Annotated in this window: 53 protein-coding genes and 2 pseudogenes (2 of these 55 running past the window's edge); 26 read left to right on the plus strand and 29 right to left on the minus strand. The window is 70.2% G+C overall.

Annotation, left to right across the window (positions count from 1 at the left end):
* On the minus strand, nt 1-531 hold the 5' portion of the coding sequence (locus ACWIGU_RS16390; protein WP_454401387.1) for a hypothetical protein. The gene continues 357 nt to the left of window position 1, outside the view; the window shows 531 of its 888 coding nt (coding positions 1-531); the start codon lies at nt 529-531; its stop codon lies off the left edge, out of view.
* Between the two features lie 176 nt (nt 532-707).
* Between ACWIGU_RS16390 and ACWIGU_RS16395 the strand changes: the two genes are divergently transcribed.
* Nucleotides 708-1,418: an ATP-binding cassette domain-containing protein gene (locus tag ACWIGU_RS16395; protein WP_454401389.1), complete on the plus strand. Its 711-nt coding sequence runs from the start codon at nt 708-710 to the stop codon at nt 1,416-1,418.
* A gap of 44 nt (nt 1,419-1,462) precedes the next feature.
* On the opposite strand, the gene ACWIGU_RS16400 is transcribed toward ACWIGU_RS16395, so the two are convergent.
* A complete protein-coding gene (locus tag ACWIGU_RS16400; RefSeq protein ID WP_454401391.1) occupies nt 1,463-2,389 on the minus strand; it encodes an RNA polymerase sigma-70 factor in 927 nt (308 codons plus the stop codon).
* Nucleotides 2,390-2,587: 198 nt separating this feature from the next.
* Between ACWIGU_RS16400 and ACWIGU_RS16405 the strand changes: the two genes are divergently transcribed.
* Nucleotides 2,588-3,073: a carboxymuconolactone decarboxylase family protein gene (locus ACWIGU_RS16405; RefSeq protein WP_454401393.1), complete on the plus strand. Its 486-nt coding sequence runs from the start codon at nt 2,588-2,590 to the stop codon at nt 3,071-3,073.
* Between the two features lie 98 nt (nt 3,074-3,171).
* Here ACWIGU_RS16405 and ACWIGU_RS16410 read toward each other — a convergent pair whose 3' ends face one another.
* Nucleotides 3,172-3,840 (minus strand): DUF2238 domain-containing protein, encoded by a 669-nt coding sequence (locus ACWIGU_RS16410; RefSeq protein ID WP_454401395.1) that lies wholly within the window; start codon nt 3,838-3,840, stop codon nt 3,172-3,174.
* A 100-nt stretch (nt 3,841-3,940) separates the two neighbouring features.
* Entirely contained in the window at nt 3,941-4,066 is a 126-nt protein-coding gene (locus ACWIGU_RS16415; protein WP_454401397.1) for a hypothetical protein, read from the minus strand.
* A 120-nt stretch (nt 4,067-4,186) separates the two neighbouring features.
* Between ACWIGU_RS16415 and ACWIGU_RS16420 the strand changes: the two genes are divergently transcribed.
* The 7 genes from ACWIGU_RS16420 to ACWIGU_RS16450 all read left to right on the plus strand — a co-directional run bounded on the left by ACWIGU_RS16420 (nt 4,187) and on the right by ACWIGU_RS16450 (nt 11,593).
* On the plus strand, nt 4,187-4,957 hold the full coding sequence (locus ACWIGU_RS16420; RefSeq protein WP_454401399.1) for a GntR family transcriptional regulator: 771 nt from the start codon (nt 4,187-4,189) through the stop codon (nt 4,955-4,957).
* Between the two features lie 41 nt (nt 4,958-4,998).
* Nucleotides 4,999-5,226 (plus strand): 4Fe-4S dicluster domain-containing protein, encoded by a 228-nt coding sequence (locus ACWIGU_RS16425; RefSeq protein WP_326772304.1) that lies wholly within the window; start codon nt 4,999-5,001, stop codon nt 5,224-5,226.
* Between the two features lie 14 nt (nt 5,227-5,240).
* The gene (locus ACWIGU_RS16430) at nt 5,241-6,587 is read left to right on the plus strand and encodes an ABC transporter substrate-binding protein (RefSeq protein WP_454401401.1); all 1,347 of its coding nucleotides are present in this window, start codon (nt 5,241-5,243) and stop codon (nt 6,585-6,587) included.
* Nucleotides 6,584-7,441 carry an ABC transporter permease gene (locus ACWIGU_RS16435; protein WP_454401403.1) on the plus strand — a complete coding sequence of 286 codons (858 nt, stop codon included), beginning with the start codon at nt 6,584-6,586 and terminating at the stop codon, nt 7,439-7,441. The genes ACWIGU_RS16430 and ACWIGU_RS16435 overlap by 4 nt, the downstream gene beginning before the upstream one ends.
* Nucleotides 7,438-8,187, plus strand: coding sequence for an ABC transporter ATP-binding protein (locus ACWIGU_RS16440; RefSeq protein WP_454401405.1), 750 nt, complete (start codon nt 7,438-7,440; stop codon nt 8,185-8,187). Before ACWIGU_RS16435 ends, ACWIGU_RS16440 begins: the two co-directional genes overlap by 4 nt.
* Before the next feature lie 30 nt (nt 8,188-8,217).
* The gene (locus tag ACWIGU_RS16445) at nt 8,218-10,953 is read left to right on the plus strand and encodes a fumarate reductase/succinate dehydrogenase flavoprotein subunit (protein ID WP_454401407.1); all 2,736 of its coding nucleotides are present in this window, start codon (nt 8,218-8,220) and stop codon (nt 10,951-10,953) included.
* An 82-nt stretch (nt 10,954-11,035) separates the two neighbouring features.
* Nucleotides 11,036-11,593, plus strand: a complete 558-nt coding sequence (locus ACWIGU_RS16450) for a pyridoxamine 5'-phosphate oxidase family protein (RefSeq protein WP_454401409.1) — start codon at nt 11,036-11,038, stop codon at nt 11,591-11,593.
* 178 nt (nt 11,594-11,771) lie between these two features.
* Here the strand turns inward: ACWIGU_RS16450 and ACWIGU_RS16455 are convergent, their stop codons facing one another.
* Entirely contained in the window at nt 11,772-12,608 is an 837-nt protein-coding gene (locus ACWIGU_RS16455) for a hypothetical protein (protein WP_454401411.1), read from the minus strand.
* 149 nt (nt 12,609-12,757) lie between these two features.
* Between ACWIGU_RS16455 and ACWIGU_RS16460 the strand changes: the two genes are divergently transcribed.
* Complete coding sequence (locus ACWIGU_RS16460; RefSeq protein ID WP_454401413.1) at nt 12,758-13,186, plus strand: pyridoxamine 5'-phosphate oxidase family protein; 429 nt, start codon at nt 12,758-12,760, stop codon at nt 13,184-13,186.
* Between the two features lie 127 nt (nt 13,187-13,313).
* Here ACWIGU_RS16460 and ACWIGU_RS16465 read toward each other — a convergent pair whose 3' ends face one another.
* From ACWIGU_RS16465 to ACWIGU_RS16495, 7 genes and pseudogenes are all read right to left on the minus strand, one after another.
* A complete protein-coding gene (locus tag ACWIGU_RS16465) occupies nt 13,314-14,744 on the minus strand; it encodes an FGGY-family carbohydrate kinase (protein ID WP_454401415.1) in 1,431 nt (476 codons plus the stop codon).
* Nucleotides 14,745-14,813: 69 nt separating this feature from the next.
* Entirely contained in the window at nt 14,814-16,277 is a 1,464-nt protein-coding gene (locus ACWIGU_RS16470) for an FAD-binding oxidoreductase (RefSeq protein WP_454401417.1), read from the minus strand.
* A 70-nt stretch (nt 16,278-16,347) separates the two neighbouring features.
* Nucleotides 16,348-17,124, minus strand: coding sequence for an SDR family NAD(P)-dependent oxidoreductase (locus ACWIGU_RS16475; RefSeq protein WP_454401419.1), 777 nt, complete (start codon nt 17,122-17,124; stop codon nt 16,348-16,350).
* Nucleotides 17,125-17,231: 107 nt separating this feature from the next.
* The gene (locus tag ACWIGU_RS16480) at nt 17,232-18,533 is read right to left on the minus strand and encodes an MFS transporter (protein WP_454401421.1); all 1,302 of its coding nucleotides are present in this window, start codon (nt 18,531-18,533) and stop codon (nt 17,232-17,234) included.
* Nucleotides 18,534-18,794: 261 nt separating this feature from the next.
* Nucleotides 18,795-19,361, minus strand: coding sequence for a glycerol-3-phosphate responsive antiterminator (locus ACWIGU_RS16485; protein ID WP_454401423.1), 567 nt, complete (start codon nt 19,359-19,361; stop codon nt 18,795-18,797).
* 641 nt (nt 19,362-20,002) lie between these two features.
* On the minus strand, nt 20,003-20,770 hold the full coding sequence (locus tag ACWIGU_RS16490; RefSeq protein WP_454401424.1) for an NPP1 family protein: 768 nt from the start codon (nt 20,768-20,770) through the stop codon (nt 20,003-20,005).
* A 228-nt stretch (nt 20,771-20,998) separates the two neighbouring features.
* Nucleotides 20,999-22,261 (minus strand): annotated as a pseudogene (locus ACWIGU_RS16495) (glycosyl hydrolase family 95 catalytic domain-containing protein); the annotation flags it as partial.
* 274 nt (nt 22,262-22,535) lie between these two features.
* Between ACWIGU_RS16495 and ACWIGU_RS16500 the strand changes: the two are divergent.
* Together ACWIGU_RS16500 and ACWIGU_RS16505 are read left to right on the plus strand one after the other, a co-directional pair.
* Nucleotides 22,536-23,681 carry a S1 family peptidase gene (locus tag ACWIGU_RS16500; protein WP_454401426.1) on the plus strand — a complete coding sequence of 382 codons (1,146 nt, stop codon included), beginning with the start codon at nt 22,536-22,538 and terminating at the stop codon, nt 23,679-23,681.
* 123 nt (nt 23,682-23,804) lie between these two features.
* Entirely contained in the window at nt 23,805-24,590 is a 786-nt protein-coding gene (locus tag ACWIGU_RS16505) for an SAM-dependent methyltransferase (RefSeq protein WP_454401428.1), read from the plus strand.
* Here ACWIGU_RS16505 and ACWIGU_RS16510 read toward each other — a convergent pair.
* Nucleotides 24,587-26,038 (minus strand): FAD-dependent oxidoreductase, encoded by a 1,452-nt coding sequence (locus ACWIGU_RS16510; RefSeq protein ID WP_454401430.1) that lies wholly within the window; start codon nt 26,036-26,038, stop codon nt 24,587-24,589. The two genes, ACWIGU_RS16505 and ACWIGU_RS16510, sit on opposite strands and share 4 nt — an antisense overlap.
* A gap of 39 nt (nt 26,039-26,077) precedes the next feature.
* On the opposite strand from ACWIGU_RS16510, the gene ACWIGU_RS16515 reads away from it, so the two are divergent.
* Nucleotides 26,078-26,728, plus strand: coding sequence for a TetR/AcrR family transcriptional regulator C-terminal domain-containing protein (locus ACWIGU_RS16515; RefSeq protein WP_454401432.1), 651 nt, complete (start codon nt 26,078-26,080; stop codon nt 26,726-26,728).
* A gap of 21 nt (nt 26,729-26,749) precedes the next feature.
* Here ACWIGU_RS16515 and ACWIGU_RS16520 read toward each other — a convergent pair whose 3' ends face one another.
* The 4 genes and pseudogenes from ACWIGU_RS16520 to moaA all read right to left on the minus strand — a co-directional run bounded on the left by ACWIGU_RS16520 (nt 26,750) and on the right by moaA (nt 30,654).
* On the minus strand, nt 26,750-28,486 hold the full coding sequence (locus ACWIGU_RS16520) for a protein kinase domain-containing protein (protein WP_454401434.1): 1,737 nt from the start codon (nt 28,484-28,486) through the stop codon (nt 26,750-26,752).
* Nucleotides 28,487-28,585: 99 nt separating this feature from the next.
* On the minus strand, nt 28,586-29,281 hold the full coding sequence (locus ACWIGU_RS16525; protein ID WP_454401436.1) for a L,D-transpeptidase family protein: 696 nt from the start codon (nt 29,279-29,281) through the stop codon (nt 28,586-28,588).
* A gap of 196 nt (nt 29,282-29,477) precedes the next feature.
* Nucleotides 29,478-29,555: pseudogene (locus ACWIGU_RS16530) on the minus strand (molybdenum cofactor biosynthesis protein MoaE); the annotation flags it as partial.
* Between the two features lie 121 nt (nt 29,556-29,676).
* Nucleotides 29,677-30,654 carry a GTP 3',8-cyclase MoaA gene (gene moaA / locus ACWIGU_RS16535; RefSeq protein ID WP_454401615.1) on the minus strand — a complete coding sequence of 326 codons (978 nt, stop codon included), beginning with the start codon at nt 30,652-30,654 and terminating at the stop codon, nt 29,677-29,679.
* Between the two features lie 516 nt (nt 30,655-31,170).
* On the opposite strand from moaA, the gene ACWIGU_RS16540 reads away from it, so the two are divergent.
* The 4 genes from ACWIGU_RS16540 to ACWIGU_RS16555 all read left to right on the plus strand — a co-directional run bounded on the left by ACWIGU_RS16540 (nt 31,171) and on the right by ACWIGU_RS16555 (nt 35,754).
* Nucleotides 31,171-33,465, plus strand: coding sequence for an FdhF/YdeP family oxidoreductase (locus ACWIGU_RS16540; RefSeq protein ID WP_454401438.1), 2,295 nt, complete (start codon nt 31,171-31,173; stop codon nt 33,463-33,465).
* A 4-nt stretch (nt 33,466-33,469) separates the two neighbouring features.
* Entirely contained in the window at nt 33,470-33,829 is a 360-nt protein-coding gene (locus ACWIGU_RS16545; protein WP_454401440.1) for a hypothetical protein, read from the plus strand.
* A gap of 82 nt (nt 33,830-33,911) precedes the next feature.
* Nucleotides 33,912-34,748 carry a formate dehydrogenase accessory sulfurtransferase FdhD gene (gene fdhD / locus ACWIGU_RS16550; RefSeq protein ID WP_454401442.1) on the plus strand — a complete coding sequence of 279 codons (837 nt, stop codon included), beginning with the start codon at nt 33,912-33,914 and terminating at the stop codon, nt 34,746-34,748.
* A gap of 76 nt (nt 34,749-34,824) precedes the next feature.
* A complete protein-coding gene (locus ACWIGU_RS16555) occupies nt 34,825-35,754 on the plus strand; it encodes a LysR family transcriptional regulator (RefSeq protein WP_454401444.1) in 930 nt (309 codons plus the stop codon).
* Between the two features lie 10 nt (nt 35,755-35,764).
* Here the strand turns inward: ACWIGU_RS16555 and ACWIGU_RS16560 are convergent, their stop codons facing one another.
* Genes ACWIGU_RS16560 through ACWIGU_RS16570 form a run of 3 tightly spaced genes read right to left on the minus strand, consistent with a single transcriptional unit; the run spans nt 35,765 to nt 39,153 of the window.
* Nucleotides 35,765-36,226, minus strand: a complete 462-nt coding sequence (locus ACWIGU_RS16560) for a GreA/GreB family elongation factor (RefSeq protein ID WP_454401446.1) — start codon at nt 36,224-36,226, stop codon at nt 35,765-35,767.
* A gap of 52 nt (nt 36,227-36,278) precedes the next feature.
* Nucleotides 36,279-36,554: a hypothetical protein gene (locus tag ACWIGU_RS16565; protein ID WP_454401448.1), complete on the minus strand. Its 276-nt coding sequence runs from the start codon at nt 36,552-36,554 to the stop codon at nt 36,279-36,281.
* Between the two features lie 43 nt (nt 36,555-36,597).
* A complete protein-coding gene (locus ACWIGU_RS16570) occupies nt 36,598-39,153 on the minus strand; it encodes an ATP-dependent Clp protease ATP-binding subunit (RefSeq protein ID WP_454401450.1) in 2,556 nt (851 codons plus the stop codon).
* A 209-nt stretch (nt 39,154-39,362) separates the two neighbouring features.
* Here ACWIGU_RS16570 and ACWIGU_RS16575 point away from each other — a divergent pair, with 209 nt between their 5' ends.
* Nucleotides 39,363-39,566, plus strand: a complete 204-nt coding sequence (locus tag ACWIGU_RS16575) for an Hsp20/alpha crystallin family protein (protein ID WP_454401452.1) — start codon at nt 39,363-39,365, stop codon at nt 39,564-39,566.
* Nucleotides 39,567-39,670: 104 nt separating this feature from the next.
* On the opposite strand, the gene ACWIGU_RS16580 is transcribed toward ACWIGU_RS16575, so the two are convergent.
* Nucleotides 39,671-40,303, minus strand: coding sequence for a DUF1345 domain-containing protein (locus tag ACWIGU_RS16580; protein ID WP_454401454.1), 633 nt, complete (start codon nt 40,301-40,303; stop codon nt 39,671-39,673).
* 192 nt (nt 40,304-40,495) lie between these two features.
* Between ACWIGU_RS16580 and ACWIGU_RS16585 the strand changes: the two genes are divergently transcribed.
* Both ACWIGU_RS16585 and ACWIGU_RS16590 read left to right on the plus strand, forming a co-directional pair.
* A complete protein-coding gene (locus ACWIGU_RS16585) occupies nt 40,496-42,274 on the plus strand; it encodes an FUSC family protein (protein ID WP_454401456.1) in 1,779 nt (592 codons plus the stop codon).
* A gap of 51 nt (nt 42,275-42,325) precedes the next feature.
* Nucleotides 42,326-42,724, plus strand: a complete 399-nt coding sequence (locus ACWIGU_RS16590; RefSeq protein WP_454401458.1) for a thioesterase family protein — start codon at nt 42,326-42,328, stop codon at nt 42,722-42,724.
* A 67-nt stretch (nt 42,725-42,791) separates the two neighbouring features.
* Here ACWIGU_RS16590 and ACWIGU_RS16595 read toward each other — a convergent pair whose 3' ends face one another.
* Entirely contained in the window at nt 42,792-43,370 is a 579-nt protein-coding gene (locus ACWIGU_RS16595) for a dihydrofolate reductase family protein (protein WP_454401460.1), read from the minus strand.
* A gap of 249 nt (nt 43,371-43,619) precedes the next feature.
* Between ACWIGU_RS16595 and ACWIGU_RS16600 the strand changes: the two genes are divergently transcribed.
* Nucleotides 43,620-44,321: a GntR family transcriptional regulator gene (locus ACWIGU_RS16600; RefSeq protein WP_454401462.1), complete on the plus strand. Its 702-nt coding sequence runs from the start codon at nt 43,620-43,622 to the stop codon at nt 44,319-44,321.
* 230 nt (nt 44,322-44,551) lie between these two features.
* Here the strand turns inward: ACWIGU_RS16600 and ACWIGU_RS16605 are convergent, their stop codons facing one another.
* Nucleotides 44,552-46,117 (minus strand): flavin-containing monooxygenase, encoded by a 1,566-nt coding sequence (locus ACWIGU_RS16605; RefSeq protein ID WP_454401464.1) that lies wholly within the window; start codon nt 46,115-46,117, stop codon nt 44,552-44,554.
* Nucleotides 46,118-46,187: 70 nt separating this feature from the next.
* Here ACWIGU_RS16605 and ACWIGU_RS16610 point away from each other — a divergent pair, with 70 nt between their 5' ends.
* From ACWIGU_RS16610 to ACWIGU_RS16630, 5 genes are all read left to right on the plus strand, one after another.
* Nucleotides 46,188-47,207 carry an AraC family transcriptional regulator gene (locus ACWIGU_RS16610; protein ID WP_454401466.1) on the plus strand — a complete coding sequence of 340 codons (1,020 nt, stop codon included), beginning with the start codon at nt 46,188-46,190 and terminating at the stop codon, nt 47,205-47,207.
* 128 nt (nt 47,208-47,335) lie between these two features.
* Nucleotides 47,336-47,893: a hypothetical protein gene (locus tag ACWIGU_RS16615; protein ID WP_454401468.1), complete on the plus strand. Its 558-nt coding sequence runs from the start codon at nt 47,336-47,338 to the stop codon at nt 47,891-47,893.
* 51 nt (nt 47,894-47,944) lie between these two features.
* On the plus strand, nt 47,945-48,760 hold the full coding sequence (locus ACWIGU_RS16620; RefSeq protein WP_454401470.1) for a dienelactone hydrolase family protein: 816 nt from the start codon (nt 47,945-47,947) through the stop codon (nt 48,758-48,760).
* Nucleotides 48,761-48,842: 82 nt separating this feature from the next.
* On the plus strand, nt 48,843-49,202 hold the full coding sequence (locus ACWIGU_RS16625; RefSeq protein WP_454401472.1) for a DUF779 domain-containing protein: 360 nt from the start codon (nt 48,843-48,845) through the stop codon (nt 49,200-49,202).
* 74 nt (nt 49,203-49,276) lie between these two features.
* A complete protein-coding gene (locus ACWIGU_RS16630; RefSeq protein ID WP_454401474.1) occupies nt 49,277-50,509 on the plus strand; it encodes a phosphodiester glycosidase family protein in 1,233 nt (410 codons plus the stop codon).
* Between the two features lie 76 nt (nt 50,510-50,585).
* On the opposite strand, the gene ACWIGU_RS16635 is transcribed toward ACWIGU_RS16630, so the two are convergent.
* From ACWIGU_RS16635 to ACWIGU_RS16660, 6 genes are all read right to left on the minus strand, one after another.
* The gene (locus tag ACWIGU_RS16635) at nt 50,586-52,157 is read right to left on the minus strand and encodes a hypothetical protein (protein ID WP_454401476.1); all 1,572 of its coding nucleotides are present in this window, start codon (nt 52,155-52,157) and stop codon (nt 50,586-50,588) included.
* A 100-nt stretch (nt 52,158-52,257) separates the two neighbouring features.
* The gene (locus tag ACWIGU_RS16640) at nt 52,258-52,452 is read right to left on the minus strand and encodes a hypothetical protein (protein WP_100593056.1); all 195 of its coding nucleotides are present in this window, start codon (nt 52,450-52,452) and stop codon (nt 52,258-52,260) included.
* Between the two features lie 116 nt (nt 52,453-52,568).
* A complete protein-coding gene (locus ACWIGU_RS16645; protein WP_454401478.1) occupies nt 52,569-53,426 on the minus strand; it encodes a phosphatidylinositol-specific phospholipase C/glycerophosphodiester phosphodiesterase family protein in 858 nt (285 codons plus the stop codon).
* A gap of 165 nt (nt 53,427-53,591) precedes the next feature.
* The gene (locus ACWIGU_RS16650) at nt 53,592-54,257 is read right to left on the minus strand and encodes an ABC transporter ATP-binding protein (protein ID WP_454401480.1); all 666 of its coding nucleotides are present in this window, start codon (nt 54,255-54,257) and stop codon (nt 53,592-53,594) included.
* A complete protein-coding gene (locus tag ACWIGU_RS16655; RefSeq protein ID WP_454401482.1) occupies nt 54,250-55,218 on the minus strand; it encodes an ABC transporter ATP-binding protein in 969 nt (322 codons plus the stop codon). The genes ACWIGU_RS16650 and ACWIGU_RS16655 overlap by 8 nt, the downstream gene beginning before the upstream one ends.
* Nucleotides 55,215-55,912 carry the 3' portion of an ABC transporter permease gene (locus ACWIGU_RS16660; protein WP_454401484.1) on the minus strand. The gene runs 169 nt beyond the window's last position, so 698 of the gene's 867 nt are visible here — the last part of the coding sequence; its start codon lies beyond the right edge, outside the window; its stop codon occupies nt 55,215-55,217. The genes ACWIGU_RS16655 and ACWIGU_RS16660 overlap by 4 nt, the downstream gene beginning before the upstream one ends.

The following is a 55,912-nucleotide window of genomic DNA, read 5'->3' on the forward strand; positions in this document are numbered from 1 at the left end:
GCCAGTGTCGCGGCGATCAACAGCGTGCTGGCGCTGGTCGCCGCGGGCGGTGTGCTGTCCGTGCTCAATCCGGCACTGCTGCCCATGCTGTTCCTGATCGTCGCGCCGCGCGGCTGGGGTGTGATGCGCGTGGCCCAGCAGCGCTACTTCTCGACGATGACCTGGATCGAACACCTGCGGGCCAGCCGGGTGTTGTCCAATCTCCTCACCTCGGTGACCGCGGCCCTTGAGGTGCGCGTGCACCACGTGGGCGCGTTCCTGCTGCGCCACTACCGGATCATGGCGCATACCGCCGAGAGCGAACAGGAGCGACTGGCCAAGGACAAGGCTCGTACCGAACTGGCCGCGTCCGCGCTGTCCGGGCTCGGATACGCGCTCACCTTCACGGTGATGATCGGTCTGTGCCTGACCGGCCGCATGAGCGTCGCCGTCCTCGGCACGGCGATCATGGCCATCAACGCGGGCTCCGCCGGCATCGGTGCGCTCGTGAACACCATGAGCCAGCTGCACGAGCAGTCCCTGTACGTGCATGACCTCACCGACTTCCTGAAGCAGGCCGAGGACCTGGCGATCCCCGAGGGCGGCCTCGCCCTGCCCGCCCGCGGACCATCCGCCTCGACAACGTCTCCTTCCGCTACCCCGGCCGGGACGAACCGGCCGTCGACAACGTCTCCTTCAGCATCGAACTCGGCAGCGTCGTCGCCCTCGTGGGCCCCAACGGCTCCGGCAAGTCGACCCTCGTGCGCCTGCTGTCCGGCCTGCACTTACCCGGAGAAGGCCGCATCCACTGGGACGACGTGGACATCGCCGAAGCTGACCGGCAGCAACTCTTCGGCCACGTCAGCCTGCTCACCCAGACCTTCGAGCGCTGGCCCTTCACCGCCGCGGCCAACATCCGCATCGGCCAGCCGGACCGCGACGTCACCGACGAAGACCTGTGCGCCTCCGCCGCGTACGCCGGAGCGGACCGCGACATCGCCGGGCTCCCCCACGGCATGAACACCCTGCTGGGCAAGAACTTCCGCGGCGCCAGCGACCTGAGCGGCGGACAGTGGCAGAAGATCGGGCTGGCCCGCGCCCACTTCCGCGACGCCTGCATGGTCATCGTCGACGAGCCCACGTCCGCACTGGACCCGGACGCGGAGCAGCGCGCCTTCGACCAGATCCTCGGCCTCGCGGGCCCGGACCGCATCATCGTCCTGGTCACCCACCGCATGGCCGCGGTGCGCCGCGTCGACCGTATCTTCGTGCTGGACGAGGGCCGGCTGATCGAGGAGGGCAGTCACGCCGAGCTGTTCGCCGCCGAACCCGCGAGCCGCTACGCGCAGATGTACCGCCTCCAGGCCGACCAGTACGAACACGCACGCCCCGCCCAGCTGCCCGGTCCCACCCGGCCGCCCGCGTCCGAGCCCGCGTGACCCACGGGCGGCCGGTCCGGCGCGGCCGGAGTCTGCCCGCGGGGTCAGCGGCTCACGGCGGTTTCGCGGTCGACGCGCGACAGCTTCTCGGGGTTGCGCACGGCGTAGAGCCCGGTGATCAGGCCGTTGTCGATGTGCACCGCCATGACGGTGTCGATGTCGCCGCCGCGCCGCAGAACGAGCGCCGGGTATCCGTTGACCTGTGCCGGCCTGAGGGACATCGCGGCGTCGATCCTGCCCAGCACCCGGGCCACCTCGCCGGCGCCCACGACGGGCACCAGCGCGGCCCGCACGACTCCGCCGCCGTCGGTCAGCAGCACGACGTCCGGCGCGATCATGTCGAGCAGGGCCTTGAGGTCGCCCGTCTCGATCGCGTGCTGGAAGGCGGCGAGCGCACCACGCGTCTCGGCCGGGGAGATGACCTCGCGCGGCCGGCGTGCCGCCACGTGGGCCCGTGCCCGGTGCGCGATCTGGCGGACCGCGGCCGGGCTCTTGTCGACGGCTTCAGCGATCTCGTCGTATCCCAGATCGAACACCTCGCGCAGCACGAACACCGCGCGTTCGGTCGGCGCGAGTGTCTCCAGTACCAGCAGCATCGCCATCGAGACGCTGTCGGCCAGCTCGACGTCCTCCGCCACGTCCGGCGCGGTGAGCAGCGGCTCGGGCAGCCAGGGTCCGACGTAGGACTCCTTACGGCGGCGCAGCGTACGCAGTCGGCTCAGCGCCTGGCGGGTGGTGATGCGGACCAGGTAGGCCCGCTGGTCCCGCACCGTGTCGAGGTCGATGTCCGCCCAGCGCAGCCACGTCTCCTGGAGGGCGTCCTCCGCGTCGGCGGCCGATCCGAGCATCTCGTAGGCGACGGTGAACAGCAGATTGCGATGGGCGACGAACGCCTGGGTGGCGGTGTCCGTGCGGCCGTCGCGAGCGTGGTCGTCGGCCGTGTCTCTGCTTCGCTCGGTGGGCTCGCTCATGGCCGGCTCCTGCCTGTTCTCTCGCGACTGTGTCACGCACAAGACGCCGCCCCTCACCGTCTTGTGACACCCGCTTCCGGTGGTCTACGTCACATCGCCGCGCTGTCACAGGATCCGGTCGGGCGGCATCTCGTGTTGGTCAGGCTGCCGCGCCGACGATGCGCACGGCATGCGATGCACGAGGGAAGAGACACCGTCATGGAACTCCGAATGAACCTTTTCGGCAACGAGATCGGTACCAAGATCGGCAAGCGGATCTACGCCGTCAGCCAGGTGATCCAGGAGTCGCCGCTGCCGAAGACCACCCAGGAGCTGGTGCAGCTGCGCGCCAGCCAGATCAACGGCTGCGGTTTCTGCGTCGACATCCACGGCAAGGACGCCGCGGCCGGCGGCGAGACCCCGGCCCGCCTGAACCTGGTCGCGGCCTGGCGCCACTCCACCGTGTTCACCGAGGCCGAGCGGGCCGCGCTGGCGCTCACCGAGGAGGGCACGCGCATCGCCGACAACGGCCGTGGTGTGTCCGACGAGACGTGGGCCCAGGTGCGCAAGCACTATGCCGAGGACCAGGCCATCGCGCTGGTCTCACTGATCGCGATGATCAACGCGACCAACCGGCTCGGCGTGATCCTGAACAACCAGGGCGGCTCCTACGAGCCCGGCAGCCTCGCCACCGTCGCGAACTGATCAACAGGTGCGTCGGGGCCGGGCCCGGATCCTTCGATCCGGGCCCGGCTCAGGTGTATCTCGAGCGCGCTCGACGGCGCTGGAGAGACGCTCCGACGTCAGACGGCGAGGCGGTTCAGCTGGCGGTCGTGCCACTTGCTGAGCAGCAACAGCGAGACCGTCGCACCGATCAGCGCGCAGAACATGTCCCATTGGGTGTCCCACACATCGCCCTGCGTGGCCAGGAAGGCGTCCGCCGCCTGCCCGCCGATGACGGCCGCCGCCCACTCGAACATCTCGAAGACCGCGCTGAACGCCAGGCACGCGCAGACCGTCAGCGGTGCCAGCCATCGGCTGCCACGCAGCGCAGACGTGCGGATGAGCAACTCCCGTACCAGGATGGCGGGTACGAAGCCCTGCATCAGGTGTCCGAACCGGTCGTACGGGTTCCGGGACAGCCCGAGTCCGTCCCGCACCCATTCGCCCAACGGCACCTGGGCGTACGTGTAGTGCCCGCCCAGCGCGAGCACCAGCGCGTGTGCCGCGAGCAGACAGCACAGCAGCCCCGACAGCTGAAAGCGTCGCCAGGTCAGGACGAACAGCGGCAGTCCGATCAGTACCCACACCACTTCCAGCAGCCAGGTCGTCCGGTCGCGCGGTGCCCAGGCGGAGAGGGCGACCCCCGCGACCACGACGGCGACGCAGACACGGGGCAGCACCGGCGACGGGGTCAGGGAGGGGGCCGGAGTGTTCGCCGCCCGGCGACGGGCAGCTGCGATCAGGGACATCGGGGCACTCCTTCTTCTCGGTCGCCTCATCGTGGCGGCCCGGAAGCCGGGTGGCCTGAGTACGGCTACTCAATCAGGAGCGGGCGAGTGGCGGTGGTGATCACGTCGGCGGCGCGGTCTCCGCCAGGTACTCGGACAGGGCCGCCGCCGCGCCGGTGGCGAGCCCGGGCGCCCACTCCATCCATGCCCTGCGCGACGGACCGCTGTCCACGTACTGGGCGGTCAAGTGGCGGATCTTGGTGGTCGGCCGGCGATTCAGCAGGTCAGAGCGGTGCGACGGGAGCCGTCAGGTGGCGCAATACTGCCGCAACACCACCGGAGCCGCGGCGCCGGTACGTTCCCTGCCATGCCAGCCGAACGTATCCCCGCCTCGCTTCCGGTCGCCGCCGCGCGCCGTCGGCGGCTGCGTGCGGACCAGGCCCGGCAGCTCGCGGATCTGCTGCGCCGGCAGATCCTGTCGGGCGGGTTCCCGCGCGGCGTCCTCCCCCTGGAGGACGTCATCGCCGCCGACTACCGGGCCAGCCGCAACACCGTCCGGCAGGCCCTCGACCTGCTGCGCGGCGAGCAGCTCGTGGAGCGCAAGGCCGGCGTCGGCACCGTAGTGGTCTGCGAGAAGTACCCGCACGGCCTCGACCGGCTGCAAGGCCTGGCCGAGACCCTGCACGAGCACGGCCAGGTCACCAACGAGGTTCGTACCGTCGGACCGGTCAGCGCTCCCGGCCCGGTGGCGCGCCGGCTCGGTCTGCCCGACCACACCGACGTGCTCTGTATCGAGCGGCTGCGGCGCCTCAACGGGCTGCCGCTCTCCCTGGACCTGTCGTATCTGCCCATGGATCCGGGCGCCGAGCTGCTCGGCTGCGATCTGGAGAACACCGACGTGTTCCGGCTCCTGGAGACCCTGACCGGCGGCCCGCTGGGGCATGCCGAGATCACTCTCGAAGCCGTGAACGCCGACGCGCACTCCGCCGCGGTCCTCGAGGCCCCGCGCGGGAGTGCCGTTCTGATGCTGGAGCGGCTCACTCATCTGCCCGACGGGCGGCCCGTGGACCTGGAGTTCATCCGCTTCCGCGGCGACCGCATCACCATGGGCGGCGTTCTGCGCCGCCACTCGGCCTGACCCACCCCACCTTCCTGCTACCGCCCTCCCTGGAGACAGTCATGCCTGTTGTCCCGCAGCGCTCCGACGTACCCGTGACCATCGACGAGTCGCGGTGTATCGACGGCTGCACGCTCTGCGTAGACATGTGTCCGCTCGACTCGCTCGCGATCCGCGAGGACAACGGCAAGGCGTACATGCACGTCGACGAGTGCTGGTACTGCGGCCCGTGTGCGGCCCGGTGCCCCACCGGAGCGGTCACCGTCAACATGCCCTACCTGCTCCGGTGAAAGGCCCAACTGCCATGCCACATAGACCCGTTGTCCCACTCGCCCGGCTGCTGCCGCTCGCCCTCCTGCTGCCGCTTGCCACGGCGTGCGGTGGCGCGGCCGGGGCCGAGGACTCCCGCACCGTCACGGTGACCGTCGGATACCAGTCGAAGACCATCAACACCGTCACCGCCGGAACGCTGCTGCGCTCGCTCGGCTACTTCGAGGAGGAACTCGCGGCCCGGGGGAGGAAAGACGGCAAGACCTACAAAGTGAAGTGGCAGGACTACGCGACCGGCGCCCCCATCACCGCCCAGATGACCGCCGGGAAGATCGACATCGGGTCGATGGGCGACTTCCCGCTGCTGATCAACGCGGCCCGGGGCAAGCAGCTGGGGCAGCCGACGCGGCTCGTCTCGGTCACCGGCTACAACCTGCGCGGCGGCCTCAACACCGTGGTCACCGCGCCCGGTTCGCACCTGAGGTCACTGGCCGACCTGCGCGGCAAGAAGGTGTCCACCAGCGTCGGATCGGCCGCCGACGGCACGCTGGTGCGGGCCCTGAAGGAGGCCGGGATCGACCCGGAGAAGGGCATCAGCAAGCTCAACCAGCAGCCCAGCGTGGGCGCTTCCGCCCTCACCGCGGGCAGCGTCGACGCGCTGTCCCAATTCGTCGCGTGGCCCGGCCAGTTGGCGTACGAGGGCAAGGCGCAGGCCCTGTACGACGGGGCCGACCTGAATCTGCCCACGTTCCACGGTGTCACCGTCCGGGCGAAGTTCGCGGACGAGCGCGCCGGGGTCCTCGACGACTTCCTCCAGGCTCAGCGGCGGGCCACCGAGTATCTCCGCAAGCGGCCGGTGGCCGCCGCCGAGTCGGTGGCCGAGGAGACCGGGCTGCCGGCCGAGGCGGTCTATCTCTACAACGGCGCCCACGGCATCGCCACGTTCGACCCGGCGCTGCGGCCGGAGCTGATCGCCGCGCTGAAGAAGGACGTACCGGTCCTGAAGGCGGCGAAGCTGGTGGGCGATGTCGACGTGGACTCCTTCGTCGACCCGGAGCCGCTGAAGCGGGCCGGGCACACACCCTCGTATCCGAAGGCGGACGGCGCCAAGTCCGAGCTGTGGCTGAAGGGACAGGACTCCACGCGCACCTTCGACAGTCCGAAACAGCTCCTGAAGGCCGCGAAGGGCGCCGAGGTGCGGGCCGCCTACGTTCCGGACGCGCTGACCGGCACCCTTTGGTTCGCCGACAGGGCGGTGTGGGTCGCGGACGGCTCCGACCTGCGCGCCTTCGTCACCGCGAGCCACGCGAGGACGTACGTGGAACGGCACAGCGGCGCCCGCGTCGTCAGCTACGCGGACGCCGTGGGGCTCGCGTCATGAGCGCGGGCCGCTGGCTGATCCGGGCCGCGTCGCTCGCCGTGGCCCTCGGGCTGTGGCAGCTGCTCACCTCCCTGGACGTCGAACTGTGGCTGCGGTTCGGCCAGTTCCCCACGGTCGGCGAGGTGGCGTCCGCCTTCGGCGACCGGCTGGGCACCGCCCCGTACTGGCAGGACCTCGGTTACAGCCTGCGCCGCATCGTGATCGGGTTCCTGCTGGCAGCGGTGCTCGGAGTGGCGGCGGGCACGGCGATCGCGCGGTCGCGGTGGGCCGCCGATCTGCTCGGCCCGCTGGTGGAGGTGGCACGGCCGGTCCCGGCGATCGCCCTGGTCCCGGTCGCGATCCTGCTGCTGCCCAGCAACGAGCAGGGCATCGTGTTCATCACCTTCACCGCGGCCTTCTTCCCGGTGCTGGTGTCTACGCGGCACGCGGTGCGCGCGCTGACACCGGTGTGGGAGGAGGCCGTGCTCACCATGGGCGGCGGCCGGCTGCGGGTGCTGTTCTCGGTGGTGCTGCCGGGCGCGCTTCCGGGCATCTTCGGCGGGCTCTCGGTGGGCATCGGCGTCGCGTGGATCTGTGTGATCTCCGCGGAGATGATCTCCGGGGAGTACGGGGTCGGCTACCGCACCTGGCAGGACTACACGGTCGTCGACTACCCCGGCGTCTTCGTCGGCATGGCCACCATCGGCGCCCTCGGCTGGCTCACCTCCACGGCGGTGGAGTTCCTCGGCCGCCGCGCCACCGCCTGGCTGCCGCGGCCGCCGGAGCGGGCACCGTCGCGTGCCGTACGCCGCGCCGCCGCTCCCCCGGCAGTCCAGTCCCCCGCTCCGGCCCTGGAGAAGGAGCCCGTCTCATGAGTCCCGCGAGCACTGCTCCCGTGCGTCAAGGTGCCGAACTCGCCCTGGATGACGTGCGACTCGGCCATCGCGAGGGACGGCCCCTGCCCGGCATCGTGCGCCTGCGGATCGCGCCGGGCGAACTCGTGGCCGTTCTCGGCCCGTCCGGCTGCGGCAAGTCCACGCTCCTTCGCACCCTCGCCGGGCTGCTGCCCCCGCTGGACGGGCAGGTCACCCAGGACGGGGCGCCGATCCGCGGGCCCGAGGCCGACCGGGCGCTGGTCTTCCAGGAGGACGCCCTGCTGCCGTGGCGGAGCGTCCGGGCCAATGTCGAACTTCCCCTGGCAATAAGGGGGTTGGGGCGCGATGAGCGACGACGCGTCGCCGCAGAGTGGCTGGAGCGGGTCGGCCTCGCCGGGCATGCCCGCAAGCTGCCGGGCCGGCTGTCCGGCGGGCAGCGACAGCGTGTCCAGCTCGCCCGCGCCCTGGCCGGGCAGCCCCGCGCGGTCCTCATGGACGAGCCGTTCGGCGCGCTCGACCCGCACACCCGCGCCGGTATGCAGGACCTGCTCGTGGACATCCTGCGCGGCACCGGCGCGACCGTCGTCTTCGTCACCCATGACGTGGACGAGGCCCTTTACCTCGGCGACCGGATCGCCCTGCTCTCCTCCGGCGAGGTCCTGGACGTCCCGCACCCCCGGCAGCGGGACGCACGCCACGCGCCGGCCACCGCCGGCCTGCGCCGGCGCATCCTCACGTCCCTCTGACCACCCGCACCCCCGTGAAAGGCCCCGCCCGTGGACACCCCCCTGGCCATCCCCGCCCTCTGCGACGCGACCGAACTCTCCTGCGACGTCCTCGTCATCGGCGGCGGCACCGCGGGCACCATGGCCGCCCTGACCGCCGCCGAACGCGGCGCGGACGTACTTCTCCTGGAGAAGGCACACGTACGGCACTCCGGCGCGCTCGCCATGGGCATGGACGGCGTCAACAACGCGGTCATCCCGGGCCGGGCCGAACCGGACGACTACGTCGCCGAGATCACCCGCGCCAACGACGGCATCGTCGACCAGTCCACCGTGCGCCAGACGGCGACCCGAGGCTTCGCGATGGTCAAGCGGCTGGAGTCGTACGGCGTGAAGTTCGAGAAGGACGAGCACGGCGAGTACGCGGTCCGCCAGGTGCACCGCTCCGGCTCGTACGTGCTGCCGATGCCGGAGGGCAAAGACGTCAAGAAGGTCCTCTACCGGCAGTTGCGGCGCCGCGAGATGCGCGAACGGATCCGCATCGAGAACCGGGTGATGCCGGTACGGGTGCTCACGCGCCCCGAGGACGGCCGGGCCGTCGGCGCGGCCGGATTCAACACCCGTACAGGCGAGTTCGTCACCGTACGGGCGGGGGCGGTGATCCTGGCCACCGGTGCCTGCGGCCGCCTCGGCCTGCCCGCGTCCGGCTATCTCTACGGGACCTACGAGAACCCGACGAACGCGGGCGACGGCTACGCGATGGCGTACCACGCCGGGGCCGCGCTCACCGGCATCGAGTGCTTCCAGATCAACCCGCTGATCAAGGACTACAACGGCCCGGCGTGCGCGTACGTCGCGAACCCGTTCGGCGGCTATCAGGTGAACCGGCACGGCGAGCGGTTCGTGGAGTCGGACTACTGGTCGGGGCAGATGATGGCCGAGTTCGCGGCCGAACTCGCCTCCGACCGCGCCCCGGTGTACCTCAAGCTCAGCCATCTGCCGGAGGAGACCATCACCGCCGTCGAGTCGATCCTGCACACGACCGAGCGGCCCACGCGAGCCACCTTCCACGAGGGCCGCGGCCACGACTACCGCACGCACGACATCGAGATGCACATCTCGGAGATCGGCCTGTGCGGCGGCCACTCGGCGTCCGGCGTACGCGTCGACGCCCACGCCCGCACCACCGTCCCCCGCCTGTACGCGGCCGGCGACCTGGCCTGCGTACCGCACAACTACATGATCGGCGCGTTCGTCTTCGGGGACCTGGCGGGTGAGGACGCGTCCCGATTCCGCGCCTACGAGGGTGAGCTGCCCGGCGAACAGCTGGCCGCCGCTCACGAACTCGTCTACCGGCCGCTGCGCAATCCCGACGGGCCGCCGCAGCCGCAAGTCGAGTACAAACTGCGGCGGTTCGTGAACGACTACGTGGCGCCGCCGAAGGCCGGGGCGAAGTTGTCCCTGGCCGTGGAGGCGTTCGAGCGGATGAGGGGGGAGATCGCCGGGATGGGGGCGCGGACCGCCCATGAGCTGATGCGGTGCGCGGAAGTGTCGTTCATCCGGGACTGCGCGGAGATGGCGGCACGCGCCTCGCTGGCCAGGACCGAGTCGCGCTGGGGTCTTTACCACGAACGCCTCGACCACCCGGAGCGGGACGACGCGGGATGGCTGCACCATCTCGACGTCTACAAGTCCCGTGCGGGAGCCATGGAGTTCAGGGCCCGGCCGGTCGAGCCGTATGTCGTTCCGGTGCCGGAGTTCGAGCCGGTGGCGGGCGGGGCGGAGCGGGTGCTGGGCGAGGTCGCGCTGGTACCGGTGGCGACGGCGGGGCAGCGGGACGCGGCTCCGGCCGCCCGCCCGGCAACGTCCACCGCGGCGACTCCCCCACCCTCGGCGACCCAGACCCCCTCATCGAGCCCCACCCTCCTCGATCTCCTCTCCCTGGCTGAGCAGTCCCCCGACCTGGACGCGCTCTCCGCCTACCTTGAGGACCCCGACCCCGGGGTGCGGGCGGCCGCCGTCAACGTCCTCGCCGAGACGGTGCCCGCCGGGGCCGGCCCCGCGCTCGCCGCACGGCTGCGGGATGCCGCGCCCCAGGTCCGGGAGGCCGCGGCGGGCGCCCTGCGTGAGCTGGTCGAAGTCCTGCCCGGCGAGCAGGAGCTGGGAACCGGCCTGCGGGCGGCACTCGGCGTGACGGACCCGGCGGTGCGGGGCGCCGCGCTTGACGTCCTACGGGAGCTTCGGCTCGGCGACGCATCGGTGTACGCCGCCGCGCTCTCCGACACCGATATCGACGTCCGTATCCATGCCGTCCGGGCCCTGGTCTCGGTGGACGCGACCGCTCAGCTCTCGGCGGCCACGGCCGACGCCGCCCGCGAGGTCAGGGTCGCGGTGGCCCGCGGGCTCGCGGCGGTGCGCGACCCGGCACCGGCTCCGCTCGACCCGCTCCTCGACGACTCCGACCCACTGGTCAGGGCGGCCGCGCTCACCGCACTGGCCGCGACGGGCTGCCCGTCCCCGTATGCCGGACGGGCGGTTGCCGCGCTGGACGACCCCGCCTGGCAGGTCCGGGCCGGCGCCGCGACCGCGCTCCGAACGTCCCGTCCCGGCACGGCGGTTCCCGCCCTCGCGAAGGCGTCGGCGGACCCGAACGCGGACGTCCGCAAGGCCGCCGTCCTCTCACTCCTCACCCACCGCGCCGACCCCGACGCCCGCGCGGCCCTCGCCACGGCGACCACCGACTCCGACGCGGACATCCGTGCCTACGCATCCCGCGCGACGACGTGACCGCCATACGTGGCTGACCCACGAATCACGATGTCCGCGCGGGCGGCGGATCGTTACGGGGAGAGAGGAAAGGAGATCCACCATGCCGACCCAGGGACCTGCGCAGCAGCCCACGACCGAGCTCGACGCCCGCTACAGCTCCGCACTCAATCCACGCCCGGGTGACGCCGACGTCACCGCCACCGAATGGGCGGAGGCCCAGCGGCAGTTGGAGGCCGCCGAGATCTTCTGGGTGTCCACGGTGCGCCCCGACGGTCGTCTGCACGTCACTCCGGTGATCGCCGCCTGGCACGACGGGGTGCTGTACTTCTCCACCGGCCCGGGCGAGCAGAAGGCGAGGAATCTCGCTCATGACGGGCACTGCGCGCTGACCACCGGCCGGAACTCGCTCACGGAAGGGCTCGACGTCGTGATCGAGGGCAAGGCGGAGCAGGTCGCCGATCCGGCGGCGCTGGAAGAGGTGATCGCGGCATACGAGGCGAAGTACGGGGCGCACATCACCTCCCCCGAGGGCACTTTCCACGGGATCGGGGACGCGTTCCGGAAGGGGGACGCGATGGTGTTCGCGGTGTCCCCGGCCACGGCGTACGGCTTCGGCCGGGACGACGGGGTCTACTCCCACACGCGCTGGGCGTTCTGAGCCCCCCACACCCACCAGGTGCGGCGAAGGGCGCGCCAAAGGGCGGCCGGCGATCGGTGGCGGCTGAGCGGGTCGCGGGCGGGAGCAAGATAGGGGGCGCAGGAGCTGGTCCATGCCTGAGCGGCCTCGCTCACAGGACCAAGCGCGAGGGCTGCCGGCTCGGAGCCTGGCCCGACGGTCACTGCGCCGGCCGGGTTCCGCGGATCGAGGAAGGCTGAGAGCGCAGGGTTGCCAACCGGGCCTTGTCGCCGGCCTCGGCCAGGCAATCGCCCAGCGCGAGAAGCGACAAGAGCTGTACGGGACGCCCTGCGGAAGCCGCCGCCTCCAGCTTGTGGTGGCCGTCGAGCAGGAAGTGCGTCAGCCCCCAGTGCGTGTAGTAGTCGGTCGACACGTCCATCGCGGGCAGGCACACATCCAGGGTCGACACCGCCACGGCCGTCGGCACCAGCCCCCGCTCCATCCGCTCGGCGTACTCCTCGACCCGCTCCCGGTCGTTCCACGTCGGAGGAACCATGGGCACGACGAACTCGTAGAGATGGGCTTCGTCATCGACCGCGGTCTCGAACGTGCGGTAGTACGGCGTGTATGGGTACTCCGGGAGCCCCCAGAACGCGCCGAGGCCCCACGTGGCCACTTGTTCGTGGCTGAAGTAGTCGCCGTCCTGTCCGGGGACGACCAGGCGTGGCTCGACCCTGAGCAGCAAGGGGAGGTAGTCACCTTCCGGCAGCAGAGTGCCGAAGGCATCGAGCACACCCTCGTCGAGGTCCGGGAGCTGCCCCGCCAGGCGCTCCCGCACGCTCGCCAACGACAACTTTTCATCGGCGCCCTCAAGGCGGCGGAACAGGAACGGACACGACCCGCACCAGAAGCTGAGCTCGAAGGCGGGCTCTCCGTCGACCGCGAGCACCCTGCGCCCCGGCCCGGTCCCCCTCTTCGGTGACTCCGCCTCGAACCGCAGCCTCGCCTCGGACTCGGGCACTCCGAGCCTGCGCAGGTCACCAACCATGACGTTCATGCTCGTGACCGTACGAGACGTCACCACCCCGCACAAACCCGTTTCCGGCACGGAATACGCGCCGGTGTGTCCACCGTTCTCTTCCCCGAGCGGCGTTGAAGACTGCATCTCGACATGCCCGACATGATCGACATACACGAGGAGACGCAATGCCCCTTCCGCTCGACGAGCGCGAGGCGTTCCTGGCCGAACCCCGCATCGGTGCCCTGGCCGTCGCCCGCGCGGAGGCCGGCCGTGCGCCACTGACGGTCCCCATCTGGTACTGGTACGAGCCCGGCGGCACCTTCTGGATCATGACCGGCCGGGATTCCGCAAAGGCGAAGGCCATCAGGGCCGCGGGCCGCATCTCGCTCATGACCGAACGTGTCGAACCCACGGTCCGCTACGTGACCGTGGAGGGCCCGGTGACCTCCGAAGTCACCTCCACGGTCCAGGAGTTGACCGATCTCGCGGCCCGCTATCTGCCCGCCGACAAGGTCGAGGGATACGTGAAGGCGGCCACCGCCGAGCACGGTGCGCAGGTCACCTTCCACATCCGGCCCGAGCACTGGCTGTCGGCCGACCTCGGCTCCGTCTGACACGACGAGCGTCGGCGCAGGCGCCGTGGAAACGGGGCCCGCGCCGTCGTGGCCCGGCTGCCCGCAGCAGCCAGTCCTACCGCGCGGGCCGTGGCAGTCCGCTCTGACGGCCCGCCGGGCTGAACCGTCAGCCGAAAACGTCGTACGACCGTCGGTAGATCCCGTCTGTGTGCTCCCGAATGTCCCGGTACACCTCGCCGAGGCGCCGGTACAGGTCGTGGTGGGCCCGGTCGGGTGTGAACTCCGCGCCAGGGCGGACCATCGCGTCGATCGCCTCGTCGAACGACTCGTACGCGCCGAGCCCGACCGCCGCGCAGATCGCGGAGCCGAGCCCCGCCGCGTTGTTGACCTCGGCGCGACGGGCCGGGACGCCGAAGACGTCGGCGTAGATCTGCATCATCAGGTCGGAATCGGAGCCGCCGCCGGAGATGACCGTGTGCCGGTAGGTGGTGCCGAGTTCGGTGGCCATGTGGGTGCCGGTGGCGTGGATGGACAGGGCGAGCGCTTCGAGGATCGAGCGGTACATGTGGAAGCGGCCCTGGCGGCCGTCGAAGCCGAGGATCGTGCCCTTGCGGTACGGGGCGTCTGTGGGCGCCAGCCAGTCGAGCACCGTCATCAGGCCGTCGCAGCCCGGCGGCACCTTCGCGGCCTCGGCGTTCAGGTAGTCCTCGACGGAGAGGCCCGCCGCCCTGGCGCCCGCGACCGCCTCCTCGCCGAGCAGGTCGCGCAGCCAGCTGACCGTCCACATGCCGCGGCGCACGCCGAAGCTCTCGTAGAGGTAGGAGTGCGGCATGCAGGCGTAGTTGGTCCAGAAGCCGGAGGCGTCGGGCACGTTCCTGTCGCCGACGGTCATACCGGCCACGTATGTGCCGAGGGAGACCAGGAGCGTGTCGCTGGAGCGCAGTCCGCAGCCCAGGGCCTCGACCGCCTTGTCGTTGGCGGTCGCCACGACGGGGAGGCCCTCGGGGATGCCGGTGTGGCGGGCCGCGGCGGCGGTCACGGTGCCGAGGACATCGCCCGGCATCACCAGGTCGAAGAGCATCTCTCGTGGGATGCCGGACTTGGCGAGAACGGTGCCGTCGGTCGTCCACTGCCAGGTGTCGGAGTCCAACGGCCATGAGTCGCCCGCGTAGTTGGCGGCGGTGTCCTGGAAGACGCCGGTCATGCGGTGGCTGATGTAGCCGGAGGACGTGGTGACGTACCGCGCCTCGGGGAGGGCGTGTTCATAAGGGCGCGAGACCCGCGCGTCCATCCAGCTCATCACCGGCTGGGCGAGTGTGCCGTCGGCCTTGAGGACGGCCCGGCAGAAGCGGATCGTGCACAGGCCGACGCCCACGATGTCGGCCATGTCGCCGGGAAAGGCTGCCATGGCCTGGCGGCTGGCCGCTCCGATCGACGTCCACAGGTCGTCGTCCGGGTGTTCCACTATGCCCGGGCGCGGGGTGGCGTACGGACGCAGGCTCTGCCGTCCCTCGCAGACGGCCCGGCCGTGTTCGTCGAAAACGGTCACCTTCGAGCTCTGGGAGCCGTTGTCGATGCCGATGAAGTAGCGAGTCATGGCCCACTCCGGGGTGCGAGGGAGGAGGGGGCCGCCGGCAGTGGCGGCCCCCTGTACAACAGTTGGGGATCAGGCGTCGAGGGGGAAGAGCGTTCCCTTGTTCATGATCCCGTTCGGGTCGAACGCCTCCTTGAGCTTGGCCAGCATGTGGTACGCGCTGCCGTGCTCCTGCTTTGTCCACGCGGTGCGGTACTTGCCGACGCCGTGGTGGTGGACCATCGAGCCGCCGACGCGCAGCGCCTCCTCGACGATGATCGCGTTGAGCGGGACGTGGTACTTGTGGATCTCCTCCTCCGGCTCACAGTTGATCTTGTAGTCGTAGACGAAGTAGAGGTTCGTACCCGTCTGGTAGCTGTGCGAGGAGTGGGCGCCGAGCAGGGTGAGGTCGTCGGCGTGCGGGTACTCGGTACGGATGCGGTTCATGACGGCGCCGTACAGCTCGGTGACCTTCGACCAGTCGCAGGAGACCTCGGTGGTGTAGCCGAGCTCGGCCTTGGCGCGCATGACCTCCTTCTCCGCCTCGATCTTGTCCGGACCCCAGTTGAGGTTGTCGAACCACGCCTCGATGAGCTTCGGGTCGACCTTCTCGTGCGCATGCTGGGCAGCGACGCGCTCGATCTCCTCGCTGGTGGCGCGCACGATGCCCTTGGGGCCCTCGGCGACGAAGACGACGACGCACTTGCCCTTCGAGAAGTGTGAGAAGTGCTGGCCGGCGTCCTCGGGCGAGTAGACGCGCACGACGGACGGCTTGAAGCCGCCGACGACGACCTCGCGGATGATGGCGGTGCCGGTCGCCATGTCGTCGACGAGGAAGCCGTGGAACTCGTTGTTCTCCGGCTGGTACTTGAAGATCTTCACCGTGACCTCGGTGATGTAGCACAGGGCGCCCTCGTTGCCGATGACGATGTGCCGGATGTCCGGACCGGTCGCGCGGCGCGGGACGTTCTTGATGCGGCTGACGGTGCCGTCGGGGAAGACCGCCTCCAGGCCGACGACCATGTCCTCGATCGCGCCGTACAGGGTGGAGAACTGGCCGATCGAGCGCGTCGAGACGAGCCCGCCCATCTGCGCGAGCGGCTTGGACTGCGGGGAGTGCCCGGTCGTGTGGCCCTTGGCGCGCAGCGTGTCCTCGAGCACCTGGAGCTGAACGCCGCATCCGACGGTGACCTGCATGTTCTCTTCGTCGATCTTGATGATCTCGTCGAGGCCCGAGCCGTCGAGGACGATCGTGTCGGTGACGGCCGTCTCCAGGCCGCCCTCAGTGCCGGTGCGGCCGGTGCGGGCCACGATGTTGATGCGGTTCTCGTCGGCGAACGCGAGCACCTTCGATACGTCGTCCACGCTGGTGGCGTTGACGATCGCGGCGGGCGGCGGGGCGTCGTAGATGCCGTGCACCGCCTGGTACTTCTTGAACCGGTCGACGCTCGCCTCGCGCAGCTGCCGCTCGTCGGTGACGACCGCGCCCGCGCCGACCAGGGAGGTGAGGCGGTCGACGATCTCTTCTCGGTTCAGCTTCGATGCGGACTGCACCATGTGGATCAACCTTCTTTGTACGCGTGTGTGTACGTGTGGGGGTGAGGGAGAAGCGGGTGTCGGGTCGGGGTCAGCGGACGAGATAGCCGCCGTCGACGGTCAGGACATGGCCGTTGACGTAGTCGGCGGCGCGGCTGGCGAGGAAGACGGTGGCACCCATGAGGTCGGCGACATCGCCCCAGCGGCCGGCCGGGATGTGGTCGAGGACGCGCTGGTTGGTCTCCTCGTCGGCGCGTGTCGCCTCGGTGATCTTCGTGGCGAAGTAGCCCGGGGCGATCGCGTTGACCTGGATGTTGTGCTGGGCGAGCTCGTCGCAGTACGCCTTGGTGAAGCCGGCGATGCCGTGCTTGGTGGCGGCGTACGCGGGGGACATCCGGCCGCCCAGGAAGGAGAACAGGGAGGCGATGTTGATGATCTTTCCCGAGCGCTGCGGGATCATGAACTTCGTTGCCTCGTGGGCGAGTTCGAAGGGCGCGGTGAGGTTCACGGCCAGCATCGGGTCCCACGCCGCGCGGTCGAACTCCTCGACGGAAGCGAGATTGCAGATGCCCGCCGAGTTCACGAGGATGTCGACCGACCCGAGGGTGTCCACGCACGTCTCGACGACCCGCCGGGGCACGCCGACGCCGGTGATGTCGGCCTCGAGGAACTCCATGCGCCGGCCCTCGGCCTCGATCAGCTTGCGCGTCTCGCCGCCGTCGTCGGCAAGCGCCGGGACGAGGACGTTGGCGCCCGCCTTGGCGAGGGCGAGGGAGAACGCCTGACCGAGGCCGGTGTTGCCGCCGGTGACGATCGCGTTCTTCCCGTCGAGGGAAAAGAAGTCCCGGGAGAAGTCCGTGATGTCCATGTGATGCCTGCCGATCTTCTTACTCTTCGTGACTCTTGAAGAGACTTCTGAAGCTTTGTATGGATACGTTCTACGCGTTCGGGGCGGTGAGTCGAAGGACCCGGCGATCACACCCCTGCCGGCACGCGGTCGCTGACGGGGGCCGGGTGCCGGGCGGCGAGTTCGCGCCGGCGGGTGCGGGCGGTGAGTGTCGTCATCACCAGACCGAGCAGTGCGGCCGCGAGCAGGAAGACGAACAGCGCGCTGTAGCCGCCCCCCTGTTCGGGCACCTTCGGGCTCGCCGAGGCGTCGCCGATCCACCAGGCGCACAGGGATGGCAGGAACGCGTCCGGCAGGTACGCGATGCCGGAGGCGAGCCCGATGACACCCCCACGCTCCTGCTCAGGCACCTCCACCTCGCCGACCGTGGACCAGTAGACGCCGCGCGAGGCGAAGACCAGTGCGCACAGGACGAACATCATCACGAGCGCGAGCCAGGCGAGCGCGGTGGTGCGCGGCAGTACGAGGAAGAGTGCTGCGAGCGCCGCGCTGCCGGCGAACATCCAGCGCAGGAAAACCGCGGAGGAGCGCGTCACCTTGTCCACGACGACGCCGCCCGCGGGTCCGGCGACGAACTGGAAGACGTAGGACCGCACGACCCCGATGACGGCGATCATGGATGCGGAGAGGCCGTAGTTGTCCTGGAGCAGCGGCGAGAAGTAGCCGAGCGTCGTGTAGAAGCAGTACATGAGCATGGCGGTGCCGCCGATGAGCCAGGTGTACCGGTTGCGGGCGGCGGCGAGGAGCTGCTTGAGGGTGACGGTCGCCGAGTCGAGCCCGGCGAGCCGCGTCCTGTCCTCGCGGACGACGAACCACACGATCGCGGCGAAGACGAAGCTCAGCACTCCGTAGATCCGGATCAGCGTGAGGACGCCGTGCGCGGGCACGACGGAGGCGGAGACGACCGCCGTGCCGATGAAGCCGATGGCCGTCGAGACGATGCCGCGGGTGCCTTCGAGGAAGCCGAAGAGCCGGCCCTGCTCGCCGGAGTCGCCGAGCATGCTGATCGACTTCACCAGCGCGGACCAGTACAGGCCCATGCCGACGACGGCCATCAGGATGTGCGCCGCCACGATTCCCCAGAAGCCGGGAACGGTGGCGAGATACATGTCCGCGATTCCCATTCCGACGAGCGAAATCACGATGAGGAGTTTCGGCGAGAACTTGTCGGAGAACCAGCCGCCGAAGAAATACATGACGATGGCCACGGCACCGAAAGCCGAGATGATGTTCCCGTACTGCTGCGATCCGATATTCAGCGCCGTATAGGTGGGTTCGAGGTACACGAACCTGATGTAGGCGACCTGGAAAATGATTCCGCCGGTCATGGAGAGCGCGAGGAAGCTCAGCCACTTATGGGCCTTGTTCATCCGGATCACCGCAGCCACCTCGTCGTGGACAGGAAATGGGCACAAAAAAAGAACAGCAAACTCCGGTGTTCGGAGGTTACTGTTCTCTGGTCTCTAGTAACTGTCCCGGCGCGAGGCCGGAACCTTTATTTGATTGTCGCGCCCGTGGCCATGAAATGAACTCCGGGTGCGTTCGCCATGCTAGGCAGGGCCGATCGGCAGTGTCAATAGAGTCAGGCGTCACATTCCCTTACACGGCCGGACGCCTCCACGACCGGACGCCTACATGGCCCACACGTCACGATTCGACGAGGCTATGGCCGCGGCTCCTGCCTTCAGCGCGGCGAACACATCCTCGCGGTCGCACACGAGCCCGCCCGCGATGAGAGGCACCTCGATGTCCTGCACGGCCCACGAGATGACCCGCGGCATACAGCCCGGCAGGATCTCCACACAGTCGGCCTTGGACTGGCGAACCTGCGGCGCGAGATTGCGGTACGACTTCGAGTCGATGAGGAAGAAGCGGTGAACGGCGAACAGGCCGACCTCGCGGGCGGCGCGCACCATGTGTGCCTTGGAGCTGAGCACACCGTCGGCGGAGGTGTGCTCCTTCACGTACCGCACCACTATGTCCTTGCCGCTGAACCCTTCGAGCAGGTCCACATTGACCAGGACGACCTTGCCGCTGTCCTTGAGCTGCCGCACGATCGCGGGGAGGTTCAGCAGGGACCCGTAGAGCAGGAAGACGACCTTGCACTCGGAGTCCATGACGGCGCGCAGCCCGTCGTCGTCGATGACACTGGCGACAACCGGGTGGTCCTCCAGGAGGACCGGAAGTGACACGTCCACGAATGACCTCCCAGGGGATCGGCGGCCAATCTCCGCCGATCAGCGCCGCAGCGCAGGGTAACTTCCCGGCGCCGGGACCCGCCACCTCCCCCTGGGTCCACCGGTGGGCAGCGGCGCCCGGACGACGCCGCTGCCCTCAGCTCAGGTCACGTCCGCGACGCGAGCGCCCCACTTAGATGCCGGACGAAGAAGTCGACGTGGAAGCCTCCGCCCGCCACGAGCCGCTGGGCCCGGCCGGTCATGGCCGGTGACTTCCTGTGGTTGCCGCCGCCGTGGCACATCTGCACGAGCGGCGCGCGGTCGGAGCCGGGGGCCGGCGACCAGAGCGCGCCGGCGACCAGAGCGCGCCGGTGACCAGAGCGCGCCGGTGACCTCACCCACGGTGAAGTCGCGCTCCACGACACCGTTCGACGATGTCTGCGCGGTGAATTGAACAGAGTTCATAGGTATGGCCCTTCGGGAGTGCCTTGTGGAGGAGGCGCTCCCGGCGAGACCTACGTCAGCCGCCCCACCGTGGCGAGGAGGGGAGCACCCATACAGATACAGCGTTCATGGGTCTCACCTCCTCGCACGACGTCACGGCCCGCGCGGCACGTTACCGACGGGCCGCCGTCCGGCCCAACCTGTTTCCCGCCGTCCGCTCAGGCGTTGGGGTCGAACGGTATGCCGGCCGGCTCGGCCTTCTCGAGGTGGTAGGTGAAGTTGCCGTCCTTGAGGCCGAAGACGGCGCTGCCGAAGTCGGCCTGGCTGAGCTTCTCCCGCAGGCCCGAGGGGTAGCCGTTCCAGCCGACGAGCGTCGGGAACTGCCAGGTGTGGCGGTGGTTCTCCGGCGGCTCGTCGTTGGCTGTCGCGGGGCGGAAGCAGTGCGTGCCCAGGCCGTCCTTGTGGTAGACGGCCTTGGGGTGGGTGCCGTCCCAGCGGATCTGGTCACGGCCGTAGACATTGAAGTTGCCGTGCGCCGAGGTGGAGACGTACTTGGCCTCGTTGTCCTGCACCCACACCACGACGTGCTCCCAGTCGTTGCGGTGCCCGCCGAGACCGCTGCCCGCGACGGCCTGGTCCTTCTCGAAGTACAGGCCGTACATGATGGCGCACCAGCCGTTGTTGCACTTGGAGCGGGAGTATCCGTTGGTGCTGTCGAGGTCCCAGGAGTCGTGGCACTGGCCGTTGACGGCCCCGGACGGGTTGAGGCCGGGGTTGATGGTGCCGTCGGGGCCGATGGCGGGCGTCGGGTAGCAGCCGTCACCGTCGTAGTCGTAGGCCGGCTGGAACGTCTGCTCCAGGCCGTCCGCGTTGGCGGGCAGCGCCGGGGGCGGGTCCGCGAGCGCGATGCCCGGGAAAACGATGACCAGCGCGACGGCGCTGCCGAGCGTGAGTGCCGCTCTGCGGATCCGCGAGCTCTTCTTCACTGCGTCCTCCTGATGAACCGTGGGGGTGTGGGACACGTGCGACCGAATCTGGCATGCCCTCGTCATCATCCGCGCCTCAGTGGCCCGGCGAACCCCAACTGTGTGGCGCAGTGATGAAGAGTCGGTGCCGTCGTCAACAGGCCGTCAGATCCCGGACGTTGACGGAGTCGGCCATCGCCTGCATGCCCTTGTCATTGGGGTGCAAGTGGTCGCCGCCGTCGAAGAACGGATGCCGGTGACCGCCCCGGACTTCGACCACGCCTCCGGGAGAGCAGGGGGGAGTTCCAGATGGCCCGGCCGGGAGTACAGGAGCATCTCGATCGCCGCGGCAGGAGTGCCGAAGTTGGCATCGATCTGGACGACGCCGCGGCCCTTCTCCACCTCGTAGATGTCGAAGAGGTTCGGGGCGGTGCCGTTACTCCCGCCGGTCGACGGCTTGAGGTTGTTCAGGAACACCTCGTAGGCCCTGTCCGCGTTCTTGAGCCTCGCCCAGCACAGGCTGCGCCAGGCGTTGGCCCAGCCGAAGCTCTGTGTGCCACGGGCGGTGAGCAGGGCGGTGGCGCCGTCGAGCAGGGCCGCCGGGGTGGAGTCGTCCGGGCGGATGCGGTCTCCGGGGAAGAGTCCGACCAGCGGGGACAGATGCCGATGAGTTGCCTCCCCGAGGTTGTCGGGAGACATCCACTCCTCCAGCCAGCCCGTCTTGGGGCTCACTCGCGGCAGGTACAGCCGCTTCTGGAGGGCGGCCATCTTGTCGGCGTACGCGACGTCCTTGTTCAACATCTCAGATGCGGTGCGGTAGTTGGCGAACAGGGACCGCACCAGCTCCTGGGCGTACGTGATGCCCTTGGCGTCCAGCGGGCCGTGTTCCGGCGACCAGTCGCTGTAGGCGATGAGCACCTCTTCCTCGGCGCCGGTGTCCGGGTCGGTGACCGTCGAGGTGATGAGCCGGGCCTCCCAGAACTCACAAGCACCCTTGAGGAGCGGGTAGATCCTCGCCAAGTGGGAGGAGGAGTACGTGAATTCGTAGTGCTCCCAGAGCGTGTTGCACAGCCATGCGTTGCCCGCCGGATGCCACCACCAGCCCATCCCGCCGTGGACGTTGGTCGAGATACCGACGGTCCAGCCCGCGACCTTTCCGCTGGAGTTGCGGTAGCGGTTGCGCGGGTCGTTGAAGAGGGTGTGGGTGAGTTCGGTCCAGGACGGCAGCTGGGCGAGGCAGTAGTCGGTGAGGGCGTCGAAGCACTGCGGCAGGCCGGCCCGGTCGGCCATCCAGTAGTTCATCTGGATGTTGATGTCGGTGTGGTAGTCGCCCATCCAGTCGGGGTCGTTGCCGTCGAGCCACAGCCCCTGAAGGTTGAGCGGCAGGCTTCCCCGGGACCCGGAGATCATCAGATACCGCCCGAACTGCAGGTAGGCGGCCTCCAGTTCGGGGTCGGGCCGCCCGTCCCTGGTGCGTGCCTTGATGCGCTCCCAGGTGTTCAGAGCGCGCCTCACGGGAGCGGTGCACCATGCCGCCGTACTCACCGAGTGCGGAACGCACCTCGACCTGCCGCCCGGCGACTGGTCCAGCGCGGCCGCCCACTTGATCCGTGAGACGGAGGACTGGGCCCCACACCAGTCCGGCCTGAGCAGGGCGCATCAGCAGTCGCATTGGCATGGACCTGCCCATGATCCTTCGGTAGGCTCCCCACGGGCATTTCCTGGGAGCGCTCCCAGGCTTTGCTGTTCCACCCCCACGATGCTGGAACAACGAAGGGCCAACCCCATGAGACGCACGAAATCCCTGCGTATCGCCCTGTCCGCGTTACTGGTCGCCGGAGTGTCCGCCGGGTTCCTGCCGGCCCCCGCCGGTGCCGCCACCCCCGCGGACGAGAAGGCACCGGCCTCCGGGTCCATGCTCGCCGCCATGCAGCGCGACTTCGGCCTCACCAAGAGCCAGGCCGAGGCTCGGCTGAGCGCGGAGAAGCAGGCCACGGCCGTCGAAGGAAGGGCACGGCGAGCCGCCGGATCGTCCTACGGCGGCGCCTGGTTCACTCCGGAGAGCGGACTCCTGACCGTGGCCGTCACCGACCGGAACAAGGCCGCGGCCGTACGGTCGACGGGCGCCGAGGCCAAGCTGGTGAAGTACAGCGCCAAGCAGCTCGACGCGGCCAAGGAACGCATCGACGCCCTCAAGGCACCCAAGGGCGTGACGAGTTGGCACGTCGATCTGGCGTCCAACCGGATCGTGATCGAGACCCTGGCCGGACGGCAGGGCGACAACGATGTCAAGAACTTCCTCGCGCAGGCCCGCGAGGCCGGCCCCGTCACCGTCGAGAAGACGGCCCACGCACCCCGCACCCTCGCCGCCGGCACGGTCGGGGGCGACCCCTACTACACGGGCAACGTCCGCTGCTCGATCGGCTTCTCGGTGAACGGCGGATTCGTCACGGCCGGCCACTGCAGCGGCGCCGGCGCCGCGGTGAACGGCTGGGACGGTTCGTACATCGGCAACTTCCAGGGGTCGTCGTTCCCGGACAACGACTACGCCTGGGTCAACGTGGGCAGCGGCTGGTGGACCGTCCCCGTGGTCCTCGGCTGGGGCACTGTCCCGGACCAGCTGGTGCGCGGCTCGGCCGAGGCCCCGATCGGCGCGTCCATCTGCCGCTCGGGCTCCACCTCGCACTGGCACTGCGGCAATGTGCTGGCCAAGAACGAGACCGTGAACTACAGCCAGGGCGCGGTGCACGAGATGACCAAGACGAACGTGTGCGCCGAACCGGGCGACTCCGGCGGCTCGTTCATCAGCGGCGACCAGGCCCAGGGTGTCACCTCGGGCGGCTGGGGCGACTGCTCCGGCGGCGGTGAGACCTGGTACCAGCCGATCAACGAGATCCTGAACAGGTACGGTCTTACCCTGACCACGGCCTGACCGACGTACTGAGAGGAGCCGGGCCCGGTACGGCGTCGGAGGTGCCGCCTCCGCCGTACCGGGTCCCGCCTGCCCGACGCCCAACCGGCCGTCCCCACAACCGAGATGACGCTGGAGTCACGCATGACGGCACAGTCCTCCCGAAGCCGCATCGACACGAGCAGGGCCCATCCGGCGCGTGTCTACGACTGGCTGCTGGGCGGCAAGGACAACTATCCGGTCGATCAGGAAGTGGCGGAGAAACTGCCTCCGGAGTCCCGCCTCAACGCCCGGCGCAACCGCGCGTTCATGCACCGTGCGGCGGCCTGGCTGGCAGGCAAGGGCATCGACCAGTTCCTCGACGTCGGCACGGGCATCCCGACGAAGCCGAACCTGCACCAGATCGTGCAAGGCATCCTGCCGTCGGCGCGGGTCGCGTACACCGACAACGACCCCATTGTGCTGCGGCACGCTCAGGCGCTGCTGGTCAGCACTCCAGAGGGGGCGACCGGCTACATCGAGGCAGACGTCCGTCAGCCCGAGGTCATCCTCGACCACGCCCGTACGTTCCTGGACTTCACCCGGCCCGTCGCGCTGTCGATGGTCGCCCTGATGCACTTCATCACCGACGAGGAGGACCCGTACGCACTCGCGCGGACGCTCATCGACGCGCTGCCCTCGGGCAGTTACTTCGTGTTCTCCCACGGCACCACCGATGAGCACCCGCACCTCGCGAAGACGGTGAAGAACACGTACCGGCAGGGCGAGATCCCGTTGCGGATGCGTACGCGGGCCGAGGTCGAGCCGTTCTTCGAGGGGCTTGAGCTGGTGGATCCGGGTCTGGTGACGGCGACCCAGTGGTACAAGGACTCGCCCGCGCCCGAGGAGGAGCTGAGCGGCTTCTACGTCGGGGTGGCTCGCCTGCCCTAGAGGCCCAACTCCCGTGCATACTCGGCGAGTCCGTCGGCCGTGTCGCCCGCCCACCCCACGTAGCCGTCGGGCCGCACCAGGTACACGCCCGCGCCGTACGCCTCGTACGCCGGGATCCGGACGGTGGGGACGCCGAGCTCAGGGAGTCCGGTGTCCGTGCCCACCGTGAGCAGCGTCCAGTGCGGGCCGCGGAAGGTGTCGAAGAGGCGGACGCCGTCCACCGTTCCGTCCGGCGCCCGGTCTCCCGCGCGGACCGGCCCCGTGGTCGTGCGGGTGTCCACCGCGAGGGACGATTCGCGGTAGCCCAGGCCCAGTTGGCGGGTCGCCTCGCCGCGGCGGATCTCCCCGCGGTGCACGCCCGTCGAAATGCCGAGCATGTGCGCGGCGACCGGGCGACGCTCCTCCTCGTACGTCTCGACGAGGGACTCCGGGGCGCCGTGGCGCAGCACCGCGCCCAGCTTCCACCCCAGGTTGTACGCGTCCTGGACGCTGGTGTTCAACCCCTGGCCGCCGGCCGGCGAGTGGACGTGCGCGGCGTCCCCGGCCAGGAGGACGCGCCCCGCGCGGAAGCGGTCGGCGAGCGCGGCCCGCGGCCGGAAGTCCGAGGCCCAGCGCACTTCGGTCACGTCCTCGGGCGCGAGATGGGAGCGCGCGGCGACGACCTTGCGGATGCCGTCGAGGGAGAGGTCGGGCACCGTTCCCTCGGGGAACTGCGCGGTCACCTGGAAGTCCTCGATCCCGGCGAGCGGGCAGATCGCGAGGAAGCCGTCACCCCCCTCGCGGGGCGGGAACACATGCCAGTTGTCGCGGTCGAGGCCGGTGATGCGCACGTCGGCCACGAGCATCGGATGCGGGTCGACCCTCTCGCCGGTCATGCCGATGCCCAGCGCGCGCCGCACGGTCGAGCGGCCTCCGTCGGCCGCGACGGCGTACCGGGCGCGGACCGCGTCGCCGGCGGCGAAGTGTGCGGTCACCGTGTCCGCGTCCTGATGCACCGCCACCAGCTCCCGGCCGAACTCCACCCGGCCGCCGAGCTCCATGAGCCGCTCGAACAGGATCTGCTGCGTGCGCCACTGCGGCACCATCCACGGCTCGGTGTACGGGGAGTCGTCGCTCGCCTCCGCGGGGTCGTACATCCTGTGCTCGCCGACCCGCGCGCCGTCCTGCCAGACCATCCCGACCGGGTACGGGCCACCGGCGGCGTGGATCGCGTCCAGCACGCCCAGATCGTGGAAGACCTCCCTCGTGCGCGGCTGGATGCCTTTGCCTCGCGACCCGGGGAAGAGCGCGTCGGCGCGCTCCACGACGAGGGCGTCGACCCCGCGCCGGGCCAGGTCGACGGCCAGGGCGAGCCCGGTCGGCCCGGCACCGACGACGAGGACCTCGGTGTGCGTGATCACGTCTGCACTAGGGTTCACGGCTAGCTCCTTAACGTCGTTAAGTTCCATGCTGCGCAGCATGCGCTTAACGGCGTTAAACTGTCAAGCGTGGCTACCCAGAGATCCCCCAAGCTGGACAAGACGCAGGTCGTCGACACCGCGCTGCGCCTGCTCAACGACGTCGGCCTCGACGGCCTCACGCTCCGGGCCATCGCCAAGGAGCTGAACGTCCAGGCGCCCGCGCTCTACTGGCACTTCAAGAACAAGCAGGAGCTGCTGGACGAGATGGCGACGGAGATGTACCGCCGCATGACGGCCAGCGATCCGCTCACGCCCGACGCCACCTGGCGGGAGCGCCTGCTGACCTCAAATCGCGGACTGCGCACCGCGCTCCTGAGCCACCGCGACGGCGCCAAGGTCTTCAGCGGCTCACGCTTCACCGGCACGCTGCACGCGATCGAGATGGAGCGGACTCTGAGCCTGTTCACCGGTGCCGGGTTCACGCTCACCCAGGCGGTGCGGGCCACCACGACCGCGTACATGTACACCCTCGGTTTCGTCACCGAGGAGCAGGGCGTCCAACCCGTGCCGGGCGAGCGCCGCGAGGGGTACGACATCGACGAACGCGCCCGCCGGATGGCCGACTTCCCCCTGTCGGCCGCGGCGGGCGCGGAGATCTTCGAGAACTACGAGCAGCACTTCGAGGACGGTCTCGCCCTGGTGATCGCGGGGATCGAGGCGCGGTACGGGATGGGCTGAGCCGCATCTGGCGGGGAGGGGTCAGCAGCGCGTCGACGCCCCCGACTGATTGGTGAGGTTGTCGTTGGACATCCAGCCCGACGTGTTCGTGCCCGCCACGCGCACATACGTCCAGTTGTGGCCGTACGCGTTGACGACCGAGCAGTGGTACCAGAGCTTCGAGCCGTTCTCGGCCAGAGCGACGGAGGAGCACGTCTGGTACGGCCCGGTCACGATGTGGTAGCTGCCGGACATGTAGCCGTACGTGCCCGGGTTCGGGTCGCGGTGGGACCAGCCGCCGCAACTCTTCGACACCGGGCTCGGCTCGGGGGTCGGAGGGGCAGGCGCCTGCGAGGCCGGGGCGCCGCCGTCACTGCTCGGTCGCGCCGACGGTCCCCCGCCGTTGTCCGTGCCGTCCTCACCCCCCGCCTCGCTCGGCTGCTGCGACGGGGTGCGCGACGGCGCCTGCGAGCCTGCCGACGGCGAGGCGCTCGGCGACCTCTTGACGCCGCCCATGCTGCCCCTGCTCGGCAGATCGCTGACCTGCGAAGCACCGGGGCGCGTCGGCACCGTCCGAGCCTCGTCCGACTTCGTGTCGTCGCCCGTACCCATGAGGGCGTACGTGATGCCGCCACCGGCGAGCACCACGGCCGCGGCCGTCGACGCGATGACGGCGCGGTTGCGGCGACGGGCACGGCCGGAGGCGCGGCTCGCCGCACGCCCCACGGTGGGTGCGCCGGACTGGGGAAGCATGCCGGCCAGGCCCGGCGTCGGGTAGCCGCCGCCGTTCGCAGGCTGAGGACAGGGCGTGGCGGGAGCACCGAACCCGGGCGCGGGCTGGGGGTGTTGTGCCGCATTCGGCGCAGGGGAAGGGGACGGAGCCTGGGGCTGGGCCTGCGCCGGAGGCCCGAAGCTCACCGTGCCGCCCGCCGCCACCCGCTCCAGCATCTCCCGCGCCTGGCCCGCATCCGGCCGGCTCTCCGGGTCCTTCGCCATCAGCGCCCTGAGCACCGGCGCCAGCGCCCCCGCCCGCCCCGGCTCCGGCAGCGGCTCGGTCACGATCGCGGCCAGCGTCGACCACACCGACGTGCGGCGGAACGGTGACGTGCCCTCGACGGCCGCGTACAGCGTCATGCCGAGCGACCAGATGTCCGACGCCGGGCCCGGCTCCTTGCCCTGGGCGCGCTCCGGGGGCAGGTAGTCGAGGGAGCCGACGAGCTGACCGCTGCGGGTCAGCTTGTCCATGGCGTCGTCGCCCGCGGCCTCCATGCTGGCTATGCCGAAGTCGGTGAGCACGACCCGGCCGCCGTTTTCGAGCAGGACGTTGCCGGGCTTGACGTCCCGGTGCAGCACGCCCGCCTTGTGCGCCGCGTCGAGCGCGTCCATCAGCCTGGCGCCGATCGCGGCCGCGTCGTGCGGCTCCAGCGCGCCGCGCTCGGTGAGCACGTCGTCGAGCGAGGGCCCGTCGACCAGCTCCATGACGATGACGGGCAGGCCGTCCTCCTCGGTCACGTCGTGCACCGTGACCACTCCGCTGTGGCGGATGCGGGCGGCGGCCTGCGCCTCCCGCTGCATGCGGACCCGCAGACCTGCCAGATCGGACGCGGAGGAGTCGGTGAACGCTCTGAGGATCTTGACGGCGACCTCTCTGTTGAGCAGCTCGTCCACCGCCCGCGCGACCACCCCCATACCACCGCGCCCGATCATCGAGGTGACCCGGTAGCGCCCCCCGAGTACCTTGCCGATCAGCTCGCTGCCGTTCTTTTCCCCCGCCGTCACCGCACGCTCCGTTCTATGACTGTTCGTCAATTCCCGTACCTGGAAGGCATAAGACTAGGGGAATGGGAACAGCGGGGAACTCGCGGCCGCCCGCGGGGCTCAGGTGCCCGGCTTGCGGCCGTAGACGTAGACGTCGTCACCCGTCTTCAGCAGGGACCAGTACTTCTTCGCGGTGGTACTCGTCATGTTCACGCAGCCGTGCGAGCCGGGCGGGTTCCACATGCTCACGCCGACCGAGTGGAAGGCCTGGCCTCCGTCGAAGAACTGGCTGTAGGGCATGGGCACGTTGTAGATGCTCGACACGTGGTCGATGTGCCGCCAGTAGATCTTCTTCAGGCCCGTGCGGGTCTCGTAGCCGTTACGGCCGGTGCGGACCGGCACCGGCCCGTAGACGAGGTTCTTGCCGTCCTGGATCCAGCTGAGCTGCAGCGTCAGGTTCACACAGGCGATGCGCCCCTTGTTGACGGGGCATGTGCCGTCTTTGTTGGGATTGCTGCCGACGGCCTTCTGCTTGTTCATCAGGTCCATCACGCCCCACGTGACGGGCCCCGCGTAGCCGATGTTCGGGCTGATGCCGTGCTTGTTCTGGAAGGCCTGGACAGCCTTGCAGTCGGCGGCGGACTGCTTTCCGTCGACCGGCCGGCCGAGGAACCCCTCCACCTGCTTCTGATAGGGACCGGTCGATGTCGTGCAGCTCGCGGCCTGCGCGGGCGCGGCGCCCAGCGCGAGTGTCAGCGGCGCGACGAGTCCGGTGATCCCCAGTACGACGGCTCCCCGTCTGCGTATGTCCCCCATGGCGGGCCTCTCCTTGCAGGGCGCTCAATGCGCTCGAAGCGTTTCTCTGCCAGGTAGACCCGTCGCGGGTCGCTCAGGTTGTGGCGCTGCCCGGGCTGGGACCCAATGGTGACAATTCCGAGTTCTTCGGTGGTGAGCGGACTTCATCCCCGCGTGACATGGGCACTCCGCCTTGTCGTGGACCAGCGGCGGCGCGTCAGCAGGCGCCGACCCACTCCTCGTCGCCGTCCGAGAAGAACTGGTGCTTCCCGATGCGGACCTCGTGCTTGAGATCGAGGTCGAGGTCGAGGTCGGACGTGACGTCCTCGATCCGTTTACGCATCCAGCTCACCTTCGTTCTCGTCTGCCTGTTGTCCGTCTCTTGTCTGCCTCGGAGGCTCTCGGGGTCTGGCCCGTCAGCCGCCGATGGCCGACATCGGGCGTTCCGGGCGGCGGAACTCCGGGCTGTTGATCGCGTGGCCGGGGCCCTTGCGGCCGACCGAGGTCCGCCAGGCCGCTTCCACCGTCGCGTCGTCGGCGCCGCCTCGCAGCAGGGCCCGCAGGTCGGACTCCTCAGTGGCGAAGAGGCAGTTGCGCAACTGCCCGTCCGCCGTCAGCCGCACGCGGTCGCACGTGCCGCAGAACGGGCGCGTGACACTGGCGATGACACCGACCAGCGCCTCGCTGCCCGCGATCCGCCACTCCTCCGCGGGCGCGTTGTCCTGCCGCCCGGCCGGCACGAGTTCGAAGCGCTCGCCGAGCCGCTCCAGGACCTCCGCGGCCGTGACCATCCGGCCTCGGTCCCAAGCTCCCTGCGCATCCAGGGGCATCGATTCGATGAACCGCATGTGGTACCCGCGCTCCGCCGCGAACGCGGTCAGGTCGACGATCTCGTCGTCGTTGACTCCCCGCACCGGCACCGCGTTGATCTTCACCGGGTTCAGACCCGCGTCACGGGCGGCCGCGAGTCCGGCCAGTACGTCCTTGATCCGGTCGCGCCGGGTGATCTCGGCGAACCGCTCCGGGCGCAGCGTGTCGAGGCTGACGTTGACCCGGCTGAGCCCGGCCGCCCGCAGTGCGTGGGCGCTGCGCGCCAGGCCTATGCCGTTGGTGGTGATCGACAGTTCCGGAGCCGGGTCCAGGGCGGACAGGCGGGCCACCAGGCCGGGCAGGCCCCTGCGCAGCAGTGGCTCGCCGCCGGTCAGCCGGACCTCGGTGATCCCGAGGCGCGCGGTGCCGACGCGGATCAGGCGTACGACCTCGTCGTCGGTGAGGACTTCGGGACGGGGCAGCCAGTTCAGCCCCTCGGCCGGCATGCAGTAGGTGCAGCGCAGATTGCAGCGGTCGGTCAGCGAAACCCGCAAGTCCCGGTGGACCCGGCCGAAGCGGTCCACGAGGGGCGACGGAACGGCGGGAAGGTGCTCCGCGCGGTGGCGCCGGGACCGACCGGTCCCGGTCGGCTCGTCGCTGTGATCAAGCACGGTTGCGCCCTCCCATGAAATACCGGTAGCAGGGGTTGGTGAATCATTAGAGACCAAGGTTCGCGAATTATCCAGGGGCCGGAATCCGAAGGCTTTCCCCACTCTACCTTTTCCTCACTTATCGATCATCATGGAAAGGTTTCCTCAAGTCAAAGAGGGGTTCTCGATGGCATGATCGGTCGGGGCTATCGCGCCTCAGACCCCAGGCAGGACAGGGGAAGGCGCCTTGATAAGCGGTACCTATCAGGCGATCGGAATTGCCTCTTTGACGTGCCACGCGGATTGCAGGAAACTTCTCTCGCGGCGATGACGCGTAAACGTATCCGGCGCGCATGAGTAAATCGCGGTAAAAGTGAACACGGAGAACAGGCCGCCGTTTCCCGGGGACCCGTCCGCCCAGGTGCACGGAAGAAAGAGGCAGACCAGATCATGAGCAGCGGCATCGAGGACCCGATCGACGACCTGACGGTCACGCCCCCCAAGACCTGGGCGACGGGTCTGCCCGCCGTGACGCACGCGCTTGAGTACTCCCTCAGCCAGACGTCCCCGCGCCGCACCATGCTGACGCTGCTGAACATCAACCAGGCCAAGGGCATCGACTGCCCCGGCTGTGCCTGGCCCGAGCCCGCGCCGGGCAAGCGGCACATGAACGAGTACTGCGAGAACGGCGCCAAGCACATCAACGACGAGGCCACCTCGCGCCGCGTCACCCGTGACTTCTTCCGCGAGCGCTCGATCGCCGAGCTGGGCTCCAAGTCCGACTACTGGCTCAACCAGCAGGGCCGGCTGACCGAGCCGATGGTCAAGCGCCCCGGCGCGACCCACTACGAACCGATCGGCTGGGACGAGGCGTTCGCCATCCTCGCCGAGGAGCTCAAGCAGCTCACCTCCCCCGACGAGGCCCTGTTCTACGTCTCGGGCCGCCTCAACAACGAGGCCGCCTTCCTCCTCCAGCTCTTCGCCCGCGCGTACGGCACCAACAACCTGCCGGACTGCTCCAACATGTGCCACGAGTCCAGCGGATCCGCGATGTCGGAGTCGCTCGGCGTCGGCAAGGGAACGGTCTCGCTCGACGACCTGGAGAACTCCGACCTGGTCTTCGTCGTGGGCCAGAACCCGGGCACCAACCACCCGCGCATGCTGTCCTCGCTGGAGGAGACCAAGCGCAACGGCGGCAAGATCGTCGCCGTCAACACCCTCCCCGAGGCCGGCCTGCAGCGCTTCAAGCACCCGCAGCGCCCGCGCGGCATCATCGGCAAGGGCACGCAGATCGCCGACCAGTTCCTGCACATCAGGGCCGGCGGCGACCTCGCCCTGTTCCAGGCCCTGAACCTGCTGCTCCTGGAGGCCGAGGACGCCAACCCGGGCACGGTCATCGACCACGCCTTCATCGAGAAGAACACCATCGGCTACGAGGCCTTCGAGAAGCACGCGCGCCAGGTCACGTGGGAGCACATCTACGACGCCACCGGCCTGACCCGTGAGGAGATCGACGAGGTCTTCGAGCGCGTCCTGAAGGCCGGGTCGGTCATCGTGTGCTGGGCGATGGGCCTCACCCAGCACAAGCACGGCGTCCCCTCCATCCGCGAAGTCATCAACTTCCTGATGCTGCGCGGCAACATCGGCAAGCCCGGCGCGGGCGCGTGCCCGGTGCGCGGCCACAGCAACGTGCAGGGCGACCGCACGATGGGCGTGTGGGAGCGGATGCCGCAGAAGTTCCTGGACTCCCTGGGCAAGGAGTTCGGCTTCACGCCGCCCGGCCACCACGGCCTGGACGCCGTCGACGGCATCCGCGCCATGTACGAGAAGCGCGCCAGGTTCTTCCTCGGCGTCGCCGGCAACTTCGTGCGGGCCACCCCCGACAGCGAGGTCACCGAGCAGGCGATGCGCAACTGCAGCCTGACGGCCCACGTCTCGACGAAGCTCAACCGTTCCCACACGGTCTGCGGTGAGACCGCGCTGATCCTGCCCACCCTGGGCCGCAGCGACAAGGACTTCCAGGCCACCGGCGAGCAGTTCATCACCGTGGAGGACTCGATGAGCGACGTGCACGCCTCCCGCGGCAAGCTGCCGCCGGCCTCCCCGCACCTGCTCAGCGAGGTCGCCATCATCAGCCGCATGGCCCTCGCGACCATCGGCGACAGGTACGGCATCCCGTGGCAGGGCTTCGAGGACGACTACGGCACCGTCCGTGACCGGATCTCACGCGTCATCCCGGGCTTCGAGGACTTCAACGAGCGTGTCTCCGCGCCGGGTGGCTTCAACCTGCCCAACCCGGCCAACCACGGCGTCTTCAACACCCCCAGCGGAAAGGCCGTGTTCACGCAGAACGAGTTCACGATGCCGCACGTGCCGGAGGGTCACCTGCTGCTCCAGACGCTGCGCTCGCACGACCAGTGGAACACCGTCTGGTACGCCCCCAACGACCGCTACCGCGGCATCCACAACGCCCGCCGTGTCGTGATGGTGAACCCCGCCGACCTCAGGCTGCTCGGCATCGAGGACGGCGACATGGTCGACCTGGTCAGCGTCTGGCACGACGAGCGGGAGCGGCGCGCCGAGAACTTCAAGGTCGTCGCCTACCCGACCAGCCCCGGCTCCGCCGCGGCCTACTACCCCGAGACGAACGTCCTGGTCCCCCTGGACAGCGTCGCCGACATCAGCAACTGCCCGACTTCCAAGGGAGTTGTGGTGCGTCTGGAGCCTGTCGGTACTCCGAGCTAGGTACTTGCCTGCATGCCCGCATCTCGCGCCGTCCGCGGCCGGCTTCCACGGTGGCGCGATCGCCGCGCACCGGAACTCCGCCGGTCTCGTGACGGCCGCGGCGGCCCTGCTCGGCGCCGGATACGGGCTCACGCCGGCGGCGGGCCTGATGGAGATCGAGCGGCTCGTGCCGCCGAAGGCCCACCCCTCGACGGCGGTCCTCTGCCAGGGCGCCACCTACAGCGGCTTCCTCACGCCGCTTCTGCTCGCCCTCACGGCGGGCGCGGGCACCGCCCCCTACGCGGCGCTCCTGGCGGGCATGGCGGCCGTGGGCCTGCTGTGCCTGGCTGTCACGGCCGGGTACGGCCCCCGGAGTCTTCCGTGATGGCGCGGCCGCAGGACGAGGTCCGCCACGCGTCATATCGTCGACAACATCGGAGTACTGCTCCGAGGAGAGGAGCACCATCATGGGACGCGTGACCGCGCGCCGGCGTGTGCTGCGAGTTCGGGACGGGGTGTCCTCCTACCGGCCGGACACCATGGCCGTCGAGGAGCCGATGGAGATCAGGGTGGGCGGGCGTCCGCTCACGGTGACGATGCGGACACCGGGCGACGACTTCGATCTCGCGGCCGGGTTCCTGGTGAGCGAGGGCGTGGTGCACACGGGCGACGATGTGACGGGGATCCGTTACTGCGCGGGCGCCACGGCCGACGGCGGCAATACGTACAACGTGGTGGACGTGGGCCTGGCCCCCGGCGTGGCCGCACCCGACGCCTCTCTGGAGCGGAATTTCTACACCACGTCCTCGTGCGGGCTGTGCGGCAAGGCCAGCCTGGACGCGGTGCGCACCACTGCGGCGTGGACCGTCTCCGAGGATCCGCTGCGCGTCGGTCCCGAACTGGTGACAGCACTTCCGGACCGGCTGCGGGCGGCCCAGAAGGTGTTCGACAGCACGGGCGGCCTGCACGCCGCCGGTCTGTTCACCGCCGACGGCGAGCTGCTGTGCCTGCGCGAGGACGTCGGCCGGCACAACGCCGTCGACAAGGTGGTCGGCTTCGCTCTGCGCGAAGGGCTGCTGCCACTGCGCGAGACCGTTCTGATGGTGAGCGGCCGGGCCTCCTTCGAGCTGGTGCAGAAGGCGCTGATGGCCGGAATCCCGATGCTGGCGGCCGTCTCCGCCCCGTCCTCGCTCGCCGTGGACCTCGCCGCCGAGAGCGGACTGACCCTCATCGGCTTCCTGCGCGGCACCTCGATGAACGTCTACACCGGCGCCGAGCGGCTGGAACAGGTGCCCGTGGCCTGATGCCCTGACCGGTGACTCGTCCGGCGGCCAGCGAGCCCGATTGGCTTTCCCCTGGGACGTCGGGTAGACCCGTGGCGTGCTGTTTCGCCAACTCGAATACCTGGTGGCACTCTCGCGGGAGCGCCACTTCGCCCGCGCCGCCCAGGCCTGTTACGTCTCCCAGCCCGCCCTCTCCGAGGCGATCCGCAAGCTGGAGGAGGAGCTGGACGTGCCGCTGGTCCGGCGCGGCCGCAAATACGAGGGCCTCACGCCCGAGGGCGAACGCATCGTGGTGTGGGCGCAGCGGATCCTCGCCGACCGTGACGCGCTCAAGGACGAGGTCGGCGCGCTGCGCACCGGACTGAGCGGCCGCATGCGGATCGGCTCGGTCCCGACCGCGTCCGGCGCCGTCTCCCTGCTCACCGGCCCGTTCTGCGCGGAGCACCCGCTGGTGACCGTGGAGGTGATAGCCGACCTCCAGTCGCGGGACATCCTCCGCCAGCTGCAGAATTTCGAGATCGACGCCGGAATCACCTATCTGCACAAGGACCTCGCGGAGAACTTCCACACCGTCCCGCTGTACGAGGAGCGGTACGTGCTCCTGATCACGGCCGCCGATGCCCTGGCGCATCGGACGACGGCGACGTGGGCGGAGGCGTCGCGGCTGGCGCTGTGCCTGCTGACCGACTCCATGCAGGGGCGCCGCGTGCTGGACGAGGTGTTCGCCGAGGCCGGGACCCGGCCGTCGCCCCGGATCGAGACCGACTCGGTGGGCGCGCTGTTCGCCCATGTCAGGACGGGCCGGTGGGCGAGCGTCGTCCCGCACGCGTGGCTGCACGTCTTCGGCGTCCCGCACGGCATGCGCGCGGTGCCCCTCGTCGAACCCTCCCGGACCGTGTCGGTGGGACTGGTGGTGACGGCCCGCGAGCCGGGTTCGGTCATGGCTCGCGCGCTGACGGAAGTCGCCCGGCACACCGATGTGGCGGCCGCGCTGGAACGCCTCCCGGGGGATCCCGCGGTCCCGTAGAGGCGTCCGGCTACTCGCCGACGGACACCACCGTCACCGTCGCCTGCCCGTCGGGCGCGTCGTAGCTGACGCTGTCGCCGGCCCGGTGGCCGAGCAGCGCGCTGCCGAGCGGACTGTCGGCGGTGACCAGCGTCTGGTCGAGCACCGCCGCGCCCTCGCCGATCTGGACGGTCGCCACCGAACCGTCCGAGTACCTCACCTTGAGCGTGCTGCCCACGCCCACCACGTCCGTGCTGGGCCGGCCCGCGTCGGCGGCGCCGCGCAGGCGCACCTTGATCTCGTCGATGCGGGCGTCGAGGCGGTGGGTCTCGTCGGAGCGGATCAATTCGTCGGCCTGGTCCGCGTGGTCGCCCACCTCGGTGGTGTCCTGCAACGTGGCGGCGTCCGCGTCGCGTTCGGCCGTCACGTCGGCGAGTTCCTGCTCGAGCGCGCGGCGCTCGGTGGCGCTCATCGGTTCGGGCTCTCCGCTCATCCCTGCTCCCTTCCCTTGTCGTGGCCGGTGTGCGTCTGCGTCTGCGGGAAGGTCACCTGTCGTAACGGGTCGGCGGGAAGGCATCCCGCTGTGCCCGGGACATCTTGCCGCTCGGCATCTCGCCGCTGTCGACCTCGCGGTCGACCTCGTTCTGGATCGCCTCGTACTGCTTCGCGGGCCGCTCGGGCTCCTTCACGCGCAGCCCGACGCCCCGCAGGTCCTCCTGGGTGCGCCTTTCGAGTGCATCCACGTTCGGGCGCAGGGGCATGCCGCGCCGGTCGTCGGGGTTGCCCTCGACGGCCCGGTTGGACTTGTGGTGATGGACCATGTGTCCTCCTTGGTTCAGGCGCCGTCAGGCGCGCCCGACCGGATCAGGCATCGGGAGTCTGCTGCGCCCCGGCAGCGGGCGGGTCCTCCGCGGCCCCTTCGGCCTTCGCCTTCTCCCCCGCGCCGTCCTTGCGCACGGTGCAGTGGATGGTGTCGTTCTCCACGTCCGCGACGATGGTGTCGCCGGGCTCCGCGTCACCGCTCAGCAGGATCGACGCGATCCGGTTGTCGAGCTCGGCCTGGATCGTGCGCCGCAGCGGACGCGCGCCGAACTCCGGCTGGTGACCGTGGGCGACGAGCAGCTTCTTGGCCGCCTCGGTGACGTCCAGGGTCATGCCCTGTCCGAGCACCCGGCGCTTGCTCTGGTCCAGGAGGTGGTCCACGATCTGCGACAGGTCGTCCTCGGTGAGGGCGTGGAAGATGATGATGTCGTCGATGCGGTTGAGGAACTCGGGCAGGAACCGGGCGTGCAGGTCCTCCATCAGCTCGTCCTTGATCTCGGACACGTCGCCGTGGTGCGCGAGGATCCGGTGGGCGCCGATGTTCGACGTCATGATGATGACGCAGTGGCGGAAGTCGACCGTGCGGCCCTGGCCGTCGGTGAGACGTCCGTCGTCGAGGATCTGGAGCAGGGTGTTGAAGACGTCGGGGTGTGCCTTCTCCACCTCGTCGAACAGCACGACGGAGTACGGCTGCCGGCGGACCTTCTCGGTGAGCTGGCCGGCCTCCTCGTAACCGACGTATCCGGGAGGGGCGCCGACGAGGCGGGCGACCGTGTGCTTCTCCTGGAACTCGCTCATGTCGAAGCGGATCATGTGATCCTCGTCGCCGAACAGCAGGTCGGCGAGGGTCTTCGCGAGTTCCGTCTTGCCGACACCGGTGGGGCCGAGGAAGAGGAACGAGCCCACGGGGCGGTTGGGGTCGCCCATGCCCGCGCGGTTGCGCCGCACGGCCTCGGAGACGGCGGTGACCGCCTCGTCCTGGCCGACGACCCTCGCGTGCATCTCCGCCTCGAGGTTGAGGAGCTTCTCCTTCTCGCTCGCGGTGAGCTGGGAGACCGGGATGCCGGTGCGACGGGACACGACGTCGGCGATGTCGCCCTCGGTGACCGAGACGACGCCCTCGCGCCGCTCCTCGATGCCCGCGAGTTCGCCCTCCAGCTCGGCGATCTGCTCCTTGAACTCCGCCGCCTTCTCGAAGTCCTCACCGGCCACGGCCTGTTGCTGCTCACGCCGCAGCTTGGCGATGCGGTCCTCGCGGCTGACGACCTCGGTGGAGCGCCCGGCGCTGCGCAGCCGCACGCGCGCGCCCGCCTGGTCCATCAGGTCGATGGCCTTGTCCGGCAGGAACCGGTCGCTGATGTAGCGGTCGGAGAGCTCCGCCGCCGCCGCCAGGGCGCCGTCGGCGAAGCGGACCTGGTGGTGGGCCTCGTACGCGTCCCGCAGCCCCTCCAGGATCTGCACGGTCTGCTCGACGGTCGGCTCCGGAATCAGGACGGGCTGGAAGCGGCGCTCCAGAGCGGCGTCCTTCTCGATGTGCCTGCGGTACTCGTCGATGGTCGTCGCGCCCACGAGCTGCAGCTCACCACGCGCGAGGGCGGGCTTCAGCATGTTGCCCGCGTCCATGGAGCCTTCGCCGGTCGCTCCCGCGCCCACGACGGTGTGCAACTCGTCGATGAACAGGATGATGCTGCCGCCGGCCTCCTGGACGTCCTCGATGACCTTCTTCAGGCGCTCCTCGAACTGACCGCGGTACTGCGCGCCGGCCACCATGCCGGAGAGGTCGAGGGAGACAACTCGCTTGTCCTTCAGGGTTTCCGGGACCTCACCCGCCACGATGCGCTGGGCCAGGCCCTCCACGATGGCGGTCTTTCCGACGCCGGGCTCACCGATGAGCACAGGGTTGTTCTTGGAGCGCCGCGAGAGGATCTCGACGGTCTGCTCGATCTCGTCGGCCCGCCCCACGACCGGGTCGAGCATGCCCGCCTTCGCGTCCTCCGTGAGGTCGCGGCCGTACTCGTCGAGCGTGGTCGCCGGCTTCTTGGGCTCCGCGGACCCTTCCGTGCGGGACGTCTGGTCCGCGAGGCCCTCCAGTCGGTCCGGGCTGAAGCCCTGCGCGCGCAGCAGTCGGGCGGCGCCGCTGTCGGAGTCGCTCAGAAGCGCGGCGAGGATGTGCTCGGGGCCGATGTACGAGGCCCCGGCCGCCTGCGAGTGCGAGTAGGCGGCCTGGAGCGTGCGCTTGGCCGCCGGGGTGAGTCCGGGCTCCGCCGAGGGCTGGCCTGACTCCTGCGGAAGGACCGCGGCGACTTCCGTCGACAGCGCGTCGGGGTCCACACCGATCTGGGAGAGCAGCTTCCGGGTCGGAACAATCTTCGTGGTCGCCCAGAGCAGGTGGTCGGTATCGAGATCGGCTGTTCCGTCCCCGACCGCCTTCTGGGCGGCGAGACCGAGGAGTTCCTGCGACGAATCCGTCAAGAGCCGTCCGATCGGCACGCGTTGGACGGCCGGCGGTGATGATGCCGGCGACATTCCGAAGAACCGGCTGAACAAGTCGCTGAAGGGGTCGGACGAGCCGAACCCCGAACCGAAGGACATCGACATGCCTGCTCCTGACGGAGAGAGATTGGTTCAACTCAAGCGCGATGTCAGCTGGGCCGCAACAGCAGCGAAATCGGCGCACCTGAGCGCCGGAATCAAGTGCGCAGGGGAATGCAGCCCAATGGCGCGGGCCTGATTGCGGGCGGGTGGCCGGGGACGCAGGCTGTCGTCGAGAGAATCGATGGGTCCGCCTCCTCCACCACGGGCATCCAGTGGCGCGAAGGTCCGGCCGGCTGCGAGGAGCGCTCCAGCAGACGGCTCACCTCGCCCCACAGGGAGTTCGCGTTCCCGGCGACGTCGATATCGATCGTATCCAGGCGGATATCGCGGACGGCGTCCTGACGTTGCACCTGCCGAAGACCGCGGCGGTGACGCGGCGAACGATCGAAATCCGCGCCGAAGGCACAAGAAAATAAGGGCCGAGCGGCGCCCGTCCCCACCCAGTGTCCCCCCGCCCGCTCCGGACGTCCTGTCGGCGGAGACGTCCCGTCGGCGGACACGTCCTGTCGTCTTGCGGGTGTCAGCCGGTGACGATTCCCGTGACGAGGTTGATGGTCGTGGCGAGGATGCTGGTGCCGAACACGTAGGACAGCAGCGAGTGCCGCAGCACCACCGAGCGGATCGTCGAGGTCGAGACGTTGGTGTCGGACACCTGGTAGGTCATGCCGAGGTTGTAGCTGAAGTAGAGGAAGTCTCGGTACGCGGGCGGGTCGTCGTTGTTGAAGTCGATCCCGCCGGAGGCCGTGTAGTACAGGTACGCGTAGCGCGTGGCGTACATCAGATGGAGCGCCGCCCAGGCCATGAACACGCCGCCGAGTGCGACGGCCGCCGCGGCGTGGCCGCTTTCGGATTTGCCGAGCAGGAGCAGCAGCACGGTGGCGACCAGCCCGCACAGAGCGACACCGACGATCACGAGCTCGTCGGTGATGGGCTGGAAGTCCTCACGCCGGACATTGGCGCGGGTGGCTTTGGCATCCATCGGCCACAGCACCGCCCAGCCCGCCAGCACGAAGACCAGTTCGGTCGCGGCAATTCCGGAGAGAACGCCCAGCGCCGCGTTGTTCGTCACCGCGACGATCGCCCCGACCACGGCACCGGCAACCACGGAGACACCGAGCCGGGGAACGGCGGACAAGGGCAACCAAGCGCTCATGGCTCAGCACACTAGTCTTCCCGCAGCCGGCCAGCCTGGCGAGGCCCGCGGCGGGGGCACAGACTGGATTCAGCTCGATTTGGCCCTAATCGGCTCGAATCGGCCCATCTCGAATCAGCTCGACTCGAATCAGCTCGACTCAGCTGCATTCAGATCAGAAATCCCGCTCGGGGCCGGTGGTATATACCGGACATGCCTTCTTCCCGCCGTCCGCTCGCTGCCGTGACCAGGCAGGGTTGGCGGCCTGTCCTGGCCGGCGTGGTGCGCCTGCTCTCCCCGCGCGGCTCACTCGCGCTCCAGCGGGCGGACGGGGCACTTCTCTTCGCCGTACGCGGTGCCTTGGCGATGGCGCTTGTGGCGCTGCCGGTGGCGATCGCCGGTCTGCCCGGTCTTTCCGTGTACGCGATGCTGGGCGCCTTCACCACGACGTTCGGGCGCAACCTGCCCTACCCGCGTCGCGCTCGCGTTCTCGCGCTGGTCGCGGTCGCCATGACGGCGTGCGTGGGCTGCGGATCGGCGCTCGCCGCGTGGGTTCGTCCGGGAGCCGGTGGCTGGGGTGCCGCCGCCGTGGTCGCGGCGACGGCGGTGGTCTCCGGGCTGGCGAAGCTGGCGTGTGACGCCACCCGGTTGAGCGGGCTCGGCGCGGTGCTGCTGTTGTTCTCCTTCGCGGTGGCGGCCAATGGCTCGCCCACCACCGCCGACGTTCTCCCGCAGACCGGGCTTGCCGCGGCCGGAGCTGCGGTCGCCTGGATACTCGCGGTGTCCGGCTGGCTCGTGCACCCGGACCGGCCACAGAGATTCGCCGTCGCCAGGGCCCTGCGTGAGCTCGCGGGACTGCTGACCGGGCCCGGAGAACCGGGCGGAGACGTACGGCAGGCGCGACACCGCACGACCGTCGCGGTGCTCCAGGCGTATCACTCCCTCGGTCTCGCGCCTCCGACCCGGGCGCACCAGGCCGGGCGGGACGGAATCTTCGTACGCCTCACCGACCTGTCCTGGTCGCTGCTGATCAACTCGGCGCGCCGGCCACCGGAGGACCCCGCCGCGACAGCGGAGCAGCTGCTCCGACAGGCGCGTGTCCTCACCGAGCGGCGCCGGCGCCCGCCGGCACTTCTGCCCGAGCTGTCCCTCCCGTCTCCGGCGGCGCAGGGCCGCGAGGACCCGCCCGTGACTCCCATGGCCCCCGCCACCGGACCGGGCCAACCTGTCGCCTGGCGCGCCACCGAACTCCTGATGGGGCGACGCGCCGGCGGCCCCGGACACCGGGCCGTCCTCGCCGTTCCCGCGGTGCGGATGGTCCTGGGCACCGGGATCGCGGGCGGGCTGGCCGTGGCCGGAGGGCTTGAGCACAGCTACTGGGCGTCGATCTCCGCCGCCGCCGTGCTGCACTCCGTCAACCTGCGCACCACGGCCCAGCGCGCCGTCCAGCGCACCCTCGGCACGGTCATCGGCCTGCTCCTCGCCCTGGGCGTGCTGGCCACAGGCCCCGACCCGGTGGCGCTGGCCTGCGTGATCGTGCTCCTCGAATTCCTCCTCGAGTATTTCGTCCCGCGCAACTACGGCCTTGGCGTCGTGTTCCTCACCCCGCTGGCCCTCCTGATGACCGACCTGGCCGCGCCCACCCCTGCCGGGGAACTCGTCGCCGACCGTGTGCTGGGCAGCGTGCTCGGCATCGTCGTCGGGCTCGTCTGCGCGCTCATGCTCGTCCACGACCGTGCCGCGCTGCGCGTCGAACGTGCGCTGGCCGCCTGCACGCAGGCATCCGATCAGGCGTCACGGTCGCTGGCCGAGGGATCAGGACACCGGCTCCCGGAGATCCAGGTCCAACTGGTGCTCGCAGTGGTCGAGTTGCGTGATGCCGACGACGCCGCGGCGGGAGAACTGTGGCCGGCGGGGATCGATCCCGGCGAACTCGCCGCCGCCGAGCAACGTGCCTACGTCCTGCTGGAACGCCTCCACCACGAGCGCTGACGACCGACGCCCGACGCGCGCGTAGGTCCGACCTCGGGCTAGCGTGGTGTGATGCGTCATGAGGTGTCCGACGCCCATACCGCGATGGCGGTGGGAAGCGGTGACCTGCCCGTTCTCGCCACCCCGTGGCTGATCGCGTGGATGGAGGCGGCCACCGTGCGGGCCGCCGCGCCCTTCACGACGCCGGGCCGGACGACGGTCGGAACCGGTGTCCGCATCAAGCACCTTCGTGCCACACGCGTGGGCGCCTGGGTCGACGTCCTCGCGGAACCGCCCGCAGAGGCGGAAGGCCGACGGCTGACCTTCCTCGTACGAGCCCTGGACAGCACGGGGGCGCTGGTCGCGACGGGCGAGATCGACCGGGCGATCGTCGACCGGCGACGCTTCCTCGCAGGGGTGTCGGACCTGGACTCCGGGATCGATCAGGGAGCACGTGGGGGCCATCCCTGAGGGAAGCGCGCGGCGTCGCCGGAGGACATGACCAACCGAGTCGATTCCGTCCTGACCTCGTGAAACCCTAGCGGCGGACCTTGTAGCGGAGGTGCAGTACGCGGTCGCCCTGGATCACCACGTGGGGGTCCTCGAGGAGATGCTGGGTGTCGACGGCGCCGAAGTACCGCTTGCCCGAGCCGAAGACGACGGGCACGACGTCCATGGCCACCTCGTCCACCGCACCCAGGGCGAGCGCCTGCCCGCCCACCTCGCCGGCGGCCACGGCGACGGTGCGGTCCCCCGCGAGTTCCCGGGCCTTGGCGACCGCTTGCGCCACGTCGTCCACGAAGTAGTAGGACGCCTCGGGGTGCCAGCCCTCGGGCTTGGGCCGGTGGGACACCACGACCACGTGCTCCCCCGCCGGCGGCGACCCCTCCCAGCCGTTGGTCATGTCGAAGAGGTGCCGCCCGATCACCATCGACCCGATGCTCGCCCACATCGGCCGGACGTACTCGGCCGAGACCTTGGACACCGACACCTTGTCGTTCGCGCCGATCGTGGAGTCGCCATTCGCGTACCAGTCGAAAAGGGGGCCGACCTGGTCCTCCGAGTCGGCGATGAAGCCGTCCACGGAGACGACGTTGTGCATCACTACGGTGCCCATCACTTCTCCCAGGTGTGCCGACCAGGTGGTCCGGCATGTGTGCCGCGGGGGCCTCCGGCCTCCGCCGTACATACATAGACCGATCACGCCCCCGGGACTCATCGCCGGGAGCCACGGGCCTCAGAGTCTGTAACTGGCATACCAAATACCGGGCAACGGTCTGTGTGATCTTGTTTCCTCGGTCTGCGATGATCAGGAGCACCCTCGGGGCGGTCACGGCCGTGCCCGCTCGCCACTGGAGAGGACTCGATGACCACCCGCGCTGACCGCCGCCCCACGATCGGTGAGACCCACCAGTCCCTGAGAGAACGGGTCTACGTGGAACTCCGCGAGCGGATCATCGAGGGGACCTTCCCGGCGGGCATGCGACTGGTGGAGCGCGAGCTGGCGGACCAGCTGGGCGTCTCCCGCATCCCGCTGAGGGAAGCCATGCAGCGGCTCGAACGGGAGGGCTTTCTGACCGTGCAGGCCAGACGCGGCTCCGTGGTCACGAATTTCGGCGCACAGGACGCGACGTACCTCTTCGACGTCCGCGAGAACCTCGAAGGCCTGGCGGCGGGACTCGCGGCGCGCCATGCGACGACCACCCAACTACGCACGATGGAGCGGCTGTTGGCGCGCAGTCGCAGGGCGTCCGACGCCGGGCGGCTGCGCCGGGCCGTGGCCCACAACGCGGACTTCCACCAGCAGATCGTCGAGGCGTCGGGCAACCCGCTCCTCCAGGAGCTGATGGCACCTCTGGACGCGCGGCTGCGCCGGCTCTTCCGACTGACCTCCGACCTCAACGACGGCGATCCGATGTGCGGGGAGCACGAGCGTCTGTACGCGGCGATCCACGACCGAGACGCGGCCCGCGCGGAGGACCTGGCCCGCCACCACGTGGCCGGCACCCGCGACTCGGCGCTGCGCTACTTCTCCGACGCGGCGACGCAGCTCTCCGACGGAGGCTGAGCAACGGGGACGCGGGGGCACTCGCCCCCGGCTCACCCGCTCCCGCTGGTCCCGCCGCTCCCCCACCCCCGCTGGACCTGCCGGGACGCCTTGCGCTCCTTGCCGGGGAGCCGGAACGCGGCGAGGCAGACCGCGCTGACCAGCGCCATCGCGGCGAAGGCGGTGGCTACCGGGATCCAGGAGTTTCCGGCCGGGGCGCGTCACCGTGCCGCACCCGGGACGGCGGCTCCTCAGCGCCCGCGCGTCGCCGCCTCGACCGGCTCCTTGCCCATGCGGCCGCGGGCCGCGCGGACCGTGGACGCCGGTGTGGGGGCCAGCGTCCGGTGGAGGTTGGTGCGCATGGTCGACGCGGCGTCGAGCACGTAGTTCTGCCGGACCTTCCACGGGCTGCGGTCGCCCTGGCGGGGGAACGCGTCGATGGAGCGCTTCACGTAACCGGAGGCGAGGTCGAGCAGCGGGCGCTCGTTCAGAGCGCCCGTCGGCCTGGGTTCCACGGCCGCGTAGTCGTGGCGGCGCATGTGGTTGAGCACCTTGCACACCAGCCGGGACGTGAGGTCGGCGCGCAGCGTCCAGGAGGCGTTGGTGTAGCCGATGCACACGGCGAAGTTGGGGACGCCGGTCATCATCGCGCCGCGCCACACGAACTGCCGGTTCAGGGGGACGGGTTCACCGTCGACGCGCGGCGCGATGCCGCCGAAGGCGAGGAGCTTGAGTCCGGTCGCGGACACGATGATGTCGGCCTCCACGACGCGGCCCGACTTCAGGCGGATGCCTTCGGGGACGAAGCGGTCGATGTGGTCGGTGACGATGTCGGCGTCACCCGAGTTGAGGACCTTGAACAGGTCCGCGTCGGGCACCGCGCACAGCCGCTGGTCCCACGGGTCGTACGACGGCGTGAGGTGCTCGTCGACCAGCCGGTCGTCCTTGACGATGCGCTTGTTGAGCCTGGTGAGCACGCGCCGCGCCGCCTTCGGGCTGCGCCGGCAGAACTGGTAGACGCCGATGGTGAACAGGATGTTCTTGCTGCGCACCACCCGGTGGGCCGCTCCCGCGGGCAGGGCCGCGCGGATGCCGTCGGCGAGTCTGTCGCGGGAGGGCAGCGAACTGATCCAGGTGGGGGAGCGCTGGAGCATGGTGACGTGGGCGGCGCTCCGCGCCATCGCGGGGACGAGCGTGACGGCGGTGGCCCCGCTGCCGATCACGACGACGCGCTTGCCCGCGTAGTCCAGGTCCTCGGGCCAGAACTGCGGGTGCACGACCGTGCCGGAGAACGACTCGGCGCCCTCGAACTCGGGGGTGTGCCCCTTGTCGTAGTCGTAGTAGCCCGCGCAGGAGTAGAGGAAGTCGCAGGTGACGGTGGACAGCGTGCGGTGGCCGTCCTCGTCGGTGCGCTCCAGCGTCAGGGTCCAGCGGGCCGCCTCGGTCGACCAGTCGGCGGCGAGCACCTTGGTGCCGTAGCGGATCCGGCGATCGATGCCGAACTCGGCCGCCGTCTCCTTGATGTAGCTCAGGATGGATCCGCCGTCGGCGAGCACTTTGCGGTCCCGCCAGGGCTTGAAGGGGTAGCCCAGTGTGAACATGTCGGAGTCCGAGCGCACGCCCGGGTAGCGGAACAGGTCCCACGTCCCGCCCATGGACTGCCGCGCCTCGATGATCGCGTACGAGCGTTCCGGGCACTCGGTCCCCAGCCGGTACGCGGCGCCGACACCGGACAGGCCGGCGCCCACGATCACCACGTCGATGTGCTCGGCAGGGGCCCCGGAGCCGGCTGTGCTGGAGTCTGCGGTGTGCGTCATGTTTTCCAGTGTCGGGAACCACAGCCCGCAGGAATTGACCTGGGACGACAGATCTTTGACCCTGGACGACATGTCCGTGATCAGATCGGCGGGGCTGCGCGGCTTCCGCGCCACGGTGGCGGAGCTCGGCGGTGACGCCGACGCGTACGCCCGGCAGGCCGGTTGCCCGCCGGCCGCGCTCGACGTGGACGACCTCCTGGTGCCGGAGGAGGCGATGGCGGCGGTGCTCGAACTCGCCGCCGCGGACCTCGGCTGCGCCGACCTCGGGCTGCGCATCGCCGCCCGGCAGGACCTGGGCATGCTCGGCGCCCTGGCCCTCGCGATCCAGAACTCCGACACCCTCGGGGCCGCCCTGGAGTGCACGACCCGCTACCTCTTCGTGCACGCCCGCTCGGTGAGCCTCAGCCTCGAACCCGATCCGTACGGCACGCCGGGGATGGCCGCGCTGCGCTACGGCGTGCGCGAGGGGGTGGTCGCGCCGCCGCAGGGCGTCGACCTCTCCCTCGGCTTCACGCACAGGGCCATCGGATATCTGGTCGGCCCGTACGGACTGGGCTCCGTGGAACTCCCCCACCCCCTGCTCGCCCCGCTGTCCGTGTACGAGGAGTTCTTCGGCGTACCCGTCAAGGGCGACCGCCCCGCGGCGCTGCTGCGCGTCCCCCTGAGCCTGGCCAACCGGTCCCTCGGCGGCACCAACGCGCAGCTGCGCCACCTCGCGCTCGCGTACCTCGACGAGCAGTTGCCGAGGGAGCCGTCCGACGTCGTGGGCAGCGTCCGGGCCGTCGTCGAGCAGTCGCTCGGCACGTCGTCGCCCGAGATCGGGGCGGTCGCCGGGCTCCTCAATGTCCATCCGCGGACCCTGCAGCGGCGGCTGCGCGCCGCGGGCACGACGTTCGCCGAGGTCGTCGACGAGGAGCGGCGCACCGCCGCCCACCGCTACCTCACCGGCACCGACCTCCCCCTCGGCCAGGTCGCCCTGCTCCTCGGCCTCTCCGAGCAGTCGGCCCTCAACCGCTGCTGCCGTCGCTGGTGGGGCACCACACCCCGTGCGATCCGCCTGGGCCGGCCCGGATCGCTGACGGACTCGTGAGCGAGCGGTCCCTGCGCCGAGCGCCGCGCCCCTTGGGCCGACTGACACAGCGCGTCGCCCGCCTCCGTCTCTTCCGACTTATGGTGCTTTACGAGGTTGATCCGGCCGTGAGGACGTAGGGAGTGCGCATGCGGCGTCGCACGTGGGCGCGGGCCGTGCTGGCGGTCGTTCTGGGGAGCGTCCTCGTCACCGGGCCGCAGGTGCCCGCCGCCCACGCCGAGAGCCGCCGCGCGGAGTGCGGCACCGACGCGTACCCGTGCTCGGGGGTGAACTGGCTGTACGAGTACAACTTCGCCCTCGGGCTGCATCCCTTCACCACCCCGCACGACGTCCGGTCCCAGCTCACGCACCACTTCTGGCTGTTCCCCGTGAGCGGCAGCGGCTGCCGGGGTCCGGTGCGGCAGGGCGACCGGTGTTCGCTGGTGGGCGACAACCCCGTGTCCGTCGAGCGCGTCGGGAGGACCTACTTCCAGATCACCACGCTGCCGGGACACAGCCTCGGCGCGGGTCTCCACATCCGGTTCTCCTTCTCGCGGACCCTCGGCATGCACTTCCTGACCGTGCGCGCCTGGTACGACGAGGCGACGACGTGCACCAACGGCTGCAGTGTGGTGAGCGGGCTGGTCGCTCTGGCGGTGTGGCAGGTCCTTGCGGACACACTGAAGATCTCGGCGTTCGCCGCGTGAGATCGTGGGCCACGCCCGTTCGTTGCTCACTCGAGTCCAAGGAGAAGCCTCGTGACCGGTTCGGCACCGACCTCTGATCTCACTGGCTGGCAGAAGGCGCCGTTCACGGGCGCCGGGCTGACGTACGACGTGTACGAGAAGGGCAGCGGCCCCGGCGTCGTACTGATCCCCGAGATCCCCGGCATCACGCCAGCCGTGCTCGGCCTCGCCGGCCATCTGGTGGAGCAGGGGTTCACGGTCGCGATCCCGTCCCCGTTCGGCGAGCCGGGCCGCGAGGAGTCCGTCGGCTACGCCCTCAAGGTCATGGCCCGGCTCTGCGTCGCCTCCGAGTTCCGCGCCTTCGCCACGAACGCGCGCCGGCCGATCGCGGACTATCTGCGCGCGCTGGCCCGCGATCTCGCGGCGCGCACACCGGGTCCCGGGGTCGGCGTCATCGGCATGTGCTTCACCGGAGGCTTCGCGCTCGCCGCCGCGGTGGACGACGTCGTGCTCGCGCCGGTGCTCAGCCAGCCGTCGGTGCCGTTCCCGGTCAGCGGGGCGCGGCGGGTCGACCCGGGCCTGTCCCGGGCCGAGTTCGACACGGTGGTCAGCCGTTCCAAGGAATCCGGTCTGTGCGTGCTCGGCCTGCGCTTCAGCGAGGACAGGGCGGTGCCCGCCCAGCGGTTCCGCACGCTGCGCGAGCATCTCGGTGACGCGTTCGAGGTCATCGAACTGGACTCGTCGCCGGGCAACGCGGGCGGCTTCGCCAAGGCCGCGCACGCGGTGCTCACCGCGGAGGTGCGCGAGGAGCCGGGCAACCCGGCACTCGCCGCCCGCGAACGCGTCGTGTCCTTCCTGCGCGAACGGCTGGTTTCAGAGGTTTCCTAGCTGTCGCAGGGCGCAACCTTCCTGCAACGTGGCGCGGAGTTGACTGTGGCTCCGCGACACCGTCCTACGGAAGGAGCCTGCCGTGAGTGACGAGGCCCCGCGTGTGGAGCTGACCCCTGCGGCCGCCGATCTGCTGCGGCGGCTGCGGACGGCCCATGGGCCCCTGATGTTCCATCAGTCCGGCGGATGCTGCGACGGCAGTGCCCCCATGTGCTACCCGGAGGGCGAGTTCCGCACGGGCAGCAGCGATGTGCGGCTCGCGTCCCTGACCGTGGAGGGCGTCGCGGAGCCGGTCGCGTTCTGGATGTCGAAGAGCCAGTTCGAAGTGTGGAGTCACACGCGGCTGATCGTCGACGTGGTCGAGGGCCGTGGCAGCGGCTTCTCCCTGGAAGCACCCGAAGGCGTACGTTTCCTGATCCGTTCCCGGCTGGTCGGCGCCTAGCCATCGACGCGCCCCTCTGCGTCTGGTGAACTCCCTTGTGTCAGAGGTGAGTTACGCGGACAGCTGGGGGTCACGTGAGACATCGCGACGGACGCTACAGATCGGCCCTCGCGGCCTGTGCCGCCTTCGGCGCGCTGGCCGGCACCGTCCTCGCCGGGGCGGCGCCTGCCAGTGGCGCGGAGGGCGGCGGCACTTCGATCGCCGCGGGCGTCACGTACGAGGAGTTCGACATCCCCGCGGCGAAGGGCCTGACGCACGCGCATGTGCTGAGCGTCGATCTGCGCGACGCGCGCGTGCGGGTCGATCTGCTGCACCCGGACGCGGTCGGCGGACGGGCCACCGTCTCCTCGCTGGCCGACGAGAGCGGCGCCGTCGGCGGCGTCAACGGCGACTTCTTCAACATCACCGAGTCCCAGCACCCCGGCGTGGAGGCCACCGGTGCCTCCGTCGGTCCGGCCGTCGCGAGCGGCCGGACGCTCAAGGCCGCCGTACCCGACGGCCAGCGCTTCGGTCCCGCGCTCCCGCCCGGCACCACTACCGAGGACGTGCTCGGCGTGGGCGTCGACCACCGCGTCCGGCTCGACCGCATGGCCCTCGACGGCTCGGTCACCGCTGACGGCCGGCGGCTGCCGCTCGGCGGCCTCAACCAGTACGCGCTGCCCGTCGGTTCGGTCGGCGCGTTCACCTCCGACTGGGGCGCCGTGTCGCGGGTGCGCGCCACGTGCGGCACCGACACGAACCGGGCCGCGCCGTGCAGCACGGACACGTACGAGGTGACGGTGCGGCACGGCCGCGTCGTGTCATCGGCCGACACACCCGGCAGCGGGCCCATCGCGTCCGGCGCCACTGTGCTCGTCGGGCGCGAGGCGGGCGCGCAGGAGCTGCGGAAGCTGTCGGCGGGCGACCCCGTCCAGATCAGGCACCGCCTGGTGGCGGCTTCGTCGCACGTTCCCTACCAGTTCGCGGTCGGCGGCTACCCCGTACTGCGGGACGGCGCACCGCTGCCCGGCCTCGACGCGAAGACGGCCGCGGTCCGCACCGCCGCGGGCACCACGGCAGACGGCCGCCGCCTCTTCCTCCTGGCCCTGGACGGCGCCCCGCAGTACCGCACCGGCCTGACCATCGCGGAAGTGGCGGACGCGATGCGCAAGTTGGGCGCGGACGACGCGTTCAGCCTGGACGGCGGCGGATCGTCCACCCTGGTCACGAGGGACCCGGGCGCCGCGACGACCACCGTGAGGAACCACCCGACGGACCCCCCGGAGCGTGCCGTGGCGAACGGGATCGGGGTCTTCTCGCGACGCTGAGATCCACGCTCGCACGGTCAGGATCTCGTCCCGGAGGGCTGCTCGCAGCCCTCCGCCGATGCCGGCGCCGCGCGTCTCACCCCCTGTCACGCACCGCCACAAGCCCGTTGAAGACCCCCACATACGCCGTTCCGTCCGGGCCGAGCGTGACCGGGGCCCAGTTGTTGTCGTAGGCGACTCCCGTGCCCGCCAGTTGCTTCCAGCGGGGTTCGCCCGTGTGGAAGTCGACTGCCGTGAGGTACCAGGCGTCTATGCCCAGGGAGTTGGGGTCCTTCGTGTAGAAGTACAGGAGGCCGTTCGCGGTGGAGAGCTTGGGGACCGTGGAGGGGGAGCGGACCTTGCTCTCCCATACGGTGTCGCAGCCCGAGCCGTCCTTGCGCACGTCGACCCGAGTGACTCCGCCCACGACTGAGCGGCCGAAGGTGAGTGAGGTGACGTTCTCGTAGCCGTAGTTGTTCTCGACGACGAGGCTGTTGCCGTAGCTGATCAGGGAGTTGTCCGTCGTGGAGGCGCCGGAGCCGAAGACGGGGACCTTGCAGACGAGGCGCCGGTCGTCGGGGACGTCGCGGCCGCGGCGGTAGACCATGATGTTCATGCGGTCGTCCGCGTTGTCGGTGATCGCGACGTAGTCCTCGCCCGCGCCGAACAAGTCGGGTGTGGTGCCTGAACCCTGGTTCACCGAGCCGGGCTTGGTACCCGTGCCGCGGTCGTACGTCTGGCGCCAGACGGCCTTGGGGGTACCGTCCGCCGCCGCCTCGAAGCTGTAGAGGGCGTGGTCGGAGACGATCGAGACGCCGTCCTCGGCGACCGAGAAGGAGTTCTGGATCTCCTCCCCCGGCAGCTGGACCGACTTGATCGTCCCGCCTGCCGGGTCGACCGTGCCGACGCGCCCCTGTCTCGTCACCCACCAGACGCGGCCCTGCCAGTCGGGCATCACCGACGTCACCGGGTCACAAGTACCACTCGGGTAGAGGTTCGTCCAGCTCACGCAGTCGTGCGGCACCTGCCCCGTCAGGTCCCAGTCGTCGGTCACGCGGAAGCGCCAGCTGCCGTCCGCCGCCTGCTCGTGGGCGAGCCTGATGATGTGCTGGCGCGAGTCGGCGAGGACGAGCCGGTCCTCGTTGTCGAGGTACGAGTAGGCGCCGCCCGAGGTGTCCTTGAAGATCTTCGAGAAGTCGAGCCGGGTGATGGCCTCGACGGTGGACGGGCGCTGCGGGAGCTTGTACTCGGCGAGGGTCTTCAGGGAGTGCGGGTCGAGCAGCTTCACCAGGAACCCTGTGAACGTGCCGCAGACGGTGACGACGCGGCCGTCCTTGTCGAAGGTCACCGTCGCGCATTCGCCGCCGAGCGCGGCCATCTTCTCGCTGCTCACCGCGGGCTCGTTCCCCAGCGGCCCGCTCCAGGGGTACGTGCCGCTGCCTGCCGCGTCCGCGTGCATGCCGCTTCGGCCGTTCGCCGCGAGATACGGGTGCTGCGGCGGCGCCTGACCCGGCACGGGGCGCGCCTGTGCGGGCGCTCCCGCGTACTGCTCGACGAGCCGGTGACCGGGCGCCTTGGGGATGTCGTCCGCCTGGGCGGGGTAGGCGACACCGGCCGCGGCGATCGTCATGGTCAGGGCGAGGGCGCGGCTCAGAGCTCTGCTCGTCATGGCGCGAAGCTAAGGTCACGCTCTTGAAGTGTCCATGCATACATGAGTGTTGTTCACGAACCCGAAACGATCAACGGACCCGTGGGCCACGGCCGATGGATCAAGGATGCAGACTGCTCACGATCCCCGCCGTAGCCGTCAGGCCGTTGTGCAAAGTGGGCGCCATACTCGTGCCGGCCAGCAGGAATCCCAGCAGCACGCAGACCATCGCGTGCGAGATCTTCATCGCGCCGTTGCGCAGAAAGACCACCGCCAGGATCAGAAGCAGCAGCACGACCGAAATCGACAGGGACATCGCCGAACCTCCTCCGCCACGCCAACACCGCGGCTTTCGGCCGCAAGTGTGGCGTAGCGAAGGCTGCGCCCGGGCGAGTGACGTGTCCGCCGAACGAGTGATGTGACGGCGGGCGCCTACTTCTCGTGGGCGTCGAGGAACGCTTCGAGACCCGCGAGGTCGTCCGTGTTGAGGTGATCCACACCGGCAGCGAGCAACTCGCCCCACACGGCGTCGCGCTCGGGCCCCGCGACGTCGGGCGTCGCCCAGAAGCGGACGCGGCGGCCCTCCCGGTGGGCGGCCGACACGATGGAACGCAGCTTCTCGCGCTCGGCGGCCGGGATCGGCCCGGCACCCTGCCAGGTGAAGTTGTTGGCCCAGTTGTCGCTGATGAGCGGAGTGAAGGAGGCGGGCGCGGCGGCGCCGAGGTCGGTGAGGCGGCCGTCGTAGAACGCGCTGCGCGCTCGCTGCCGCTCCATGGGCTCGCGGGCGGCGCGGTCCCCGGAGATCACCGCGGTGACCGCGCCGGTGCGTACGCGGCCGTGTGCGTACGTGGTGAACAGGTTGCGGTAGCCGCGCAGTTGGCGGTCGAGTTCGAGGTAGGTGGCCGCGCCTTCGGTCTTGATGTCGACGAGGAGCTGCAGGGGCGTGCGGTACCCCCGGTACACGGAGCCGTGGTCGGCCCTGACGCGGGCCGCGAGCGGCTCCAGGTAGAGCGCCGCGAGGGTGCGCTTCGGGTCGAGGTCGATCGGGTCGTGCGCGACGAGGAGCTCGCCGTCGACGAGGTAGATGTCCGCCTCGACGCTGGCGAAGCGGTGGTCGAGGGCGTCGAGGAGGGGCCGCGGGTGCTCGTAGTCGTTGTGTGCGTGGGCGCGCAGCAGGGGGCGGGGGCCGCGTCCCCGCTCGGACGCCTGCGCGTACCCGGGCACGGCGACGGTCGCGGTGACCGCCGCGGCGAGGGTCGTGAGGGCTCTGCGACGGGTGAGATGGGCCATGTGTTCCTCCCGGAGAATGCCGTACGGGCCTCAGCGAGTATGAGGTCCCGTACGCCTCAATGGGCGCTACCAAGAAGGGAGTTGGCCGGACCTGCATGCCGCGTTCACCTGGGTGCTCAGGGTGAATGACAGGCTGCCGGGCGGGGGCGGACCGCCCCTCGTTCATCACCTGCCGTCTCCGGCGGAGCCCAGCGCGTCCCACTCCACCGTCCGGCCGCACCAGCGCTGGAGGAGAAGCCGGTCGTGGCCCACGGCCAGCAGGCCCGCGCCCGTCTGCGCGCGATAGTCCTCCACGACGCCCACCAGGGCCGCCGTCGTGGACGCGTCGAGCATCGCCGTCATCTCGTCGCAGATCAGCCAGCGGGGGCGCAGGGTGAGGGCCCGGGCGAGGCAGGCGCGTTGCAGCTGTCCGTCGCTGACTTCGTGGGGTCGCCGCGACAGGAGGTCGGCGCCCAGGCCGACGGTGGCGGCCAGCTCGCCGACACGATCGTCCGGTTTCAGGCCGGAGGCCCGCAGCGGCTCGGCGATGAGGTCGGCGAGGCGCAGCCGCGGGTCGGCGGACAGGCGCGGCTGCTGGAAGACCACGCCGAACGCGGTGCGCTGCTCGCGGGGCGCGCGATGGCGCCAGCCGCGGGCCGGCACCCCGTCGATGACGACGCGGCCGGAGTCGGGGCGGTGGAGCAGGGCGGCGACGCGGGCAAGCGTGGACTTGCCGCAGCCGCTGGGCCCGAGGAGCCCGACGGCCTCACCGGGGGCGATGGTCAGGCCGGCGTTCCGCACGACGGGGCTGCCGCGCTCGTACCCGGCGGTGACGGAGATCAGTTCAAGCACGCGGCGCCTCCAGCGGCACGGTCGCGGGGTGGTGGCAGGCCACGCCGTCCGCGAGCGCGGGCCGGGTCCCGCAGGTGCCGGTGGCGCGGTCGCAGCGCGCGGCGAACGCGCAGCCGGCCGGGAGCGCGCGCAGTTCGGGCGGCATCCCGGGAATGGGCGTGAACCCGCGGTCGGGCAGCGAGTCGAGGAGGCCGCGTGCGTACGGGTGCCTGGGCCCGGGGCTGCCGAAGAAGTCGGCGGCGTCGGAGAGTTCGACGATGGTGCTCGCGTACATGACGGCCACGCGGTCGGCGATCCGTTCGGCCGCCGCGAGGTCGTGCGTGATGAGCAGGAGGGCACGCTCCGCCCCGATGTGGCGGCGCAGTTCGTCGACGGTGCGGTCCACGAGGTCGCGGTCGAGCCCGGTCGTGGGTTCGTCGGCGAGGAGCAGGGGCGCGCCGCCGACCAGGGCCAGCGCGGTCGCGGCCCGCTGGGCGAGCCCGCCGGACAGTTCGTGCGGGTGCCGGTCGAGATGCCCGGCGGGGAACGCGGCGCGCTCCGCCGCCTCCTCGGCGGCGGCCCGCAGCCGTGGCCCGCGGCGCAATCCGGTCAACTCACGTACGATCTCCTCCAGTTGGGACCGGATGGTCCGTACAGGGGTGAGGTGCGCGGCGGGGCTCTGCGGTACGAGGCCGACGCGGCGGCCGCGGACGGTGCGGGCCAGGGTGCGCTCGTCGGCGGCGAGGAGGTCGAGGTCTCCGGCGAACGCGGACCCGGCGGTCTCCGCGTTGCCCGGGAGCAGCCCGAGGAGGGCGGACGCGAGCACGGACTTGCCGCATCCGCTCTCCCCGACGAGGGCCAGGCACTCGCCCGCCGCGAGGTCGAAGCATGCGCCGCTGACGGCTTGGACGTACGCGCCGTCGCGCATGCGGAAGCGCACAGACAAGTCTCTTACGGACAGCACGGGTTGGGGCTCGGTCAAAGCATGAGCTCCGATCGGCGGCGCGGATTGAGCCGTTCCCGCCAGGCGCCCGCGAGGCCCGCGATCGCCAGGGTCGGCACGATGATGAACAGGCCGGGGAAGAGGGTCGGCCACCAGTCCCCGGCGAGCAGCGAACCCCGCGCGGACTGCACGAGAGTGCCCAGGCTCGCCTGGTGCGTGGGCAGGCCCAGACCGAGGAACGACAGGGCGGACTCGTGCCAGACGGCGTGCGGCACCATGAGCACGGCGGCGAGCACCGCCTGCGGAAGGACGCCCGGCAGCAGGTGGCGCACGGCGATCCGCCACCGCGAAGAGCCCCCGGACACGGCCGCGTCGATGTAGGGCCGCGCGCGCAGGGAGAGCACTTCGGCGCGCACGATACGGGCCGTGGACAGCCAGTGCGTGAGCGCCACGGAGACGACGACCGGCCACACGCCCGGCCGGAACATGGCGACGATGAAGATGCCGAGGAGCAGGTGCGGCACCGACGAGAAGACGTCCACGAGCCGCATGACGACCCGGTCCGTCCAGCCGCCGACGGCGCCCGCGAGCGCGCCCACGGCCGTGCCGATGACGGTCGCCACTACGGCGGCGACGACCCCGACGAGGAGGGAGACGCGCAGCCCGTACACACAGCGCAGCAGCAGGTCCCGGCCCACGTCGTCGGTGCCGAACGGATGGGCCCACGAAGGGG

The organism is Streptomyces sp. NPDC055400, from assembly GCF_053644375.1.

Excerpts from the sequence above, each read along its gene's own strand:
- ACWIGU_RS16400 (WP_454401391.1), bottom strand. The coding sequence starts at position 2,389 with ATGAGCGAGCCCACCGAGCGAAGCAGAGACACGGCCGACGACCACGCT.
- ACWIGU_RS16405 (WP_454401393.1), top strand. The coding sequence starts at position 2,588 with ATGGAACTCCGAATGAACCTTTTCGGCAACGAGATCGGTACCAAGATC.
- ACWIGU_RS16410 (WP_454401395.1), bottom strand. The coding sequence starts at position 3,840 with ATGTCCCTGATCGCAGCTGCCCGTCGCCGGGCGGCGAACACTCCGGCC.
- ACWIGU_RS16420 (WP_454401399.1), top strand. The coding sequence starts at position 4,187 with ATGCCAGCCGAACGTATCCCCGCCTCGCTTCCGGTCGCCGCCGCGCGC.
- ACWIGU_RS16425 (WP_326772304.1), top strand. The coding sequence starts at position 4,999 with ATGCCTGTTGTCCCGCAGCGCTCCGACGTACCCGTGACCATCGACGAG.
- ACWIGU_RS16430 (WP_454401401.1), top strand. The coding sequence starts at position 5,241 with ATGCCACATAGACCCGTTGTCCCACTCGCCCGGCTGCTGCCGCTCGCC.
- ACWIGU_RS16435 (WP_454401403.1), top strand. The coding sequence starts at position 6,584 with ATGAGCGCGGGCCGCTGGCTGATCCGGGCCGCGTCGCTCGCCGTGGCC.
- ACWIGU_RS16440 (WP_454401405.1), top strand. The coding sequence starts at position 7,438 with ATGAGTCCCGCGAGCACTGCTCCCGTGCGTCAAGGTGCCGAACTCGCC.
- ACWIGU_RS16450 (WP_454401409.1), top strand. The coding sequence starts at position 11,036 with ATGCCGACCCAGGGACCTGCGCAGCAGCCCACGACCGAGCTCGACGCC.
- ACWIGU_RS16455 (WP_454401411.1), bottom strand. The coding sequence starts at position 12,608 with ATGAACGTCATGGTTGGTGACCTGCGCAGGCTCGGAGTGCCCGAGTCC.
- ACWIGU_RS16460 (WP_454401413.1), top strand. The coding sequence starts at position 12,758 with ATGCCCCTTCCGCTCGACGAGCGCGAGGCGTTCCTGGCCGAACCCCGC.
- ACWIGU_RS16465 (WP_454401415.1), bottom strand. The coding sequence starts at position 14,744 with ATGACTCGCTACTTCATCGGCATCGACAACGGCTCCCAGAGCTCGAAG.
- ACWIGU_RS16470 (WP_454401417.1), bottom strand. The coding sequence starts at position 16,277 with ATGGTGCAGTCCGCATCGAAGCTGAACCGAGAAGAGATCGTCGACCGC.
- ACWIGU_RS16475 (WP_454401419.1), bottom strand. The coding sequence starts at position 17,124 with ATGGACATCACGGACTTCTCCCGGGACTTCTTTTCCCTCGACGGGAAG.
- ACWIGU_RS16480 (WP_454401421.1), bottom strand. The coding sequence starts at position 18,533 with ATGAACAAGGCCCATAAGTGGCTGAGCTTCCTCGCGCTCTCCATGACC.
- ACWIGU_RS16500 (WP_454401426.1), top strand. The coding sequence starts at position 22,536 with ATGAGACGCACGAAATCCCTGCGTATCGCCCTGTCCGCGTTACTGGTC.
- ACWIGU_RS16505 (WP_454401428.1), top strand. The coding sequence starts at position 23,805 with ATGACGGCACAGTCCTCCCGAAGCCGCATCGACACGAGCAGGGCCCAT.
- ACWIGU_RS16510 (WP_454401430.1), bottom strand. The coding sequence starts at position 26,038 with ATGGAACTTAACGACGTTAAGGAGCTAGCCGTGAACCCTAGTGCAGAC.
- ACWIGU_RS16525 (WP_454401436.1), bottom strand. The coding sequence starts at position 29,281 with ATGGGGGACATACGCAGACGGGGAGCCGTCGTACTGGGGATCACCGGA.
- ACWIGU_RS16540 (WP_454401438.1), top strand. The coding sequence starts at position 31,171 with ATGAGCAGCGGCATCGAGGACCCGATCGACGACCTGACGGTCACGCCC.
- fdhD (WP_454401442.1), top strand. The coding sequence starts at position 33,912 with ATGGGACGCGTGACCGCGCGCCGGCGTGTGCTGCGAGTTCGGGACGGG.
- ACWIGU_RS16560 (WP_454401446.1), bottom strand. The coding sequence starts at position 36,226 with ATGAGCGGAGAGCCCGAACCGATGAGCGCCACCGAGCGCCGCGCGCTC.
- ACWIGU_RS16565 (WP_454401448.1), bottom strand. The coding sequence starts at position 36,554 with ATGGTCCATCACCACAAGTCCAACCGGGCCGTCGAGGGCAACCCCGAC.
- ACWIGU_RS16570 (WP_454401450.1), bottom strand. The coding sequence starts at position 39,153 with ATGTCGATGTCCTTCGGTTCGGGGTTCGGCTCGTCCGACCCCTTCAGC.
- ACWIGU_RS16580 (WP_454401454.1), bottom strand. The coding sequence starts at position 40,303 with ATGAGCGCTTGGTTGCCCTTGTCCGCCGTTCCCCGGCTCGGTGTCTCC.
- ACWIGU_RS16585 (WP_454401456.1), top strand. The coding sequence starts at position 40,496 with ATGCCTTCTTCCCGCCGTCCGCTCGCTGCCGTGACCAGGCAGGGTTGG.
- ACWIGU_RS16590 (WP_454401458.1), top strand. The coding sequence starts at position 42,326 with ATGCGTCATGAGGTGTCCGACGCCCATACCGCGATGGCGGTGGGAAGC.
- ACWIGU_RS16595 (WP_454401460.1), bottom strand. The coding sequence starts at position 43,370 with ATGGGCACCGTAGTGATGCACAACGTCGTCTCCGTGGACGGCTTCATC.
- ACWIGU_RS16600 (WP_454401462.1), top strand. The coding sequence starts at position 43,620 with ATGACCACCCGCGCTGACCGCCGCCCCACGATCGGTGAGACCCACCAG.
- ACWIGU_RS16605 (WP_454401464.1), bottom strand. The coding sequence starts at position 46,117 with ATGACGCACACCGCAGACTCCAGCACAGCCGGCTCCGGGGCCCCTGCC.
- ACWIGU_RS16610 (WP_454401466.1), top strand. The coding sequence starts at position 46,188 with ATGTCCGTGATCAGATCGGCGGGGCTGCGCGGCTTCCGCGCCACGGTG.
- ACWIGU_RS16615 (WP_454401468.1), top strand. The coding sequence starts at position 47,336 with ATGCGGCGTCGCACGTGGGCGCGGGCCGTGCTGGCGGTCGTTCTGGGG.
- ACWIGU_RS16635 (WP_454401476.1), bottom strand. The coding sequence starts at position 52,157 with ATGACGAGCAGAGCTCTGAGCCGCGCCCTCGCCCTGACCATGACGATC.
- ACWIGU_RS16640 (WP_100593056.1), bottom strand. The coding sequence starts at position 52,452 with ATGTCCCTGTCGATTTCGGTCGTGCTGCTGCTTCTGATCCTGGCGGTG.
- ACWIGU_RS16645 (WP_454401478.1), bottom strand. The coding sequence starts at position 53,426 with ATGGCCCATCTCACCCGTCGCAGAGCCCTCACGACCCTCGCCGCGGCG.